The organism is Streptomyces sp. SYSU D01066-1 (assembly GCF_054956795.1).
In genome coordinates, this window is sequence record NZ_JBUDHV010000004.1 from 56734 (window position 1) to 114404 (window position 57671).

The 57671-nt window shown below is 71.8% G+C and carries 46 protein-coding genes, 1 tRNA gene, 2 pseudogenes and 1 riboswitch (2 of these 50 only partly in view); of the genes and pseudogenes, 19 read left to right on the forward strand and 30 right to left on the reverse strand.

Annotated elements, in window-relative coordinates:
- The 4 genes in view from hutI to hutU are tightly spaced (at most 29 nt apart) and all read right to left on the reverse strand, a layout consistent with a single transcriptional unit that may run on beyond the window.
- Positions 1–178, reverse strand: the 5' end (the start) of a protein-coding gene (hutI, locus tag ACY1JF_RS05670) for an imidazolonepropionase (RefSeq protein WP_462703862.1). Its footprint begins 1046 nt before the window's first position; 178 of the gene's 1224 nt are visible here — the first part of the coding sequence; it begins with the start codon at positions 176–178; the stop codon falls past the left edge of the window.
- 29 nt (positions 179–207) lie between these two features.
- Positions 208–1551 carry a formimidoylglutamate deiminase gene (locus ACY1JF_RS05675; protein WP_462703863.1) on the reverse strand — a complete coding sequence of 448 codons (1344 nt, stop codon included), beginning with the start codon at positions 1549–1551 and terminating at the stop codon, positions 208–210.
- The gene (locus ACY1JF_RS05680) at positions 1548–2765 is read right to left on the reverse strand and encodes an allantoate amidohydrolase (RefSeq protein WP_462703864.1); all 1218 of its coding nucleotides are present in this window, start codon (positions 2763–2765) and stop codon (positions 1548–1550) included. The genes ACY1JF_RS05675 and ACY1JF_RS05680 overlap by 4 nt, the downstream gene beginning before the upstream one ends.
- Positions 2762–4498: a urocanate hydratase gene (gene hutU / locus ACY1JF_RS05685; RefSeq protein WP_462703865.1), complete on the reverse strand. Its 1737-nt coding sequence runs from the start codon at positions 4496–4498 to the stop codon at positions 2762–2764. The genes ACY1JF_RS05680 and hutU overlap by 4 nt, the downstream gene beginning before the upstream one ends.
- A 131-nt stretch (positions 4499–4629) precedes the next feature.
- Between hutU and ACY1JF_RS05690 the strand changes: the two genes are divergently transcribed.
- Positions 4630–5994 (forward strand): type III PLP-dependent enzyme domain-containing protein, encoded by a 1365-nt coding sequence (locus ACY1JF_RS05690; RefSeq protein ID WP_462703866.1) that lies wholly within the window; start codon positions 4630–4632, stop codon positions 5992–5994.
- A 323-nt stretch (positions 5995–6317) separates the two neighbouring features.
- Here ACY1JF_RS05690 and ACY1JF_RS05695 read toward each other — a convergent pair whose 3' ends face one another.
- Positions 6318–6902, reverse strand: coding sequence for a hypothetical protein (locus tag ACY1JF_RS05695; RefSeq protein ID WP_462703867.1), 585 nt, complete (start codon positions 6900–6902; stop codon positions 6318–6320).
- 110 nt (positions 6903–7012) lie between these two features.
- Entirely contained in the window at positions 7013–7855 is an 843-nt protein-coding gene (locus tag ACY1JF_RS05700; RefSeq protein ID WP_462703868.1) for a MurR/RpiR family transcriptional regulator, read from the reverse strand.
- A 738-nt stretch (positions 7856–8593) separates the two neighbouring features.
- Here ACY1JF_RS05700 and ACY1JF_RS05705 point away from each other — a divergent pair.
- Positions 8594–9004, forward strand: a complete 411-nt coding sequence (locus tag ACY1JF_RS05705) for a hypothetical protein (protein ID WP_462704051.1) — start codon at positions 8594–8596, stop codon at positions 9002–9004.
- Between the two features lie 443 nt (positions 9005–9447).
- Here the strand turns inward: ACY1JF_RS05705 and ACY1JF_RS05710 are convergent, their stop codons facing one another.
- A complete protein-coding gene (locus tag ACY1JF_RS05710) occupies positions 9448–10836 on the reverse strand; it encodes a cystathionine beta-synthase (protein ID WP_462703869.1) in 1389 nt (462 codons plus the stop codon).
- 171 nt (positions 10837–11007) lie between these two features.
- Here ACY1JF_RS05710 and ACY1JF_RS05715 point away from each other — a divergent pair, with 171 nt between their 5' ends.
- The 3 genes from ACY1JF_RS05715 to ACY1JF_RS05725 all read left to right on the forward strand — a co-directional run bounded on the left by ACY1JF_RS05715 (position 11008) and on the right by ACY1JF_RS05725 (position 14943).
- Positions 11008–12033: an SGNH/GDSL hydrolase family protein gene (locus tag ACY1JF_RS05715; protein ID WP_462703870.1), complete on the forward strand. Its 1026-nt coding sequence runs from the start codon at positions 11008–11010 to the stop codon at positions 12031–12033.
- A gap of 628 nt (positions 12034–12661) precedes the next feature.
- Entirely contained in the window at positions 12662–13882 is a 1221-nt protein-coding gene (locus tag ACY1JF_RS05720; protein WP_462703871.1) for an acetyl-CoA C-acetyltransferase, read from the forward strand.
- Between the two features lie 278 nt (positions 13883–14160).
- Entirely contained in the window at positions 14161–14943 is a 783-nt protein-coding gene (locus ACY1JF_RS05725; protein ID WP_462703872.1) for a hypothetical protein, read from the forward strand.
- A gap of 99 nt (positions 14944–15042) precedes the next feature.
- Here the strand turns inward: ACY1JF_RS05725 and ACY1JF_RS05730 are convergent, their stop codons facing one another.
- A complete protein-coding gene (locus tag ACY1JF_RS05730; RefSeq protein WP_462703873.1) occupies positions 15043–15354 on the reverse strand; it encodes a hypothetical protein in 312 nt (103 codons plus the stop codon).
- Positions 15355–15455: 101 nt separating this feature from the next.
- Here ACY1JF_RS05730 and ACY1JF_RS05735 point away from each other — a divergent pair, with 101 nt between their 5' ends.
- Positions 15456–15686 (forward strand): DUF4287 domain-containing protein, encoded by a 231-nt coding sequence (locus ACY1JF_RS05735; protein WP_462703874.1) that lies wholly within the window; start codon positions 15456–15458, stop codon positions 15684–15686.
- A 92-nt stretch (positions 15687–15778) separates the two neighbouring features.
- Here the strand turns inward: ACY1JF_RS05735 and ACY1JF_RS05740 are convergent, their stop codons facing one another.
- The gene (locus ACY1JF_RS05740) at positions 15779–16663 is read right to left on the reverse strand and encodes a Bax inhibitor-1/YccA family protein (protein ID WP_462703875.1); all 885 of its coding nucleotides are present in this window, start codon (positions 16661–16663) and stop codon (positions 15779–15781) included.
- A 164-nt stretch (positions 16664–16827) separates the two neighbouring features.
- A complete protein-coding gene (locus tag ACY1JF_RS05745; RefSeq protein WP_462703876.1) occupies positions 16828–18003 on the reverse strand; it encodes a 4-hydroxybenzoate 3-monooxygenase in 1176 nt (391 codons plus the stop codon).
- A gap of 1145 nt (positions 18004–19148) precedes the next feature.
- Here ACY1JF_RS05745 and ACY1JF_RS05750 point away from each other — a divergent pair.
- Positions 19149–19421 (forward strand): hypothetical protein, encoded by a 273-nt coding sequence (locus ACY1JF_RS05750; protein ID WP_462704061.1) that lies wholly within the window; start codon positions 19149–19151, stop codon positions 19419–19421.
- Here ACY1JF_RS05750 and ACY1JF_RS05755 read toward each other — a convergent pair.
- A pseudogene (locus tag ACY1JF_RS05755) lies at positions 19400–19534 on the reverse strand (IS5/IS1182 family transposase); the annotation flags it as partial. The gene ACY1JF_RS05750 and the pseudogene ACY1JF_RS05755 sit on opposite strands and share 22 nt — an antisense overlap.
- Positions 19535–19795: 261 nt before the next feature.
- On the opposite strand from ACY1JF_RS05755, the gene ACY1JF_RS05760 reads away from it, so the two are divergent.
- The gene (locus ACY1JF_RS05760; RefSeq protein ID WP_462703877.1) at positions 19796–20341 is read left to right on the forward strand and encodes a DUF6461 domain-containing protein; all 546 of its coding nucleotides are present in this window, start codon (positions 19796–19798) and stop codon (positions 20339–20341) included.
- A 61-nt stretch (positions 20342–20402) separates the two neighbouring features.
- Here ACY1JF_RS05760 and ACY1JF_RS05765 read toward each other — a convergent pair whose 3' ends face one another.
- The 3 genes from ACY1JF_RS05765 to ACY1JF_RS05775 form a co-directional block, all read right to left on the reverse strand.
- Positions 20403–20759, reverse strand: a complete 357-nt coding sequence (locus ACY1JF_RS05765) for an ATP-binding protein (protein ID WP_462703878.1) — start codon at positions 20757–20759, stop codon at positions 20403–20405.
- 349 nt (positions 20760–21108) lie between these two features.
- Complete coding sequence (locus ACY1JF_RS05770) at positions 21109–21612, reverse strand: hypothetical protein (protein WP_462703879.1); 504 nt, start codon at positions 21610–21612, stop codon at positions 21109–21111.
- 66 nt (positions 21613–21678) lie between these two features.
- Positions 21679–21762: transfer RNA gene (locus tag ACY1JF_RS05775), tRNA-Leu, on the reverse strand.
- 474 nt (positions 21763–22236) lie between these two features.
- Here ACY1JF_RS05775 and ACY1JF_RS05780 point away from each other — a divergent pair.
- Together ACY1JF_RS05780 and ACY1JF_RS05785 are read left to right on the forward strand one after the other, a co-directional pair.
- Complete coding sequence (locus ACY1JF_RS05780) at positions 22237–23007, forward strand: ABC transporter ATP-binding protein (RefSeq protein WP_462703880.1); 771 nt, start codon at positions 22237–22239, stop codon at positions 23005–23007.
- A gap of 54 nt (positions 23008–23061) precedes the next feature.
- Entirely contained in the window at positions 23062–25581 is a 2520-nt protein-coding gene (locus ACY1JF_RS05785) for an ABC transporter permease (protein WP_462703881.1), read from the forward strand.
- A gap of 60 nt (positions 25582–25641) precedes the next feature.
- Here the strand turns inward: ACY1JF_RS05785 and ACY1JF_RS05790 are convergent, their stop codons facing one another.
- A complete protein-coding gene (locus ACY1JF_RS05790) occupies positions 25642–26943 on the reverse strand; it encodes a class I SAM-dependent methyltransferase (protein ID WP_462703882.1) in 1302 nt (433 codons plus the stop codon).
- 202 nt (positions 26944–27145) lie between these two features.
- The gene (locus ACY1JF_RS05795) at positions 27146–28528 is read right to left on the reverse strand and encodes an NAD(P)/FAD-dependent oxidoreductase (RefSeq protein ID WP_462703883.1); all 1383 of its coding nucleotides are present in this window, start codon (positions 28526–28528) and stop codon (positions 27146–27148) included.
- An 801-nt stretch (positions 28529–29329) separates the two neighbouring features.
- Between ACY1JF_RS05795 and ACY1JF_RS05800 the strand changes: the two genes are divergently transcribed.
- The 3 genes from ACY1JF_RS05800 to ACY1JF_RS05810 all read left to right on the forward strand — a co-directional run bounded on the left by ACY1JF_RS05800 (position 29330) and on the right by ACY1JF_RS05810 (position 30445).
- Positions 29330–29785, forward strand: coding sequence for an SRPBCC family protein (locus ACY1JF_RS05800; protein ID WP_462704052.1), 456 nt, complete (start codon positions 29330–29332; stop codon positions 29783–29785).
- A 121-nt stretch (positions 29786–29906) separates the two neighbouring features.
- A complete protein-coding gene (locus ACY1JF_RS05805; protein WP_048457331.1) occupies positions 29907–30179 on the forward strand; it encodes a type II toxin-antitoxin system Phd/YefM family antitoxin in 273 nt (90 codons plus the stop codon).
- Entirely contained in the window at positions 30176–30445 is a 270-nt protein-coding gene (locus ACY1JF_RS05810) for a type II toxin-antitoxin system RelE family toxin (protein ID WP_462703884.1), read from the forward strand. Before ACY1JF_RS05805 ends, ACY1JF_RS05810 begins: the two co-directional genes overlap by 4 nt.
- 25 nt (positions 30446–30470) lie before the next feature.
- Here the strand turns inward: ACY1JF_RS05810 and ACY1JF_RS05815 are convergent, their stop codons facing one another.
- The 11 genes from ACY1JF_RS05815 to ACY1JF_RS05865 all read right to left on the reverse strand — a co-directional run bounded on the left by ACY1JF_RS05815 (position 30471) and on the right by ACY1JF_RS05865 (position 42374).
- Positions 30471–31424, reverse strand: a complete 954-nt coding sequence (locus ACY1JF_RS05815) for a Ppx/GppA phosphatase family protein (RefSeq protein ID WP_462703885.1) — start codon at positions 31422–31424, stop codon at positions 30471–30473.
- Positions 31421–31954, reverse strand: a complete 534-nt coding sequence (locus ACY1JF_RS05820; protein ID WP_462703886.1) for a DUF501 domain-containing protein — start codon at positions 31952–31954, stop codon at positions 31421–31423. The genes ACY1JF_RS05815 and ACY1JF_RS05820 overlap by 4 nt, the downstream gene beginning before the upstream one ends.
- A 30-nt stretch (positions 31955–31984) precedes the next feature.
- Positions 31985–32467: an FtsB family cell division protein gene (locus tag ACY1JF_RS05825; protein ID WP_462703887.1), complete on the reverse strand. Its 483-nt coding sequence runs from the start codon at positions 32465–32467 to the stop codon at positions 31985–31987.
- Positions 32468–32579: 112 nt separating this feature from the next.
- Complete coding sequence (gene eno, locus ACY1JF_RS05830) at positions 32580–33869, reverse strand: phosphopyruvate hydratase (RefSeq protein ID WP_462703888.1); 1290 nt, start codon at positions 33867–33869, stop codon at positions 32580–32582.
- A gap of 277 nt (positions 33870–34146) precedes the next feature.
- Positions 34147–34890, reverse strand: coding sequence for a transglycosylase family protein (locus tag ACY1JF_RS05835; RefSeq protein WP_462703889.1), 744 nt, complete (start codon positions 34888–34890; stop codon positions 34147–34149).
- Positions 34891–34893: 3 nt separating this feature from the next.
- Positions 34894–35061, reverse strand: a riboswitch (cyclic di-AMP (ydaO/yuaA leader).
- Between the two features lie 181 nt (positions 35062–35242).
- Complete coding sequence (locus ACY1JF_RS05840) at positions 35243–36388, reverse strand: transglycosylase family protein (protein WP_462703890.1); 1146 nt, start codon at positions 36386–36388, stop codon at positions 35243–35245.
- 169 nt (positions 36389–36557) lie between these two features.
- A complete protein-coding gene (locus ACY1JF_RS05845) occupies positions 36558–37790 on the reverse strand; it encodes a cytochrome P450 family protein (RefSeq protein WP_462704053.1) in 1233 nt (410 codons plus the stop codon).
- A 159-nt stretch (positions 37791–37949) separates the two neighbouring features.
- Complete coding sequence (locus ACY1JF_RS05850; protein WP_462703891.1) at positions 37950–38948, reverse strand: nucleoside triphosphate pyrophosphohydrolase; 999 nt, start codon at positions 38946–38948, stop codon at positions 37950–37952.
- Positions 38949–39020: 72 nt separating this feature from the next.
- Positions 39021–39665: a SurA N-terminal domain-containing protein gene (locus ACY1JF_RS05855; protein ID WP_462703892.1), complete on the reverse strand. Its 645-nt coding sequence runs from the start codon at positions 39663–39665 to the stop codon at positions 39021–39023.
- Positions 39666–39820: 155 nt separating this feature from the next.
- Positions 39821–41818: a tachylectin-related carbohydrate-binding protein gene (locus tag ACY1JF_RS05860; protein ID WP_462703893.1), complete on the reverse strand. Its 1998-nt coding sequence runs from the start codon at positions 41816–41818 to the stop codon at positions 39821–39823.
- A 145-nt stretch (positions 41819–41963) separates the two neighbouring features.
- The gene (locus ACY1JF_RS05865; protein WP_462703894.1) at positions 41964–42374 is read right to left on the reverse strand and encodes an ATP-binding protein; all 411 of its coding nucleotides are present in this window, start codon (positions 42372–42374) and stop codon (positions 41964–41966) included.
- Positions 42375–42586: 212 nt separating this feature from the next.
- On the opposite strand from ACY1JF_RS05865, the gene ACY1JF_RS05870 reads away from it, so the two are divergent.
- Both ACY1JF_RS05870 and ACY1JF_RS05875 read left to right on the forward strand, forming a co-directional pair.
- On the forward strand, positions 42587–43423 hold the full coding sequence (locus tag ACY1JF_RS05870) for a helix-turn-helix domain-containing protein (protein ID WP_462703895.1): 837 nt from the start codon (positions 42587–42589) through the stop codon (positions 43421–43423).
- A gap of 7 nt (positions 43424–43430) precedes the next feature.
- Entirely contained in the window at positions 43431–43610 is a 180-nt protein-coding gene (locus ACY1JF_RS05875; protein WP_462703896.1) for a DUF397 domain-containing protein, read from the forward strand.
- Positions 43611–43712: 102 nt separating this feature from the next.
- On the opposite strand, the gene ACY1JF_RS05880 is transcribed toward ACY1JF_RS05875, so the two are convergent.
- Positions 43713–44024, reverse strand: a complete 312-nt coding sequence (locus ACY1JF_RS05880) for a DUF6281 family protein (RefSeq protein WP_462703897.1) — start codon at positions 44022–44024, stop codon at positions 43713–43715.
- Here ACY1JF_RS05880 and ACY1JF_RS05885 point away from each other — a divergent pair.
- Positions 43978–44469 (forward strand): annotated as a pseudogene (locus tag ACY1JF_RS05885) (DUF5753 domain-containing protein); the annotation flags it as partial. The gene ACY1JF_RS05880 and the pseudogene ACY1JF_RS05885 overlap by 47 nt on opposite strands.
- Before the next feature lie 5 nt (positions 44470–44474).
- Entirely contained in the window at positions 44475–44657 is a 183-nt protein-coding gene (locus ACY1JF_RS05890) for a DUF397 domain-containing protein (RefSeq protein WP_462703898.1), read from the forward strand.
- Between the two features lie 149 nt (positions 44658–44806).
- On the opposite strand, the gene ACY1JF_RS05895 is transcribed toward ACY1JF_RS05890, so the two are convergent.
- A complete protein-coding gene (locus ACY1JF_RS05895) occupies positions 44807–45166 on the reverse strand; it encodes a hypothetical protein (RefSeq protein ID WP_462703899.1) in 360 nt (119 codons plus the stop codon).
- 16 nt (positions 45167–45182) lie between these two features.
- Positions 45183–54962 (reverse strand): LamG-like jellyroll fold domain-containing protein, encoded by a 9780-nt coding sequence (locus ACY1JF_RS05900; protein ID WP_462703900.1) that lies wholly within the window; start codon positions 54960–54962, stop codon positions 45183–45185.
- Positions 54963–55254: 292 nt separating this feature from the next.
- Here ACY1JF_RS05900 and ACY1JF_RS05905 point away from each other — a divergent pair, with 292 nt between their 5' ends.
- Positions 55255–57201, forward strand: coding sequence for a tachylectin-related carbohydrate-binding protein (locus tag ACY1JF_RS05905; RefSeq protein WP_462703901.1), 1947 nt, complete (start codon positions 55255–55257; stop codon positions 57199–57201).
- Positions 57202–57312: 111 nt separating this feature from the next.
- Positions 57313–57671, forward strand: the start of a protein-coding gene (locus ACY1JF_RS05910) for a tachylectin-related carbohydrate-binding protein (RefSeq protein ID WP_462703902.1). 1609 nt of this gene lie beyond the right edge of the window; 359 of the gene's 1968 nt are visible here — the first part of the coding sequence; its start codon is at positions 57313–57315; its stop codon lies beyond the right edge, outside the window.

The window sequence follows — 57671 nt, forward strand, 5'->3', positions numbered from 1 at the left end:
TCCACGCGACGCGGTCGCCGTCGATGACGACGGCCGCGTCCCGGATCAGGCCCAGGGGGCTTCCGTCCGTGAGGGAGGGGTCGTTGGTGACCAGCGTGGCGATGTTGGTGATGACGGTACTGCCGGTGCTGTCGGTGCTGTCGGTGCTGTCGGTGCTGTCAGTGCTGTCGGTGCTCATGATGTCCCCTGCGGTGGCGGTGGGCGTCGTCAGGCGCGCAGGTCTGCCACGGCCCGCGCCAGTGCTCGCGGCACGTCCGGTACGAGGGTGTGGACCCCGTCGCGCACGACGTGCCGTCCGCCGACGACCGTGTGCCGTACGTCCGCCGCGGTCGCGGCGAATACGGCCGTCTCGGCGCCGAGCCGGGGCGGCGGCCCCGCTGTTCTGACCGAGTCCAGGGCGACGGTCGTCAGGTCGGCGCGGGCGCCGGTCCCGATGGTGCCGGCGTCGTCCCAGCCGAGCGCCGCGTGACCGTCTGTGGTGGCGGCGCGCAGCAGGCCGGTGGCCGTCCAGTGCCCCCGGGTGCGGGTGCGCAGCCGTTCGTTCAGCTCCATCGCGCGCGCCTCCTCGAACAGGTCGATGACGGCGTGGCTGTCGGAGCCCAGGCAGAGCGGGGAGCCCGCCTTCTGGAGCGCGGCGGCGGGTCCGATGCCGTCCGCGAGGTCCCGTTCGGTCGTCGGGCACATGCAGGTGCCGGTGCCGGTGGAGCCGATCAGCGCGATGTCGGCGTCGGTGAGGTGCGTGTTGTGGACGCCGGTGGTGCGCGGCCCGAGGACGCCGTGGTCGGCGAGGAGCCGGGCGGGGGTGCGGCCGTGCGCCCGCCGGCAGGCGTCGTTCTCGGCGGTCTGCTCGGACAGGTGGACGTGGAGCGGGGCCCGCCGCTCCTCGGCCCAGCGGACCACGGTCGCCAACTGGCCGGCGGGCACGGCCCGTACGGAGTGCACGGCGGCCCCGATCCGCGCGTGATCCCGTTCCTTGAGAACTGAACAGCGTGCTGCCCAGTCCTCCGCGCTCCCGTCGGAGAAGCGGAGCTGGTGGGCCGTGGGCGGCCGTCCGAAACCGGCGGAGAGGTAGCAGGTGTCGAGGAGGGTGATGCGGACGCCGGCGTCGGCGGCTGCCTCGATCAGCGCCTCGCCCATGGCGTTGGGGTCGGCGTAGGGCGTGCCGCCGGGGGCGTGGTGCACATAGTGGAACTCGCCGACGGCGGTGACGCCGGCCAGGGCCATCTCGGCGTACACGGCCCGGGCGAGGGCGTGGTAGGTGTCCGGGGTGAGGCGGTCGGCGACGGAGTACATCACCTCGCGCCAGGTCCAGAAGGTGCCGGAGCCCGCCTGGACGGTGGAGCGCAGGGCGCGGTGGAAGGCGTGGCTGTGGGCGTTGGCCAGTCCCGGCAGGGTCAGTCCGCGCAGGATCTCGGCGCCGGGCGGCGGGGTTCCGACCCCGGTGCGGACGGCACGGACGCGGCCGTCCGCCACGTCGACGGCGACGCCCGGTTCGACGTGGCCGCCGAGCCAGGCGTGTTCGAGCCAGTACGTCCGCCGGGGGTCGGTCACGGGCACGCGAGTCCTTCCAGTACGTCGGCGAGGGCGAGCACCCCGGCCACGCAGTCGTCCTCGGTGGCGGACTCGGCCGGGGAGTGCGAGACGCCGGTGGGGTTGCGCACGAACAGCATGGCGGCCGGGACGCGTGCGGAGAGGATTCCGGCGTCGTGTCCGGCGCCCGTGCCGAGGACGGGCACCCTCAGGTCCCTCCCGGTGCCGAGGACGCGGACGAGTTCGTCGCGCAGGACGTGGTCGAACTCGACGACGGGGGTGAAGGACTCCCGGGCGACGGTGAGGCCGACGCCGTGCGCCTCGGCGTGGGCGCGGGCGGCCCGCTCGACACCGCCGACCACGGCGTCCAGGACCTCCTGTCCCTCGGCCCGGGAGTCCAGCCAGCCGCGCACCAGGGACGGCACGGCGTTGACGCCGTTCGGTTCGACGGCGACCTTGCCGAAGGTGGCGACGGCACCGGCGCGCGCGGCCTCCCGGCGGGCGGCGAGCACGGTCTCGGCGTACGGCAGCATCGGGTCGTGCCGGTCGGTGAGGCGGGTGGTGCCGGCGTGGTTGGCCTCGCCGCGGAAGTCGAACCGCCAGCGTCCGTGCGGCCAGATGGCGGAGGCGACGCCGACCGGGTCGCCGGACAGGTCCAGGGCGCGGCCCTGTTCGACGTGGAGTTCGACGAAGGCGCCGATGCGGGCGAGCCGCTCGGGGTCCGGGCCGATGGCGTCCGGGTCGTGGCCGGCGGCCTCCATGGCCTGCGGGAGGGTGATGCCGTCGGCGTCGGTGAGGCGGTGGGCCTCGGCCACGGTGAGCGCTCCGGCGGTGAGGCGGGAGCCGACGCAGGCGAGGCCGAAGCGGGCGCCCTCCTCGTCGCCGAAGTTGACGATGCCGAGCGGCCTGGTGAACCGCGCTCCCCGGTGGCGCAGTTCGTCCAGCGCGGCGAAGGCGGAGACCACGCCCAGGGGGCCGTCGAAGGCGCCGCCGTCGGGTACGGAGTCCAGGTGGGAGCCGGTGACGACGGCGTCCCCGGCGGCCGGGTCGCCGAGCCAGGCCCACTGGTTGCCGTTGCGGTCGGTCTCGTAGGACAGGCCGCGCGTCTGGGCCTGCTCCCGGAACCAGGCCCGGCAGTCGGCGTCGGCGCCGCTCCAGGCGAACCGCCGGTAGCCGCCGGAGACGGGGCCTCGGCCGACCGGCAGCAGCTCGGCCCACATGCTGTGGAAGCTCACGCGTCGCCACCCTCGCGCGTGTCGCCGCCTTCACGCGTGTCGTCGCCCTCGCGCATGGGGACGCCCTCGCGCGTGTCGTCGCCCTCGCGCATGGGGACGCGGACGCCGCGTTCCTCGGCGACCGACTCCGCGATGTCGTACCCGGCGTCGACGTGCCGGATGACGCCCATGGCGGGGTCGTTGGTGAGCACGCGGCGGATCTTCTCGCCGGCGAGCGGCGTGCCGTCGGCGACCGTCACCTGCCCGGCGTGGATCGAACGCCCCATGCCGACGCCGCCGCCGTGGTGGACCGACACCCAGGAGGCCCCGGAGGCGACGTTGACCATGGCGTTGAGCAGCGGCCAGTCGGCGATCGCGTCGGAGCCGTCGCGCATCGCCTCGGTCTCCCGGTACGGGGAGGCGACGGAGCCGCAGTCCAGGTGGTCGCGGCCGATGACGACGGGCGCGGTCAGCTCGCCGCTCGCCACCATGTCGTTGAACCGCTCACCGGCCCTGTCCCGTTCGCCGTAGCCGAGCCAGCAGATGCGGGCGGGCAGCCCCTGGAAGGGGACCCGCTCCCCCGCCATCCTGATCCAGCGGGCGAGGGACTCGTTCTCGGGGAAGAGGTCGAGGACCGCCCGGTCCGTCCTGGCGATGTCGGCCGGGTCGCCGGAGAGGGCGGCCCAGCGGAAGGGGCCCTTGCCCGCGCAGAAGAGGGGGCGGATGTAGGCGGGGACGAAGCCGGGGAAGGCGAAGGCCCGGTCGTACCCGGCGAGCCGGGCCTCGCCGCGGAGGGAGTTGCCGTAGTCGAACACCTCGGCGCCGGCGTCCTGGAAGCCGACCATGGCCTCCACGTGCCGGGCCATGGACGCGCGGGCGCGGGCGGTGAAGCCCGCCGGGTCCTTGGCGGCGGCGTCCGCCATGTCGTCGAAGGCGATCCCGGCGGGCAGGTAGGCCAGCGGGTCGTGGGCCGAGGTCTGGTCGGTGACGATGTCGACCGGCGCGCTCATGGCGAGGAGCCGGGGGACGACCTCGGCCGCGTTGCCGAGGAGGCCGATGGAGAGCGGGCGGCGGGCGTCGCGGGCCTCGACGGCCAGGTGGAGGGCGTGGTCGAGGGAGTCGGCGCGGACGTCCAGGTAGCGGTGGCCGATACGGCGGTCGATGGCGCGCGGGTCGCAGTCGACGCAGATCGCGACGCCGTCGTTCATGGTGACGGCGAGGGGCTGGGCGCCGCCCATGCCGCCGAGTCCGGCGGTGAGGGTGATGGTCCCGGCGAGGGTGCCGCCGAACCTCTTGGCGGCGACGGCGGCGAAGGTCTCGTAGGTGCCCTGGAGGATGCCCTGGGTGCCGATGTAGATCCAGGAGCCGGCCGTCATCTGCCCGTACATGGTCAGGCCGAGCGCCTCCAGGCGGCGGAACTCCTCCCAGTTGGCCCAGTCGCCGACGAGGTTGGAGTTGGCGATGAGGACGCGCGGGGCCCACTCGTGGGTCCGCATGACGCCGACCGGGCGGCCGGACTGGACGAGCATCGTCTCGTCCTGCTCGAGGGTCCGCAGCGTCCGCACCATCGCGTCGAAGGACCGCCAGTCGCGGGCGGCCTTGCCCGTGCCGCCGTATACGACGAGCCGGTCGGGGTGTTCGGCGACCTCCGGGTCGAGGTTGTTCTGCAGCATCCGCAGGGCGGCCTCCTGCTGCCAGCCCAGGGCGCTCGGCTGGGTGCCGCGCGGCGCACGGACGGGACGGGGTCCTGACATGGCTGCCTCCTGAGGCCGGCTGGCTCTCCACGGATGTCACTACTTCTATTCACATGCTTACTTCCTGAATATAACTAGTCAATACGTCGTGGGGTCCGCGTCCGCGCCCCACGGGTGTTTGGCTGGACCGCATGAGTGATGACGAGGGCACCGGTGAGCGGCGGGCGGCGCGGCGGGACCGGGCGGTCCGGGCGGCCGTGGAGCAGGGGCTGCTCGGGCCCGGCACCCCCCTGCTGGCGCTGCTGGACGTCGCCGGCATCCGGGAGTCGGCGGCGGCGCTGCGGGCGGCGTTCACGGCGGTGACCGCGCCCGGTACGCCCGTGCTGCACGCCTTCGCGGTGAAGGCGGCGCCGCTGGTGCCGGTGGTGCGGCTGCTGCGGGACGAGGGCATCGGCGCGGAGGTGGCGAGCCCCGGCGAGCTGGCGCTGGCGCGGGCGGCGGGGGTGCCGGCGGAGCGTACGGTGCTGGACTCGCCGGCCAAGACGCCCGAGGAGTTGCGCGAGGCGCTGGCGCTGGGGATCGCCGTCAACGCGGACAACCCGCAGGAGCTGGACCGGCTCGACGGCCTGCTGCGGTCGGCCCCGACCGCCTCGCCCCTCGGCCTCCGGGTGAATCCGCAGGTCGGCGGCGGCTCCATCGAGGCGCTGTCCACCGCGACGGCGACCTCGAAGTTCGGGGTGGCGCTGCGGGACGAGGGGGCGCGGGAGTGGGTGGTGCGGGCGTATCTGGACCGGCCCTGGCTGACCCGGCTGCACGTGCACACCGGCTCCCAGGGCATCGCGCCGGCCCGGATGGCCGAGGGGGTGGCGGCCGTGCACGCGCTGGCCGAGGAGATCAACCGGCGGTGCGGACGGCGACGGGTCGACACCGTCGACATCGGCGGCGGACTGCCGGTGAACTTCGCCTCGGAGGCGACGACGCCGACCTACGGGCAGTACGCGCGGACGCTGCGGGAGGCGGTGCCGGGGCTGTTCGACGGGCGGTACGGGCTGGTGACGGAGTTCGGACGGTCACTGCTGGCCGAGCACGGCACGGTGGTGACGCGGGTCGAGTACGCCAAGAGCGCCGGGGGCCGGCCGGTCGCCGTGACGCACGCGGGGGTGCAGGTGGCGACGCGGACGGTGTACGCGCCAAAGGCGTGGCCGCTGCGGATCGCCGCGTACGACGGGGCGGGCCGCCCCAAGGAGGGGCCGCCGGTGGTGCAGGACGTGGCCGGCCCCGCCTGTTTCGCGGGGGACCTGCTGGCGGCGGGGCGGGCGTTGCCGCGGCTGGAGCAGGGGGACCACGTGGCGGTGCTGGACACGGGGGCGTACTGCTTCGCGCATCACTACGCGTACAACTCGCTGGCGCGGCCGGGGGTGTTCGGGTTCACCGCGGACGACGCCGGGGACGTGCGCTTCGCAGTGGTACGGCGGCCCCAGTCGCTGGAGGAGATCGTGACCGAGGCAGGCGGAGCACACGTGGACGCCCTGACGTCTCCGGCGCCGAGCGGGTGAGGCGCCCTCAGGAACCGGAACCGCGCAAGGCCGGCCAGGTGAGACGCCCCCAGGAAACCGGAGCCGCGCGACGCCGGCCAGGTGAGACACCCTCAGGAAACCGGAACCCCACAGGGCCGGCCAGGTGAGACGCCCCAGGAAACCGGAACCCCACGGGTCCGGCCAAGTGGGACACCCTCAGGAACCCGGAACCGCGCGACGCCGGTCAGGTGACGCCTCAGGGGCGCGGGGAACCGCGCGCGCCCGGCCACGACGCTCCCGCACCCGCACCCGCACCCGTCCACGCACCGCCCCCTCACCGCCTCCCCCTCACCGCCCCGGTGTCACACCAGCGCCGCCGTCTTCCGCCGCGCCCCGCCCGGGGCGGCGTCCCCCGCCGCGATCCCGGTCCCCCGGTACGCCTTGACCGCCTTGCCCGCGGGGCGGCCCGCCCTCCGGTCGAGCCAGTCGACCCGCACCCACAGCAGCGCGTCCCCGGCCCGCTCGCGGCGGCCGAGCCACGCCGCCTTCAGCCAGAGGCCCGCCCCGCAGCCGGCCAGCAGCATCCCGCCGGCCGCCGGGACGGCGAACGCGCTGCCCAGCGCCGCGAGGAAGGCGAGCAGCAGCCACCAGCGGTGCCCCCGGCGCCAGTTGCGCGAGGTCACCACCCGGTCCTGGAGGACGTCGTGCTTCCCGGCGCGGGCCGCCGCACCGGCCAGCCGGGTGTACCGCTTGCGGCGGACGTACGCCACCACGAGGGCGGCGACGATGAAGAGCGCCGCTCCGGCCAGGACACCGATCCGACGGCCGGTCAGTCCCGGCACCAGTACGCCGATGCCCGCCGCGACCGCGCCGAGCCACCACATGGGCGCCGCGCCCGCCCGTACGACGACGGCCACCCGGGCCAGCCCTTGTCCTCCGCGCGCCACGTCTGCCTCCCGTCACATCTGCCAAGCGTCCGAGGGGTGTGCGAGGACGGCAGGTTAACGGCGCAAGGTGAGACGAGTCTGAGAGCGTGCGGCGCTCCGCCGGGGTCTCGTCAGTCCACGAACAGCCCTCGCGCCGCCGCGTGGGCGTCGAACTCCTCCAGGCGTGCCTGGGCGTCCGGCAGGTCGTCGCACATGGCCTCCAGCAGCACCCGGCCCAGCAGCATCGGCGCGCAGGCGGTGTCGAAGGCGAGCCCGGTGCCGACGGCGGCGGGCAGCAGCAGGTCGGAGACCTTGGCGACGGGTGCGAAGGCGGAGTCGGCGACGGTGACGACGGTCAGCCCGGCCTCCTTGGCGTGGGCCAGGGCGTCGACGACCTCCCGGGGGTGGCGCGGCAGCGCGAAGCAGAGCAGCGCGCTCGCCCCGGCCCGTACGGCGCCGTCGATCCGGTCCTGGACCATCGAGCCGCCCTCGCCGAGCAGCCGGACGTCGGGGTGGACCTTGGCGGCGAAGTAGGCGAACCCCTGTGCCTGGGCGGCGGCGGCCCGCAGACCGAGGACGAGGAGGGGACGGCTCGCCGCGAGGAGACGCCCGGCCCGCCGCACGGGGCGGGGGTCGGCCAGCACCTCGGCGAGGTGCCGCAGGTTCTCGATCTCGGCCTCGACGGCCTGCTGGTACTCGTTGCCGGTCCCGGTCTGGGGCACCGGCTCGGCGGGGGCGACCTCGCGCAGGTGACGGCGCAGATCCGGGTAGCCGTCGAAGCCCAGGGCGACGGCGAAGCGGGTCACGGACGGCTGGCTGACCCCGGCCAGTTCGGCCAGTTCCACGCTGGACAGGAACGGCACGTCGGCGGCGCGCCGCACCATGCTGTGCGCGATGCGCCGCTGGGTCGGCGTCAGCCGGTGTCCCTCGAACAGCGCCTGCAGCCGCGCGGCCGGACTGTCGGTCACACCCATGACGCGCTCCCCTCCGGATCTCCGTCCCGGGACGCTACACGCACCTCGCACCCGCCCCCGCACCCCGCACCCACTCCCCGGCCCGCCCGCCGGCACGGTCACCGGCCTGCCGCACCCACCGCGCCCACCGCACCCGCCGGTGCCGGGCCGGCCGAAGACAGTGCCGGCTCGTCCAGTCCTGATATTCAGTATCCCTTGTCTCCGCATACGCCCCTACAGTCGGGCGGCCGTCACGACCCGCGCGAACGGCGTGCCCGAAGGCGGCCGGCGCACATGGGGGAGGGACACGGCCTCCTGACGCGGTCTGACAGACCGTGTGCGCGGCGGCGGGGGTCGCGCGGGGCGGGACCGGACGGTGGTGCGCGGCAGCCGTGCCTGTCCGTGGTGCCTGCCGGCGTCAGGCGGAGTGGGGCACCCGCCGCGTCCTCGCACGCGTCGGCGGCGGACGGCCGGAACCCCGGTTCTCCGGCTGCGGCTCGGCCCCGTCCCGGAACGCGCCCCTGGCCCCGTCCTCCCGGCCGTGGACGTCCGGTTCCCCCGTCCCCGTGTCCAGCCGGCCGAACGCCCTGGAGAAGCCCCGCAGGCGCTCCGCCCGGCCGAACCGCTCCGCCGGACCGCTCCGCCGGACCGCTCCACCGGGCCGGTGCTCACCCGCCCCCGGCGGCCCCACCGCGAACCCGGGGGCTAACCCCAGTGCGATGGGCATCCCCGCTCCGTAGCGTGGTCGGCATGACGGGAATGGACGCGCGCGACACCGACCTGAAGAAGGAACTCGATGCGACCCTGCGGGCCCGCAGGGAGCTGGGCGAGGACTACGACTCCGCGCTGGTGGAGTCGTTCCTGGAGAAGGTCGACCAGCGGATCGACGGCGCGGTCGAGCGGCGGGTGCGCCGGCAGTTCGCCGAGCAGCAGATGGTGTCGGCCCGGGACGCGCGGGCCCCCAGGGCCACCGACTCCTTCGGGGAGCGGTTCGGCTTCGGCATCGTCTCGCTGGTGCTGGCGGTCCCCCTCTCCGCGATCGGCGGGGGCGTCGCGGACCTGCCGGGGCTGCTGACCGCCTGGGCCGGCATCGTCGGGGTGAACGTCGTACAGGCCGCCCGGACCAACCCGGGACTGTTCCGCGGGCGTGGCCCCCGCGAGACCGACTGACGGCCCGCCTCGCGTCCGGCCGACCGGCCGGACGCGAGGCGGACGCGGGGAACGTCATGCGCGGAGAACGTCATGCGCGGGGAACGTCATGCGCGGGGACCGCCGCACCCCCGTTGCCGGGGGGCGGGACGACGGCGGTCCCCGCGAGGGACACGGTGCCGGATCGGAGACCGGGCGCCCGCGTCCTGGCGTCCAGGGAGGTCCGGGAGCCGCTCCGGAGGTCCTTGGCGCCGTTCGGTGCCGGCCGGGGCGGGAAGCCTCCCCCGGTGCTGAACGCCCGAGTGGTGTCCCCACCGCCCTGCCGACACCCACCAATGTGCCTGACCTGTGTTAAGCGTGTGCTGCGCGAACGTGACGCCCGCGTACCGATTCGGAAAGACCTGACTACCCGGCATCCACCGCGGGTTCGCCGCCGTCGTCCGCCGTTCACCGGAACTCTTCCGCTACTTCCCCGGCCCGGCGAGGAAGGCCAGCAGGTCCTGACGGCTCACCACCCCGGTCGGCTTGCCCTCGACCAGGACGATCGCCGCGTCGGCCGTGCCGAGCACGCTCATCAGGTCCTCGACCGGCTCGCCGGAGCCGACCTGCGGCAGCGGCGCCGACATGTGCCGCTCCAACGGGTCCTGGAGCGAGGCCCGCTGACTGAACAGGGCGTCGAGCAGCTCGCGTTCCACCACCGAGCCGACCACCTCGGCGGCCATCACGTCCGGATGCCCCGCGCCGGGCTTGACGATCGGCATCTGGGAGACGCCGTACTCGCGCAGCACCTCGATGGCCTCGCCGACCGTCTCGTCCGGGTGCATGTGGACCAGGGAGGGGATGGAGCCGCCCTCCTTGTGGTCGAGGACGTCACCGACGCGGGCGCTGGGCCCGGAGTCGTCCAGGAAGCCGTAGTCGGCCATCCACTCGTCGTTGAAGATCTTCGACAGGTACCCGCGTCCGCTGTCCGGGAGGAGCACGACGACCACGTCGTCCTCGGTCAGCCGCTCGGCGACGCGCAGCGCGGCGACCACCGCCATGCCGCAGGAGCCGCCCACCAGCAGGCCCTCCTCCTTGGCCAGGCGCCGGGTCATCTGGAAGGAGTCCTTGTCGGAGACGGCGACGATCTCGTCGGCGACCTCGCGGTCGTAGGCGGTCGGCCAGAAGTCCTCGCCGACGCCCTCGACGAGGTACGGGCGTCCCGAGCCGCCGGAGTAGACCGAGCCCTCGGGGTCGGCGCCGATCACCTTGACCCGGCCGTCGCTGGCGTCCTTGAGGTAGCGGCCGGTGCCGGAGATGGTGCCGCCGGTGCCGACGCCGGTCACGAAGTGGGTGATCCGGCCCTCGGTCTGCTTCCACAGCTCGGGACCGGTCGAGTGGTAGTGGGAGAGCGGGTTGTGCGGGTTGGAGTACTGGTCGGGCTTCCAGGCCCCGGGCGTCTCACGGACCAGCCGGTCGGAGACGTTGTAGTAGGAGTCGGGGTGCTCCGGGTCCACGGCGGTGGGGCAGACGACGACCTCGGCGCCGTACGCGCGCAGGACGTTGATCTTGTCCGTCGACACCTTGTCGGGGCAGACGAAGACGCACTTGTAGCCCTTCTGCTGGGCCACGATGGCCAGGCCCACGCCCGTGTTGCCGCTGGTCGGCTCGACGATCGTGCCGCCCGGCCGCAGCTCGCCGCTCTGCTCGGCGGCCTCGATCATGCGCAGGGCGATGCGGTCCTTCACCGAGCCGCCCGGGTTGAAGTACTCCACCTTGGCCAGGACGGTGGCCCTGAGGCCCTTGGTCACGCTGTTGAGCCGCACCAGCGGGGTGTTGCCGACGAGGCTGATCATCGAGTCGTGGAATTGCACCGTTGTCTCCGGATGCCGCAAAAATCTGGTGATGATGGTCGTGCCGGCCAGCCTATGGCCTGCCGGTCCCCGGCGGCCCCGGGACGGCCGTTCACCTGCCGTCGAGATTGGGCGACGGTCCGTACAGGGCAAGTAGGGGGTGTACGGCTCGTGAGGAGGTGGCGGCGACGCATGACGAGCATGTCGAGGGCGAGGGTGGCCCGGCGGATCGCGGCCGGCGCGGCATACGGCGGCGGTGGGATCGGGCTGGCCGGCGCGGCGACGGTCGGCCTGCTGCTGGCGCAGGTGCGCCTGGCCAGGCGGCGGGTGGGCACCGGCACGCCCGCCCGGGTGCCGAACGCGGAGGGACTGTACGGCGCGGCGTTCCCCACGGCCGGTGAGCCGCCCCTGCGTCTGGTGATGCTGGGCGACTCCACGGCGGCCGGGCAGGGCGTGCACCGGGCCGGGCAGACGCCGGGGGCGCTGCTGGCGTCCGGGCTGGCGGCGGTGGCCGAGCGTCCGGTGGAGCTGCGGTCGGTCGCACTGCCGGGGGCGCGGTCGGACGACCTGGACCGGCAGGTGGCGGTGGTGCTGGCGGACCCGGTGCGGCTGCCGGACATCTGCGTGATCATGGTGGGGGCCAACGACGTCACCCACCGGATGCCGGCCACCCGCTCGGTGCGCCATCTGGCGGGGGCGGTACGGCGGCTGCGCACGGCCGGCGCGGAGGTGGTCGTGGGCACCTGTCCCGACCTGGGCACGATCGAGCCGGTGCGGCAGCCGCTGCGCTGGCTGGCCCGGCGGACCTCGCGGCAGCTCGCGGCGGCGCAGACCATCGGCGTGGTGGAGCAGGGCGGGCGCACGGTGTCGCTGGGCGACCTGCTGGGCCCGGAGTTCGCGCGCAACCCGCGGGAGATGTTCGGTCCCGACCACTACCACCCCTCCGCGGACGGGTACGCCACCGCCGCGATGGCGGTGCTGCCGACGGTGTGCGCGGCGCTCGGCCTGTGGCCGGCCGAGGAGGAGCGTCCCGACGCCTTCCGCCGCGAGGGCTTCCTGCCGGTGGCGCGGGCGGCGGCGGAGGCCGCCGACGAGGCGGGCACGGAGGTCGCGGCGGCGATGCCGGCGGGGCCGCGCGGGCCGTGGGCGCTGCTCAAGCGGCGCCGGCGGCGGAGGGTTCCGGAGGCGGAGCCGGACCACACGGCACAGCCGACCTGAGCCGACCCGCACCCCGGCCCGCCTCCCGGCCCGCCTCCCGGTCCCGGCCCGGCCCGCACCCCAGCTCGCGTCCTGGTCCCGGCCCTGCCGGTCCGGCCCGCGCCCCGGTCCCGTACCGCCCCCCAGCCCGCCTCCCGGTCCCGGCCCGGCCCGCACCCCAGCTCGCGTCCTGGTCCCGGCCCCGCCCGCGCCCCGGCCCGCCTCCCAGTCCCGGCCCTGCCGGCCCGGCCCGGCCCGCGCCCCGGTCCCGTACCGCACCCCAGCCCGCCTCCCGGTCCTGCCCGCGTCCCGGTCCTGCCCGCGTCCCGGTCCTGCCCGCGTCCCGGCCTCGGCCCCGGCCCAGACCGCACCCCAACCCACGTCCCGGCCCCGCCCCGAACCACACCCCAACCCACGTCCCGGTCCCGCCCCCAGCCCGCGCCCCGACTCCACCCCACCCCCCGCTCACCCCGCCCCGCTCCGCCCCACCCCATCCCCACCCACCCCCTACCGAAAAAAGCAAGCGCTTAGTAAATTGCGGTCAGGGTCACACTCCCGCCCCCGTGACCCACCCTCTACGTACGGGTAACTTTCCAGGCGGTCATGCAGTCCAGTCAGCCGCCCGCACGCGAACGCCAATGGAGCCGTGATGCCCGAAGCCGTGATCGTTTCCGCCGCCCGCTCCCCCATCGGCCGCGCCGGCAAGGGCTCCCTCAAGGAGCTGCGCCCCGACGACCTGGCCGCCACGATCGTCCAGGCCGCCCTCGCCAAGGTGCCGGAGCTGGACCCGCGGGACATCGACGACCTGATGCTCGGCTGCGGCCTGCCCGGCGGCGAGCAGGGGCACAACCTGGGCCGGATCGTCGCCGTACAGCTGGGGATGGACCACCTGCCGGGCTGCACCGTCACCCGGTACTGCTCCTCCTCCCTCCAGACCAGCCGCATGGCGCTGCACGCCATCAAGGCCGGCGAGGGAGACGTCTTCATCTCGGCCGGTGTGGAGATGGTCTCCCGCTTCGGCAAGGGCAGCTCCGACGGACTGCCCGACACGCACAACCCGCTGTTCGCCGAGGCCGAGGCCCGCACCGCCGCCGTCGCCGCCTCCGAGGGGTCCACCTGGCACGACCCGCGCGAGGACGGCCTGCTGCCCGACCCGTACATCGCGATGGGCCAGACCGCCGAGAACCTGGCCCGCGCCAAGGGCGTCACCCGGCAGGACATGGACGAGTTCGGCGTCCGCTCCCAGAACCTCGCCGAGGAGGCCGTCAAGAACGGCTTCTGGGAGCGCGAGATCACCCCCGTCACGCTGCCCGACGGCACGGTCGTCAGCAAGGACGACGGTCCCCGCGCCGGCGTCACGATGGAGGGCGTCGCGGGCCTCAAGCCCGTCTTCCGCCCCGACGGCATGGTCACCGCCGGCAACTGCTGCCCGCTCAACGACGGCGCCGCCGCCCTCGTGATCATGAGCGACACCAAGGCCCGCGAGCTGGGCCTGACCCCGCTGGCCCGGATCGTCTCCACGGGCGTCTCCGGCCTCTCCCCGGAGATCATGGGCCTCGGCCCGGTCGAGGCGTCGAAGCAGGCCCTCGGCCGCGCCGGGCTCACCGTCGGCGACATCGACCTGGTCGAGATCAACGAGGCGTTCGCCGCGCAGGTCATCCCCTCCTACCGGGACCTCGGCATCCCGCTGGAGAAGCTGAACGTCAACGGCGGCGCCATCGCCGTCGGCCACCCCTTCGGCATGACCGGCGCCCGCATCACCGGCACGCTCATCAACTCCCTCCAGTGGCACGACAAGCAGTTCGGCCTGGAGACGATGTGCGTCGGCGGCGGCCAGGGGATGGCCATGGTCATCGAGCGCCTGAGCTGACGTTCGGTAGCCCCCGGGGGACCCCCCGTGACTCTCGGCCCGGAGCTCTGGGACACCCAGGGTTCTGGGCCGTTTTGTGACCCAATCTCCCCCAGGATGTGACCTATCTCGCTCGCACCGGCGATTTACGCAGGTCAGACCGGACCCACCGGTCCCACCGGTTCCGCCGGGGCTCAAAGTCATGTCCGTTTCGTGACGTTACGCACTGACAGCGGATCAGTCCTCCCATCAAGCTGAGGTAGGAAGTCGGGGGTCGACTTTGAACCGGGAGTACGTCAGTGAGCGCCACATCGATCGCCCTGCTGCTCACCACGGCAGCCACCGGCGCCGTGGGCGTCGCGGTCCTGCGCAGCGTCCTGGTGCTGCGCCGCCAGGTCGCGGCCCTGCACGCCGAGCTGACCGAGAGCCACGGCGCGGCCCCGCGCGGACGGGTGCCCGCCGCCCGCGCCACGGCCGACACCGACGAGATACGCGCCGCCGTCGCCGAGGCGCTGGCCGAGGAGCGGGAGCGGGAGCTGGCCGAGGCCCGCGCGTTCTGGGCCGCGCAGGAGAGCCGTGACATCTCCGACGCCCCGCTGCTGCTGGGCTTCGCCGACGGCGAGCCGTTCCTGCCCCACCCGGCCGACCTCGCGGGTCTGGAACCGGTGACGGAGCCGGGCGCGGACGCCGACGAGCCGTACCCCGACTCCGCCGAGCTGGCCGCGGCCCGCCGCCGTCACCCCTCGCACCCGGACTTCGTACCGAACCCCTCCCCCGTGGTGAACGACCACGAGCGCACCGTCACCGTCCTGGAGGAGCTGGCCACCGGCCGCGTCGAACTGGCGGACGTCCGCCCGGGCCCGCTGGGCACCCTGGACGTCTACGTCTTCGCCGACGGGACGACGCTGTGCATGACGCCGGGCCACCGCGAGCCCGCGGAACGCCTGGCCGCCGCGCTGCGCGCGGGCGACGCCCCGGTGCTGCTCGGCGGCTCCGGCGTCTTGGGGGCCTACGCGCTGACCTTCGCCTGCGGCGAGGAGAGCGTGTACGTGCTGGCGGACCGCGTCATCGCGTCCCTCTAGCCACTGTCCGGCCACTGTCCGCGGCCACTGCCTGCGGCTACCGCCCGCGGCCGCCGCCGTCCGCGGAGCGCGGGCGGAGCGCGCGGGGCCCGCGCGCCCTCACACCCCGGCGCGTTCCTGCGCCCGGGTGACGAGCCGTACCGCCTCCTCCACCTCCGCCTCGCTCCGCAGTACGACCGCCAGGTCGTGCCCGGCGACGGTGATCTGGTCGGCGGCGGCGAACATGCCTGCGTCGGGCATCACCCGGGGCTCGGCGGCGGGGTCCTCGGCGAGCTGGGCCCGCCGGGACAGCTCCCTGGCCAGTTCCAGCGCCTCGGCGGCGGCTCCCCGTTGCAGTCTGCTCTGCGGGGCGGCCCGCAGGCGGTCGGCGAAGTGCTCCAGCGCACCGGTCAGAGGCGTCGTATCAACCACGGCGTGAGCGTACGCCGCCGTCCGGCACTGTTGCCAACGGGCGAACGCTCGGGCACGGTGACCTGAAGGACCGGCTCACACCCCTGCGTCCGGAGGCGCCGATGCCCCATGTCCTCTCCGAGGAGACCCATCGCAATCTGCTCGCCCGCATCCCCCACTGCACCGGCCGTGAGGTCTCCGACTGGCTGCGCACCGTCGAGGAGGGCCCGGCCCTCTTCCGCTTCGAGGAGAAGGTCAGCTGGCTGAGGCACGAGTACGACCTCGCCTACGGCCACGCCAAGGCCCTCGTCCACGAGTACGACCTGAGAAGGGCCGCGCGCAAGCTGCGCTGAGGGCGACCGGACACCCGAAGGGCCCCGGGCGGCGCGCGCCCGGGGCCCTTCGTCACACGGTCCTCGACCGGTGTGTCAGCCGCTGCTGTTGATCAGTCGCTGCTGTTGAAGATCGCGATCAGCCGCAGGAACTCCAGGTACAGCCACACCAGCGTCAGGGTGAGGCCGAAGGCCGCGAACCAGGCCTCGTTGCGCGGAGCGCCGTAGGCGATGCCGTCCTCGACCTGCTTGAAGTCCAGGGCGAGGAAGCAGGCGCCGAGGACGACGCCGATGACGCCGAAGAGGATGCCGAGGCCGCCGCTGCGGAAGCCGAGGCCGTCACCGCCGCCGAAGACCGCGAACAGCATGTTGACCATCATCAGCAGCACGAAGCCGAGCGAGGCCGCCATCACGAAGCCGACGAAGCGGCGGTTGACGCGGATCCAGCCGGCCTTGTAGGCCACCAGCACGGCGGCGAAGGTCGCCATGGTGCCGATGACCGCCTGCATGGCGGCGCCGTCGGCGATGCGGTTGTCGACGACGCTGGAGACGACGCCGAGGAAGACGCCCTCGAACGCCGCGTAGGCCAGGATCAGCGCCGGGGTGGGCGTCCGCTTGAAGGACTGGACGAGCGCCAGGACCATGCCGATCAGGGCGGCGCCGATGGCGATGCCGTAGGACCGGCCGATGTTGGCGTCGTCGACCGGCAGGAGGGCCCAGGAGAGCGCGGCGGTGACGATCAGCACGCCGAGCGTGCTGCCGGTCCGCAGGACGACGTCGTCGATGGTCATCCGGCCGGCGGTGGCCGGCGCCTGCGGGGCGCCGAGGTCCGGCTGGGCGTACGGGTTCTGCGCGTACGGGTTGCCGGTCGGCTGGGCGTACGGGCTGGCCTGCGTGGCGACGGCGGGTCCCCCGGCCTGCGGCGCGGTGTTGAAGCCCGCGTAGCCGTTGTCGCGGCTGAACCCCCGTCGCGAGAAGACCGGGTTTCTGCTCCTCATTTCACTCCTCCATGGCCACCCTGCGTGGCCTTGGCTCAAGAGTAATGGAACGGCAAAGGAATGACCCTAGTGCTTGGGGAGGATCTTTCCCTCCTCCTGCGAGAGAACACGCTGTCCGCCCGGGTGATTCCCTCACCGCACCCTCCTGCCCCTGCACCGGCCCCCTACACGAAGGGGAAGCCGGTGTACGCCTCCGCGAGGTCGGTCTCGGCGGCGCGGGAGGCGGCGATCCGCTCCAGCCGGGCCAGCTGGAGGCGGCCGTCGAAACCGGTGGCGCCGGGGGCGGGGTGCAGCAGCGTGGTCATGTCGTAGGAGAACCGCTCGGCCTGCCAGACACGGCGCAGACAGGTGGCGGAGTAGGCGTCGAGCAGTTCGTCGGAGCCGGTCTCGCGCCGGTGGACCAGGGCCCGCGCGAAGGTGACGACGTCGCCGACGGCGAGGTTCAGCCCCTTGGCGCCGGTCGGCGGCACGATGTGGGCGGCGTCGCCGGCCAGGAAGAGGCGCCCGTGCCGCATGGGCTCGTGGACGTAGGACCGCATCGGCGTGACGGACTTCTGGGTGATGGGGCCCCGGTGGAGCGTCCAGTCGTCGTCGGTCTCGAACCGCCGCTCCAGCTCGTCCCAGATCTCCTCGTCGTCCCACGCCCCGGCGTCCGTGCCCTCGGGAACCTGGAGGTAGAGGCGGGAGACGGACGGGGAGCGCATGGACAGCAGGGCGAACCCGCGGTCGTGGCGGGCGTAGACCAGCTCGTCGTGCGAGGGGGCGACGTCGGCGAGGACACCGAGCCAGCCGAAGGGATACGTACGCTCGAACGTCCGCGCCACCCCCGCGGGTATCGCCTTGCGGGCGACGCCCCAGAACCCGTCGCACCCGACGACGTACTCGCACTCCAGCACGGACTCGACCCCGTCGCGCCGGAAGCGCACGCGCGGGCTGTCGCCCTCCGCGCCCTCCACGGCCAGCGCCTCCGTCTCGAACAGCAGCGGGCCGCCGTCCTGGGTCTGGAGGGCGATGAGGTCCTTGCAGACCTCGGTCTGGGCATAGACCGTCACGGACCGCCCGCCGGTCAGCGCCGGGAAGTCGACGCGGTGCCGCTTCTTGCCGAAGCGCAGTTCGATTCCGTCGTGCCGCAGCCCCTCGCGGTCCATGCGCTCGCCCGCGCCGGCCGCGCGCAGCACGTCCACCGTGCCCTGCTCCAGGATCCCGGCCCGCTGCCGCCGCTCGACGTACTCCCGGTCCCGGCTCTCCAGGACGACCGAGCCGATCCCGGCGTTGTGCAGCAGCCGGGCGAGCAGGAGCCCCGCGGGGCCGGCTCCGATGATGCCGACGGTGGTGCGCATCGGGCGTTCCTCTCAGTTGGCGCCGTTGCCTCTTGTTCGTGTGGTGAAATTTTCTTCACCTTTCACTGGGGTGAGTTTCCGGCCGGGGGCGGCCGGTGTCAACGGGTGGGCGGGAAGTCCTGGACTTGAGCCCGCGAGAGCGGGAACCGGCGGGAGCGGCATCCTGGCGCGCGGCCGGACGGCTTCCGCCCGTTGGTCCGCTCGACCGGCGGTGCGGAGCAGACGCCGCCTGAGTCCGCCGGCGATCACCGGCGTTCGCCTCACGCTCCTGACGGCCCCGTGCCGCAATGCAGGGTGACCACACCACCGCCCCAGTGGAGTCCGGCCTCACAGCGCCTGTGGCGAGCAGTACGCGACGGCGAACTCCTCCGTCTCGCCGCCACCCCGCCCGAAGGCCGGACGGCGCACAGCCCGGACGCCGGGTCACGGGAGGTGCCCGCCGAGGTGGTCGCCGCCCTGCTGCTGCGTCCACCGGCACCGGAACCGGGAGCCGTGCCACGGCTGCGGCCGGCCGGCGCGCGCGTGACCGGGCGGCTTCAGCTGCGGTGCTCCACCGTCGGACTTCCCTTCTCACGGCAGCGTCCCGCCGGGTGGTGCAGCCGATCAAGGCGCCGGAATCGCAGACAGGCCGGAGGCGACTCGCCTCATCCTCTCCACCGACGACCGCTTGCCGCACGTCCACCGCGCATGGCGTGGGCCGGCGGTCACCCGGCCGACCGGCCCGCGGGGCTCCCCGACGATTCCGAGGCAGCCCGGCAGCCGCCTCCGGACACAACCCGCACGGAAAACGCGAACACTTCCTGCTCCATCGTCCTCCCCTCGCTCATCTGAGCACCCTCCTGACGTTTGCTCCCCATCTGCTCACGTCATCCGGCGGTGGGTACACGACTCCGACGGCCACCGGGGAAGTGAACCCGAGACGGCGTCCCGTGCGACCTGCACCGGCAAGGCGCCTCTTTGACCGTCGAGCTCACAGAGAGCACCAGGGTCTCAGTGCTCGATCCCCTGCACCACGGAGCGGAACGCGACCCTTCTCACTGGTCGGTTGCCGTTTCGACGAGCCAGTGGAACTCGCCGACGCCTCGCCGCGCGCAGCGGACTTCGCGGACTGCCGCACGCCTCACTCGCAGGCCGACAGACCGCGAGTGGACGGCGATCTGCGACTCGACCAGGTGGCCGGCGGCGGAGTGTCCCTGTTCGGCGCGCGGGTCAACGGCGATCCGCGGCTCACCGCCGCCCGGCTCACCGGCGACGGTTCCGCCTGCGTCGTGAACTGTCCGCAGTCGCGTGATGAGCACCCGTGGAACGGTGACGTGCTCCCCGCCCCAAAGGCCAGGGAGCGCGTCAAGTCGGCCTTGACCAGAACGGGCCCGTCGGCACCGAGTCTTTTCCAACCTCAGTTTGAGCAGGTGAGATGAAGGATGAGGACGGCCTGGACGAGGCTGGTGATGCGGATGGTGCCGCACCGGGGCCTACGCAGGAGGCGCCAGTCCTTGAGGGTCGCGACGGCGGGTTCGACCAGGCCGAGGACGTTGCCGGTGAGATCGGTAAGGTAATAGTAAGACTTCCCGCCAGTCGTCATGGAGTTCAAGGCGCCCGCCGGTTCGCGGATGAATCCGGTGTCGACACAGTCGAGTAGCAGGCCCGCCGCTCCAGTCGATCCACGGGGCTCCGCCCGGGGACTGACTGGAGGGCTGAACGAGACCCATGGAGAGCAGGTGCCCAACCCCTGGCGGCGGGAGAATTCGGACCAGTTCTGCTTGGGTTTTTCCTGGGGAAAACCCCGGAACAGGTGATTGCCGTCTACGGAGCCGATCTCGACAAGGCTCGCCGGCTGTCCGCAGGGGAAGCTCCCGCGGCGCCCGCCCTGGGCACCGCACTGCGTGCCGGGTCACTGGGGCGATGGGCCTTCTGCCTGGAGTTCGACAACCCGATCGGCTGTACAGCAAAAATCATGCGCGACCTGTCAGAGCGCACCGAATCGATCATCCTTCTCCGGACAGCGAAAGCATTGAAGACGTTCCACTATGTCGTGGACGGGAAAGTTCACGAATGGTTCGAGCCTGGATACCCACCCAGTGTTCGAGGTCGGAGCCGACATGGTTTCGCGCCTGAAATCCATGCCCTCACCTCTGCCGGCGCGGATGCGATCGCGGCATGCTCGCAGGTCATCTCTCAACACATCGGCCATGAACTCGGCACGGAGATTCTCCACGGACCCCTGCTGTCCGCAGTGATCGCCGAGATCGACCGCCCCGCCCTGGACCACCCGGATCCTCCACTGCTCCATTCGCCGTCTCCCCGAGGAAGTTCCAGTCGCCTGGGACGACGGCTGTAGCACACCACCGCCTCTGCCGCACCCCCCGGGGCCCTCGCTTCTTCGTCGGCGGCGGCATCCGTCATCCGGTGACCTCCGCCCACACGCTCTTGCCCCACCTGTAGGTGGTGATGCCCCAGTCGGCGGACACCGCGTCGACCAGGCGCAGGCCCCGGCCCGTCTCGGCCAGCGGGTCGACGTCCAGGACCCGGGGCGTCTCCCGGCTCCTGTCCGTGACGGCCACCCGTACCCGGGAGCGAGCCGTGCGGGTCACGGTGAAGCGCAGGACGCTGCCCCGTGCGTGCCGGTGGGCGTTGCTCACCAGCTCCGTGGCCAGCAGCCCGGCGTCATGGGCCAGATGGTCCAGGTGCCACACGGCCAGCACCGTGTCCGGTGTCCGGCGCGCGTCCTGCGCGGCCCGCTCGTCCCGCTGCAGCACCCCGGAACAGGCCGGGTCCCCGGTAGCGGAAGCGACCGGGCACCAGGACGGCCGTAGCCGTTCCGGAGTCTCAGTCTCGTGGGTGGTGGTGCTCGCCATGCTGACGCTCCCAAGCGGTTTCACGCGGTTTGCTTCTACGGCGAGTACAACGGGGAATACGCTCGGTGCACCAGGACCGGCAGGCGCCGATGCGTCTAACGGGTATAACGCCCTGCTCGGGAGGGCGGGTGAGATGGCGAATCACTCGCGTGCGCGCAACACCGCACTGGAAGAGGCCCTGCGTGAGGCCGATCTGACGTGTGGACTGGCCGCCGCTGCTGTCCGCGTGGTGGCCGCCGAGACCGGCGCGTCACTCCGCACGAACCGGGCAGCTGTGGGCCACTGGGTACAGGGCCTGCGCCCCAAGCCACAGACTGCGACGTACGTTGCCGAGGCGCTCTCGCGCAGGCTCGGCCGCACTCTGCGGCCCAGCGATCTCGGGTTGTGCGACCCCGGACAGGACCGGCCCGTCGAGGAACTGGGCCCGCTGCTGGGCGCCGATCCGGTGGACGTGCTCAGGCGGATCGGGGAAGCGGACATCCACCGGCGGAAGTTCCTCACAGGAGCGGCCTACAGCGTCGCAGCGGCTGTCCTGCCGCTGGGCATGGACCAAGCCGTCGAGTACGAGCAGCGGTCCCAGGCCGGCCACACACGGGTAGGGGAGGCGGAGATCACCGCCGTCCGCGACGTGGTCGACATGTACACCCGCATCGACGAGCGCCACGGAGGCCAGCACGGCCGCAGCGCCGTCGTCCAGTACCTGCGGTCCGATGTCGTCGACCTGTGCCGGGCGACGTTCGCCACCGACGAGCACCGCCGGGCGGGACGAGGGCGCCGGCCCCGCGGGGGTGTTGCCGCCGGTCGCGCGCGGCAGTGGAAGTGCCCGGAGCCGGACTCGAACCGGCACGCCCGCGAAGGGGCAGCGAGGTTTAAGCTCGCCGTGTCTGCGTTCCACCATCCGGGCAGGCCATGGGCTCCGCGTCGAGGATCGAGCCTATCGGGGCGCATCCCCCGGACGGCGGGAGGGTGGGCTGATGTTGTCTTATTTTATTGATGCCTGAGGGGTCATCAGCACTCCCAACAGACCATCCGCACTTGCCAGTAGCCTTGCGCGCGACGGTCCGCCGCGCATGCGGAATGACGGAATTTCACCGTTCGAACAAGGGCGCTCCACCGGTTCTCGACCACGGCCGTGCCCGGCCTCCCAGGACGGCGGGTCGTCGGGGCAGCGGGTCGCCAGGACCGCGGGTCGCCAGGACGGCGGGTCGTCAGGGCGGCGGGTCATCCGCAGGTATGACGCGGGCCCCCGGTATCCGACCGAAGTCGTCCCCGGAACGGGAACAGCGGCTGACTACACGGCGACCGGTCGCCGGAACGATGGTGCGCGGATCCACTCCACAGGATTCCTCCCCGTCGTCGTCCTCACAGGAGCGCCTCCGTGACCACCGCACCCCCCACCGACCGGTCGACCGCCGTCGCAGCCCGCGCGGTGGAGCTGTCGAAGACCTACGGCCAGGGCGAGACCCGGGTGGTCGCCCTGGACCGGGTCTCCGTCGACTTCCGGCAGGCCGAGTTCACCGCGATCATGGGGCCGTCCGGCTCCGGCAAGTCCACGCTGATGCACTGTGTGGCCGGGCTGGACACCTTCTCCTCGGGGTCGGTCCGCATCGGGGAGACCGAACTGGGCTCCCTCAAGGACCGGCAGCTCACCAGGTTGCGGCGGGACAAGATCGGGTTCATCTTCCAGGCGTTCAACCTGCTGCCGACCCTGACCGCCCTGGAGAACATCACGCTCCCCATGGACATCGCGGGCCGCAAGCCGGACAAGGAGTGGCTGGAGACCGTGATCGGGATGGTGGGGCTGTCGGGCCGGCTCGGGCACCGGCCCGCGCAGCTGTCCGGCGGGCAGCAGCAGCGGGTCGCCGTGGCCCGGGCGCTGGCCTCCCGGCCGGAGATCATCTTCGGTGACGAGCCGACCGGCAACCTCGACTCCCGCTCGGGCGCCGAGGTGCTGGGCTTCCTGCGCAACTCGGTGCGGGAGCTGGGGCAGACGGTGGTGATGGTGACCCACGACCCGGTCGCCGCGTCCTACGCGGACCGCGTGGTCTTCCTGGCGGACGGGCGGATCGTCGACGAGGTGCACGAGCCGACCGCCGACACGGTCCTGGACCGGATGAAGCGGTTCGACGCCAAGGGCCGCACCAGCTGACGGCCCCCTCGGACAAGACCCCCGCCCCCTCACGTCTGGACTGAGAAAACCCCCATGCTCCGTACCGCCTTGCGCAACGTCCTCGCGCACAAGGCCCGGCTGCTGATGACCGTGCTCGCCGTGCTGCTCGGCGTGGCCTTCGTGTCGGGCACCCTGGTCTTCACCGACACCGTCTCCGCGGCGTACGAGAAGTCCTCCGCCAAGGGCTTCGACCAGGTCGACGTCTCCCTCACCGCGGCCTGGGAGGAGGAGGCCGACGAGCGGGCCGAGCTGACGCCGGCCCTCCTGGAGAAGGTGACCGGGACCGACGGCGTGGCCTGGGCCATCGGCAGCGTCACCGCCTCCGTCGCCCTCGCCGACAAGAACGGCGACCCGGTCGGCGGCGGCTGGCAGGTTCGGGGAGGCAACTACTGGGGCGCCGACGACCCCCGCCACCCCCTCACCGCGGGCCACGCGCCGAAGGGCGCCGGCGAGGTCGCCCTCGACGCACGGACCGCCGACCGCACCGGCTACCGGGTTGGTGACACGGTCCGCGTGTCCGTCGACGGCCCGGTCCTCACCCCCACCGTCAGCGGCATCTTCACCACCGACGACGGCAACGTCGCGGCGGGCGGCAGCCTCATCCTGTTCGACACGGCCACCGCGCAGGAGCTGTTCGGCCGGCAGGGCACCTACGACGAGATCATCGTGAAGGCGGACCCGGGCACCGGCGAGGGCGCGCTCATGGCCGCGCTCGGCAAGGCCCTGCCGAAGGACACCGTCGAGATGACGACCGGTGAGCAGCTCGCCGCCGAGCAGGCCCGGACCACCGCCTCCTCGATGGACACCCTGAAGCGGACCCTGCTGGTCGCCGCCGGCCTCTCGCTGTTCGTCGGCACCTTCCTCATCGCCAACACCTTCACCATGCTGGTCGCCCAGCGCACCAAGGAGCTGGCGCTGCTGCGCGCCGTCGGCGCCTCGCGCCGCCAGGTCACCCGGTCCGTACTGTTCGAGGCGCTGCTCGTCGGCACGGTCGCCGCGGTCACCGGTCTCCTCGCGGGCATCGGCATCGGCGCCGGACTGCGCGCCCTGATGAACTCGCTCGGCGCGGACTTCCCGGACGGCCCGCTCGTCATCGGCGCGAGCACGGTCGTCGCGGCGCTCGCCGTCGGCGTACTGGTCACCGTGCTGGCCGCCTGGCTGCCCGGCCGCCGGGCCGCGAAAATCCCGCCGGTGGCCGCGATGAACAGCCTGCACGCCAAGCCGACCACCCGGTCGCTGGTCCTGCGCAACACGATCGGCTCCCTGATCACGGCGGCGGGCGTCGCCGCCGTCCTGGCCACGACCACGACCGACGACGCCACGGGCGCCCAGGGCCCGATGGCCCTCGGCGCGGGGCTGGTCGTCATCGGCGTCTTCGTCCTCACCCCGCTGCTGTCCCGCCCGCTGATCGCGGCCTCGGCCCCGGTGCTGCGCCTCTTCGGTGTCTCGGGCAAGCTGGCCCGGCAGAACGCGGTGCGCAACCCGCGCCGCACGGCCGCCACGGCCTCCGCGCTGATGATCGGGCTCACCCTCATCACCGGCATGACGGTGGCGGCGACCGGCGTGCAGAACGCGATCGACAAGATGGCCTCGGACTCGATCGAGGCCGACTACGTCGTGTCGATGGCCAACGGCGGCTACCTCTCCCCGGACGTCGAGAAGGAGCTGGCCGGGGTCGACGGCGTCACCGCCAGCAGCCCGCTGCGCAGCTCCTACTCGACCGTCGACGGCCGGTACACGTCCCTGACCGGCGTCACCGGCGCCACGTTCGGGAAGCTGACCGACCTGCCGGTGACGGACGGCGCCTTCGAGATCGGCGGCACCCGGGTGGTCGTCGACGAGGAGACCGCGAAGGAGCACGGCTGGAAGAGCGGGTCCGCCTTCACCGCGGTCCTGGAGGACGACGCCGAGCAGAAGCTGACGGTCGCCGGGGTCTACGAGCCCAACGAGATGTTCCGCGGCGTCATGCTCGACGTGGCGACGCTCGCCCCGCACCAGGAGGAGCCGGGCGACATGAACGTCATGGTGAAGATGGCCGGCGGCACGTCCGAGGCGGCCAAGGACGCGCTGGCCGGGGCCCTCGGTGACAGCCCGGCCATCGCCGTCCAGGACAAGCAGGACATCTCCGACGAGATCGCCCAGTCGATCACCCTGATGCTCAACATCCTGTACGGCCTGCTGGCCATGGCGGTGATCGTGGCCGTCCTCGGTGTCGTCAACACCCTGGCCATGTCGGTGTTCGAGCGTTCCCAGGAGATCGGCATGCTCCGCGCGGTCGGCCTGGACCGCACGGGGATCAAGCGGATGGTCCGGCTGGAGTCCCTGGTCATCTCCCTGTTCGGCGCGGTCCTGGGCATCGGCCTGGGCGTGTTCTTCGGCTGGGCCGCGGGTGAGCTGGTGGGCACCGAGGTGGCGACATACGAGCTGGTGCTGCCGTGGGACCGGATCGGGGTCTTCCTGCTGCTGGCCGCGCTGGTCGGCGTCCTGGCGGCCCTGTGGCCGGCCCGGCGCGCGGCCCGGCTGAACCCGCTGACGGCCATCAAGTCGGAGTAGCCGTACCTGCGCCGAAGGGTCCCTCCCCGGCCGGGGAGGGACCCTTCGGCGTACCGGGCGTCAGTTCCAGGTGCGGGCGCGCAGCGGCAGGCCCGAGGTACCGGACTCGGGGGTCCGCACGGCGAGGACCTGGTTGACGCCGAGGCGGTTGCGTTCGAAGGAGAGAGCGCAGGCCGCCATGTACAGGCGCCAGACGCGGGCCCGGCCGGGGGTGGTGAGCTGGACGGCCCGGGACCAGCCGGCCTCCAGGTTGGCGACCCAGCGGCGCAGGGTGTGCGCGTAGTGCTCGCGGATCGCCTCCACGTCGCGCACCTCGAACCCGGCGCGCTCCAGCTGCCCGACGGTGGTGCCGAGGGGGGCCAGCTCGCCGTCGGGGAAGACGTAGGAGTCGATGAACCCGTTCACGCTGTACGCCGACTCGTCGCGCCGCGGGCGCCGCGCGATCTGGTGGTTGAGCAGCCGTCCGCCGGGCTTGAGCAGCGCGTACAGGGCGCGGGCGTACTCCAGGTACTTCTCGGCGCCGACGTGTTCGGCCATGCCGATGGAGGAGATGGCGTCGTAGGGGCCGTCGGTGACGTCCCGGTAGTCCTGGACGCGGATCTCGATCCGGTCGGTGAGGCCCTCCTCGGCGACGCGCTTGCGGGCGTGGACGGCCTGTTCCCGCGAGAGGGTGACGCCGACGACGGTGACGCCGTGCTCGCGGGCGGCGTGGATCGCCATGGAGCCCCAGCCGCAGCCGACGTCGAGGAGGCGCGCGCCGGGCTTCAGGTCCAGCTTGCGGGAGACGAGTTCGAGCTTGTCGCGCTGGGCGGTCTCCAGGGTGGCGCCCTCGGACTCGGGGGCCGGCCAGTAGGCGCAGGAGTACACCATGGAGGGGCCGAGGAGGAGTTCGTAGAAGTCGTTGCCGACGTCGTAGTGGTGGCTGATGGCGCGCTTGTCGGTGCGGCGGGTGTGCAGGTGGCCGCGGCGCCGGCGGATCTCCTCGGCGGGCGGGGCGGGCGGCAGCGGGGGGCCGGCCAGCTTGACCAGGCCGCGGACGGCGGCGCGCACCTCGGGGTCGCGCAGCGCCCGGCCGAGGGTACGGGCGTCCTCGCCGCGTTCCCAGATCAGCCCGGTGAGCAGGTCGAGGGCGGTGTAGAGGTCGCCGTCGACGTCGAGGTCACCGGCCACCCAGGCGCGGACCAGGCCCAGTTCGCCGGGCTTGAACAGCAGACGGCGCAGCGCGCGGCGGTTGCGGACGACGAGCGCGGGTGCTCCGGGCGGGCCGGCCTCGGAGCCGTCCCATGCGCGGATGCGGACCGGGAACGGGGTTCCCAGCAGCTGTTCGACGAGGCTCTTCAGCCGCAGCGCGGCGTCTGCCATGGCGCACACCTCCGTGAGACCGGATGTTTACCCACCACGTAAACACCGGACGGGGCCAGGCGCAGTCCCGCGACGGAGTCATGACTCCGCAAAACAGCTGTACGCGGCACTCGGTCGCCGGGGGCGGGAACGGCGGAGGGGCCGTCCGCACCACGGATGGCGGACGGCCCCTCCGGGAACCGCTGGGCGAGGTGACCCGGCCTCAGGAGGCCTTGGCCTTCTCCTCGGTCTTGGCGGAGGCGGCGACCGGGGCCGGCTTGGCGGCCTCGTAGAACTCCTCGCGCGGCGTCTCGACGGCGCCGAGCGAGACGACCTCGCGCTTGAGGAACATCCCGAGCGTCCAGTCCGCGAAGACGCGGATCTTGCGGTTGAACGTCGGCATCGCCATGCCGTGGTAGGCGCGGTGCATGTACCAGGCGAGACGGCCCTTGAGCTTGATCTTCATCTTGCCCATGACGATCATCGCGACGCCCTTGTGCAGGCCGAGGCCCGCGACCGCGCCCTTGTTGGCGTGGCTGTACTCCTTCTGCGGGAAGCCCCGCATGCCGGAGACGACGTTGTCGCCGAGGACCTTGGCCTGGCGCAGCGCGTGCTGGGCGTTGGGCGGGCACCAGGCGTTCGGGTTGCCGTTCTTGCGGCCGACCAGGTCGGGCACCTGGGCGTTGTCGCCGGCGGCCCAGATGTAGTCGGTGCCCTGCACCTGGAGGGTGGCGGCGGTGTCGACGTGGCCGCGCGGGCCGAGCGGGAGACCGAAGCGGGACAGCACCGGGTTGGGCTTGACGCCCGCCGTCCACACGATCGTGTCGGCGTCGACCTCCAGGCCGTTCTTGAGCACCACGTGGCCGTCGACGCAGGAGTCCATGGAGGTGGAGAGGTAGATCTCGACCCCGCGGCTCTCCAGGTGCTCCTTGCCGTACTGGCCGAGCTTGGGGCCGACCTCGGGGAGGATCTTGTCGGCGGCGTCGACCAGGATGAACCGCATGTCCTCGCGGGACACGTTGTTGTACTCCTTGGCCGCGTCCCGGGCCATGTCCTCGACCTCGCCGATGGTCTCCGCGCCCGCGAAGCCGCCGCCGATGAAGACGAAGGTGAGCGCCCGGCGGCGGATCTCCTCGTCGGTGGTGGAGTCGGCCTTGTCCAGCTGCTCCAGGACGTGGTTGCGCAGGCCGATGGCCTCCTCCACGCCCTTCATGCCGATGCCCTGCTCGGCGAGGCCGGGGATCGGGAAGGTGCGGGAGACCGCTCCCATGGCGATGACCAGGTAGTCGAACGGCAGCTCGTACGCCTCGCCCGTCAGCGGGGCGATCGTGGCGACCTTGCGGTCCTGGTCGATGGTGGTGACCCGGCCGGTGAGGACCTCCGCCTTCGGCAGCACGCGTCGCAGGGGTACGACGACGTGGCGCGGGGAGATGTTGCCGGCGGCGGTTTCGGGGAGGAAGGGCTGGTAGGTCATGTACGACCGGGGGTCGACGACCGTGACGGTCGCCTCGCCGTAGCGCATCTTCTTGAGGATGCGCCGAGCTGCGTACAGGCCTACGTACCCACCGCCTACTACGAGGATCCTGGGACGCTCCGTGGTGCTCATGGCATCGAGTATCCACCTGCTCCTGGGGGGTGCTTCGTGCGCCCCTTCACAAGCTCGGGCGAGGGTCGTGTTACACTCCTCCGCCCGCGTGACGGAGGTCATGGCGCGAGACGGGAACCGCCGCGCAGTACGCTCCGTTGTCAATGCCGCGTGAGCTGCCGCTCCGGCCTTCCGGACCCCTCGGGCCCGTTGTCGCGCGCGACCGTCCGGGCCTTTCCTTTATCACGCTTCTGAACACGTTCAAAGGGCGGTCGGGTCCCCAAAAGGGTCAACGGGAGGCCGTTCGTCACCCCTCGCGGCCCAATCTCTTGTGAAGAACTTCACGAAGTTTCCCGCGAGAAGCCCGCGGAGACCGCCCGCGAGGGCCGCCAAAGCCGCTCAGACGTTCCCCGACCTGCTCATACGTAGGACGAACGGGGCCGGTTCACCCGAGCCCGCGCAACCGCCGCCGCCCGCCGACGCGGCTCCGGCGGACGCACTCCCCCGCCCGCCGGACGCACGGCACGGTCCGCCGGACGCGCTCCACACGTCCCGCCGGGCACGCTCCACACCCCGGCGGGCGCGCTCCACACCCCCCCGGACACACTCCCCACGTCCCGCCGGACGCGCTCCCCGCCCCACCCGGCCCACCGCGTCGCCCGCCGGGACAACGGCGCGAGCTCGCGAAGTGACACGAAAGGCGCGCGGGTGAACTTCGCGTGCAATTCATGTGCGGATTCATCGCCGCCGATTCCCCCGCGCCACAAATTGCCGCCCGTATACTTCCCCTCGCCTTATTTACTGCCGCCATTCACGGAAGGAATGTCAGTGCGAGGGTACGACGTGGAGTGCGACTCACCGGCGTCGGTGGACACCGTGTACGCGGCGATAACGGACTTTTACACATACACGGAATGGCAGCCGTTCACGTCCGTGGAGCCGCGGACGCCAGGTGCCGAGTCCGGTGGGCCCGGCACGCTGTGGGCGCTGCGGCACGGAAAGAACGTGACCTGCGTACGCGTCCAGGAGACCGTTCCGCGGCGCCGGCTCGTCTACACCACGGAAGGCGACAAACTGTGGAGCGACTACCGGGGGGTGATCGAGCTGACCCCCGGTTCCGCCGGCGGTACGCACATTCGCTGGTATGCCGACTTCACACCCCGGACGCCCGGGACCGGCCTTCTCTGGAAGTGGCTCATGGGACGCATCATGAGACAACGCGTGGCGGCCCTTTCGACGTTCTCCGCCGAGCAGGAGGAAAAGAGGGGCGGAGCCTGAGCCGTCCGGTTCACCGGCTCGGCCCCTCCGCCGCCGCGAGGGCGATCCCGTCGAGGATCGCGCACGAACGCGCTTCCGTCTACGGATGCGCCGTGTACACGCCGATGCGTACACTGACTTCATGACTGAAAACACCGTGACTGTACGGGAAGCCCGCGCACACCTCGCCGATCACATCAACCGGGCCGAGGAAGGTGTCCCGACCGTCATCACGCGCAACGGCGCACCGGTGGCAGCCGTGGTCCCGATCTCGGACTTCGAAGCGTTGGAGGAAGCCGCCGACGTGATGTTGGCGCGCGAGGCCGAAGCTGTGCTGGCCGAGGGCGGCACCACCGTGACGATGGCGGAACTGCTGGCGGATCTGTTCACCGAGCAGGACGGCGAGGCGGCGTGAAGTACGCCTTCCGGTTCACCACGGCGGCACAGCGTCAGCTTCGGGCCATCAGCCGACCCGACGCCATGCGCATCCTGGCCGCGTTGACCGCACTCGGTGACGATCCGTACCGGCAATACGCCGACGTCAAGAAGCTCACCGGCCCGTCGGGCCTCTACCGGCTCAGGGTCGGTAGCTACCGGGTCGCCTACCAGATCAACGATGGTGAACTCGTCGTCCTCGTGGTCAAGGTGGGCGACCGGCGGGACGTCTACCGCAACCTGTGACGCCCCGCCCGGCACCGGCACCGTCTCAGCGCGCCTCGGCGGCGCAGCTGTGAGCTATGCCGTCCAGGATGTCGTGCTCGCTCACCACGACCTCCTCCGTGCCCGTCCGTTCCATGATCGTCCGCAGGACGAGGGCCCCCGCGCCGATGACGTCGACGCGGCCCGGGTGCATGGCGGGGATCGCGGCGCGTTCGGCGTGGGTGGAGTGGAGGAGGCGGGCGGTGATCTCGTCCACCTGGGCGCGGGTGAGGCGGGAGTGGTGGATGGCCCGGGAGTCGTACTCCGGGAGGTCCTGCGCGATCGCCGAGAGGGTCGTCACCGAGCCGGCCAGGCCGACCAGGGTGCGCGCCTCGGTGAGCGGGACCGTCCGCTCCGCCAGGTCGAGGGCCGCCTCGATGTCGGCCCGCATCGCCGCGATCTGCTCCCCGGTGGGCGGGTCGGTCACCGCGCCGTCGCGCACCAGGTGCCGTTCCGTCATCCGGACGCAGCCGACGTCGACGGAGCGGGCGGCGCGGACGTGGTCGTCGCCGACGACGAACTCCGTCGAGCCGCCGCCGATGTCCACGACCAGGAAGGGGCGGTGCAGGTCGGCGCGGCCGGTCAGCTCCCTGGTGGCGCCGGTGAAGGAGAACTCGGCCTCCTGGTCGCCGGTGATCACCTCGGGTTCGACGCCGAGGATGTCCAGCACCCCGCGCACGAAGTCGTCGCGGTTCTCGGCGTCCCGGGAGGCGGAGGTCGCCACGAAGCGGACCCGCTCGGCGCCGTGCCGCCCGATGACCTCCGCGTACTCGCGGCAGGCGGCGAAGGTCCGCTCCAGCGCCCGCGGCGCGAGCCGCCCGGTGCGGTCGACGCCCTCGCCCAGGCGCACGATCGTCATACGGCGGTCCAGTTCGGCCAGCTCGCCCGTGACCGGGTCCGCGTCCGCGACCAGCAGCCGGATGGAGTTGGTACCGCAGTCGACGGCGGCGACACGGGTCACTTCTCGTCCTCCCCGCAGGCGGTGGTCACGCACGGGCCCTTGCGCCACCACTCGGGCAGCATCCCGATCGCCTCGTCGCCCAGCGGGTTCACGCCGGGACCGGCGGCCAGCGAGTGGGCGACCAGCACGTGCAGGCACTTGACCCGGTCGGGCATGCCGCCCGCGCTCGGGAAGCCGGTCAGCTCCTCGATCTCGTCGCGGCGCCGGATGTAGTCCTCGTGCGCGGCGCGGTACGCGGCGGCCAGCTCCGGGTCGGTGGCGAGCCGCCCGGTCATCTCCTTCATCACCCCGTCGGCCTCGAGGGTGCCGATCGCGGAGGCGGCCCGGGGGCACGTCAGGTAGTACAGCGTCGGGAACGGCGTGCCGTCGGGCAGCCGGGGAGCGGTCTCCACGACGTCCGGCTGCCCGCAGGGGCACCGGTGCGCGATCGCGCGCAGTCCGCGCGGCGGGCGGCCCAGCTGCCGGCGGAACGCGTCGACGTCCGCGTCGGTGGGCTCGGTGCGCGGGGTGGGCGGCGGGGGGGTGTGCATGGCTGGCTTCTGTCGTTCTTCCTGTGGGTCCTACTGGTGGCTGGCGGCGGCGTCGGCCTTGTCGACACCGTCCCAGAGCGTGCGGTACCAGGGCCGGCCGGCGGCCCCCAGACCGGTCCGCGACTGCTCGGCGGTACCCGGGTCGATGACGACGTAACCCGTCTCCCCCGGCATCACGTAGTGCAGCCGCCGCCGGATCTGCTGCTCGGCGTAGGCGTCGTCCTGCCAGCGCGCCTTGAGGTCGCGCAGGTCCTCGACCCGCTGCCGCGCCTGCTCCTTCTCCCGCTGGAGCTCGGCGATCTCGGCGCGCTGGGCGACGTACTGCCGTATCGGGTAGGCGAGCACCACGACCAGCGAGCAGATCACCATCACCAGCAGGGCCGCCCGGCCGGTCAGCCGGGAGCGGCGGGCCTGGCGCCTGGTCTGCGAACGGTAGACCCGGGCCGCGGTCTGCTCGCCGAGCGCCCTGATCCTGGTCGCGGTCGAGAAACGGTCCCGGTCCCTCACGGCCATCTCGTTTCCCGCCTCCCGTGCACACGCGTACGTCCCCGCACACGGTACGGGACCGGGTACGGGGACGTACGTACGACGCCGCCTTCCACAGGGCGGTCGGCCCTCGCCGCGCCTACTGGTTCGCGGAGCGGAACCGGGGGAACGCGCTGCGGCCGGCGTACACCGCGGCGTCGTCGAGGATCTCCTCGATGCGCAGCAGCTGGTTGTACTTGGCGACGCGCTCGGAGCGGGCCGGGGCGCCGGTCTTGATCTGGCCGCAGTTGGTGGCGACGGCGAGGTCGGCGATGGTGACGTCCTCGGTCTCGCCGGAGCGGTGGGACATCATGCACTTGAAGCCGTTGCGCTGGGCCAGCTCGACGGCGTCCAGGGTCTCGGTCAGCGAACCGATCTGGTTGACCTTGACGAGCAGGGCGTTGGCGGCGCCCTCCTCGATGCCGCGGGCCAGGCGCTCCGGGTTGGTGACGAACAGGTCGTCGCCGACGAGCTGGACCTTGTCGCCGAGCTTGTCGGTGATGGTCTTCCAGCCCTCCCAGTCGTCCTCGAACAGCGGGTCCTCGATGGAGACCAGCGGGTAGGCGTCGACCAGCTCCGCGTAGTACTCCGTCATCTCGGCGGCGGTGCGCTCCTTGCCCTCGAAGGAGTAGACGCCGTCCTTGTAGAACTCGGAGGCGGCGACGTCCAGGGCGAGGGCGATCTGCTCGCCGGGGGTGTAACCGGCCTCCTTGATCGCCTCCAGGATGAGGTCGAGGGCGGCGCGGTTGGAGTCGAGGTTCGGGGCGAAGCCGCCCTCGTCGCCGAGGCCGGTGGACAGGCCCTTGTTCTTCAGGACCTTCTTCAGCGTGTGGTAGACCTCGGCGCCCCAGCGCAGGGCCTCGGAGAAGGACTCCGCGCCGATCGGGGCGATCATGAACTCCTGGATGTCCACGTTGGAGTCGGCGTGCGAGCCGCCGTTCAGGATGTTCATCATCGGAACGGGCAGCAGGTGCGCGTTCGGGCCGCCCAGGTAGCGGAAGAGCGGCAGGTCGCTGGCCTCGGAGGCGGCGTGCGCGACGGCGAGGGAGACGCCCAGGATGGCGTTGGCGCCCAGCGAGCCCTTGTTGTCGGTGGCGTCCAGGTCGAACATGGCCTGGTCGATCAGGCGCTGCTCGGTGGCGTCGTAGCCGACCAGCTCCGGGCCGATCTGCTCGATGACGGCGAGGACGGCCTTCTCCACGCCCTTGCCCAGGTAGCGGTTGGAGTCACCGTCACGCAGCTCGATGGCCTCGAAGGCACCGGTGGAGGCGCCGGACGGAACGGCGGCACGACCCGTGCTGCCGTCGTCGAGGCCGACCTCGACCTCGACCGTGGGGTTGCCTCGGGAGTCCAGGATTTCCCGGGCTACGACGACGTCGATGGACGGCACGAGCATCTCCTTCTTCAATGTGACGCTTCTGTGTGACGCGTGCGTGGTGACGCATGTGTGTGACGCGGAGGTGCGGCACGCAGCGGCTCTGCGGGTCCGAGCCTAACCGGCTCCGGGAGATCGGCCAGCCGGTCACCCACCCGTTGTGCGGAACCGAGAGTAAATTGTTTCTGAACGGAACAAAGCAGGGGGTGGATTTCCGCCGTCACGTTTCGGACATGACCCCGCCCCGGCGCGTACGGGGGAGGACGCGCCGGGGCGGGGAGTTCGCACCGTCCTACTTCAGGTGCAGCTGCTGACCCGGGTAGATCAGGTCGGCCTCGTCGACGATGTCGTCGTTGAGCTCGAACAGCTCCGCCCAGCCGCCGTCGACGTCGTGCGCCTCGGCGATGGAGCTGAGGGTGTCGCCCTTGACGACCTTGTACTCGCCGTCACCCTTCTCGACCTTCTCGCCGGTGGGGGTGGTGACGGTCTTGCCGGCCGAGTCGGCCGACCCGGTCGACTCGGTCGACTGGGCCGTTCCGGTCGACTCGGCCGCCGGGCGCTCCTGGGAGCGGGAGGTCTGCTGCTCGGTGGAGCGGTCCTCGGTGGCGGTGGAGGAGCCGGTGCTCTGCTCCTGCGAACCGCTGCCCTGGCTGCCGGTGTAGCCGGCGCCGGACAGGCCCGTGCCGCAGGTCGGCCAGGCGCCCCTGCCCTGGGCCGCGAGGACCTTCTCGGCGACCTGGATCTGCTGGTCCTTGCTGGCCTGGTCGGCGGTGGAGGCGTACTGCGTGCCCCCGTAGGCCGCCCAGGTGGAGGCGGAGAACTGCAGACCGCCGTAGTAGCCGTTGCCGGTGTTGATGGACCAGTTGCCGCCGGACTCGCACTGGGCGACGGTGTCCCACTCGGACTCGGTGGCGGCGGAGGCGTTGCCGGCCGCCATCAGCGGGGCGGCGACGGCGGCACCGGTCACGCCGGCGATGGCGATGGCGCGAGTGGCCTTGGACGGACGACGGTGCTTGCCCTTGCTGGAGAACAGCATGGATGATCCCCTCACCGACGCCTGCGAGGTGAGCTGTCGGGTTCGGGCCGGTTGAGTTGCCCGGCCGGGTCCCTCACGGGACTCGGCTCCACCCCTAGCCGCTCCGGCTCAACTGCCCGGTGCGGCGACTTACCTTGGGTCCCCCGCTCCTGCCTTCGGCGCTTGCGCGACGACTGTTCCCGGACTGCCGCTGGCAGGATTCGGCGTTGCGGCGGCCGGGGCCCGCGATGGCGAGCGGTCACGACCGTAGGCAGGCCCGCGGTGGATTTTCAAAGACGATCAGGGCTTCTGAGACCTATCTCTCACGGCGTTTAATACGGACAATCACCCGCAACCGCGACGCGAACTGCCGTCACTCCTCGACCGGTTCGGTCCCGACGGCAAGCTTCTGACCGGGCAGGATGCGGTCGGGGTCGGCACCTACGGCCTCCTTGTTCGCGGCGTAGAGGGAGGACCATCCCCCGGCGAGGTCAAGGGAGTCGGCGATGGTCCAGAGACTGTCGCCGGCGCGGACGGTGTACGTCCCGTCGCCCGCGTCCCGGGCCGTCCCGTCGTCGCGCGAGGCGTGCCGCCCCGAGGACGACTCCGAACGGCCCTTCACCGCCTCCTCCTCGGCGCTGCCGCCGCGGTGCCGGCCGGTGCCGGTCCCGGTGGCCGCGTCACCCTCGCCGGTCCTGGTGAGGCTCGAAATGGCGGGGCTCGGTTCGAGGTTGTCGGCGCTGCCGGTGGCGCCGGAGGTGTCCGTGGTGTCGCGCTTGGTGGTGGCCGCGCCGCTCGCTTCCTCGACGGGGGAGGCGGATTCGGACGATGTGCCGGAGTCGGCCGATTCGTCGCCAGTGTCCGAAGTGTCGGCGGACGGAGTGGCCGAGGGGGAGGACGAGGGGCCGGAGGCGTCGGAGCCGGAATCAGAACCGGAGTCCGCCGAAGAGCCGGTCGAATCACTCGAACCGGCTGAACCGGCCGAACCGGCTGAATCGGCTGAATCGTCCGACTCCGCGTCTGAACCGGCCGAACCGGTTGAGCCGGAGGAAGCGGAGGAACCACTCGAACCGGAAGAACCGTCCGACTCCGCGTCCGATGACGCCGATCCGGACGAATCGTCCGACGCGCCGTCGTCCGACGCGCCCCCCTCCAGTCCGGCGAGCGGTCCGCAGGACGGCCAGGCGGCGACGCCCTGGGCCGCCAGCACCTTCTCGGCCACGCGGATCTGCTGGGAGCGGCTGGCCCGGTCGGCGGTGGTGGCGTACTCGAGGCCGCCGAACGCCTCCCAGTCCTCCTGGGACAACTGCAGGCCACCGTAATAGCCGTTGCCGCTGTTCTGGCTCCACGCGCCGCCGGTCTCGCACTCGGCGACACGGTCCCAGGCCGCGCCGTCGGCCGCGTGGGCGCCGGTGGCTCCGAGGAGCGGGATCGCGATGGCGGAGCCGGTGACTCCGGCAGCGACGACCAGGGCCGGGGCCTGGCGGGGGCGACGGTGTCGGCCGTTCCCGGAGAGCATGCGGAGACCTTTCACGAGACAGCAGGGCCCGCACGGCGGTTGGTGCTCGGTGCCGCGCTGATCCGTGAACGTATAGGCATACGATCACCCATCACAAGTTCATGCCGTGTAGATCACATGGAGATCACAGTGCTGACCGCGCGTCACCTTTGCGGGTGCGACGGATCATTCACTCGGTCGCGGTGAACGACACCGGCAGGGTGCGCAGGCCCCGCATGATGAGGCCGCCGCGCCAGCGCAGTTCGGCCGGGTCGGCGGCCAGGCGCAGGTCGGGCAGGCGGGTCAGGAGCGTGGCGAGCGCGGTCTGGCCCTCCAGGCGGGCCAGCGGGGCGCCGAGGCAGTAGTGGATGCCGTGGCCGTAGCCGAGGTGCTGGCTGTCCTTGCGGGAGAGGTCCAGGGTGTCGGGGTCCGTGAAGCGCGCCGGGTCGCGGTCGGCGGCGGCGAGGACGACGAGGACCGGGTCGCCGACGGCGATGTCCTGGCCGCCGATGGTGAGCGGCCGGGTGGCGAACCGCCAGGTGGCCAGTTCCACCGGGCCGTCGTAGCGCAGGAGTTCCTCCACGCCGGTCTCCAGCAGGCCGCGCTCGCCGGCCGCGAGCGACTCCTGGAGGCGGGTGCGCTGCTCGGGGTGGGTGAGCAGGGCGTACATGCCGTTGCCGATGAGGTTGACGGTGGTCTCGAAACCGGCGAAGAGGAGGATGAACGCCATCGCGGCGGCCTCGTTCTCGGTGAGGTGCTCGCCCTCGTCGGAGGCGCGGATCAGACCGGAGATGAGGTCCTCGCCGGGCGCGGGCTCGGGCGGCAGCGCCTGGCGTTTGCGGTGGATGAGGTCGGCGAGGTAGCCGCGCATCTTCTTCACCGACCGCGCGACCCCGCCCCGGGGGCCTCCGCCGTGCCGGATCATCATGCCCGCCCAGTCCCGGAAGTCGTCCTGGTCCTCGCGGGGGACGCCGAGCAGGTCGCAGATGGCGTAGATGGGGAGCGGGAAGGCGAACTCGTGGATGAGGTCGGCCTCGCCCCGTCCCGCGAAGGAGCCGATGAGGCCGTCGGCGAGTTCCCGCACGCGGGGCGCGAACTCGGCGACGCGGCGCGGGGTGAACGCCTTGCTCACCAGCCGGCGCAGCCGGGTGTGGTCCGGCGGGTCGATGTTGAGCAGGTGCGTCATCAGCTCCGCCTTGCGCTCCCCCGGGATGCCGGTCTTGCCCTTGGCGTGCGCAGGTTCGGCGTGATGCGCCGGGTTCTTCGACAGCCGGGGGTCGGCGAGCGCCTGCCGGGCGTCGGCGTACCGGGTGACCAGCCATGCCTCCACCCCGCTGGGCAGCCGGGTGCGGTGCACGGGGGCGTGCTCGCGCAGCCAGGCGTAGGCGGGGTACGGGTCGCTCGCGAACTCCCAGGTGAACAGTTCGGGGGCGGCAGGGGCCGGGGTGGCGGGGGCCGGGGTGGCGGGGGCGGGGGCGGCAGGAGCCGGGGTGGCAGGGGCAGGGGTGGCGCGGCGGGGCTCGGCTTGCTCGGTCACCCCCCGACCGTATCCGTCCCTCTTCGACGACCGCGTCCGCGCCCTTTACGACCGCGTCCGCGCCTCCGTCTCCCGGATCGCGTCCCGGTAGGCCCGCGCCGCCGCGCGCAGGGCCGCCTCCGGGTCCACGCCCTCCGCCTCGGCGCGCACCGCCAGCGCCAGCAACTCGTAGCCGGGGCCCTCGACGCGGGGCAGCGGGACGTCCAGGCCGGCCGTGCGCACCCGGGAGGCCAGCTTGGCGGCGAGGGCCAGGCCGGGCTGGCCGAGCGGGACGCCCTCGGTGACGGAGGTGCGTCGCTTCTCCACCGCCTTGGTGCGCAGCCAGTGCTCCCTGACCTCCTCGGGGGTGGTGGCGGTCTCGTCCCCGAAGACGTGCGGGTGGCGGTGGATCAGCTTGGTGACGATGGTTGCGGCCACGTCGTCGATGGAGAAGGGGGCCTCCGGGTCCTCCTCGGCGATCCGGGCGTGGAAGACGACCTGGAGCAGGACGTCGCCGAGTTCCTCACGCAGTTCGTCGCGGTCGCCCTCCTCGATGGCCTCGACGAGTTCGTACGCCTCCTCCAGGACGTACTTCACCAGGCCCTCGTGGGTGCGTCGCGACGACCACGGGCACTCGGCGCGGATGCGGTCCATGACCTGGACGAGGTCGAGCAGGCGGGCGCCGGGCAGGTCGTAGGAGGCGGGCAGCAGTTCCAGCTCGGGCATCGCGACGCGGCCGGAACCGGCCAGCCGGGCGAGTCCGTCGGTGAGGGCGGGCTCCCCCTCCCCGGTCGCCACGACCACCACCGTGTGCCCGCCCGCGCAGGCGTCGACCAGTTCCTCGGCGGTGGGGGCCGACTCGTCGACCCGTATCCCCGCCTCCCGCAGGTACGGCAGCTGCGGGTGCGCGCCGTCCGCGCACAGCACGCGGTCGGCGGCGCGCAGCGCCTGCCAGGCCGGCCAGGACAGCAGACCGGGGGCGACGCGGTGGCTGGTGGTGAGCAGGACGACGCGACCGGGGGCGGGGACCTGGCCGGCGGCGGCTTCGGGACTCGTGGCGTTCACACCTCGAACGTAACGCACGGCGCCGGATGCCCCGGAAGTTATCCACAGGGGGCGGGCTTCACGGCTGTACCGTCACGCCGCCTGGGGCACTCCCGCCGGCGCGACCTCCCGTAGCCAGGGCGTCTTCGCGTCGGCACGGCTGCTCTTCTCGACGTCCCAGGTGCCGTAGCGCGGGTTGAGGGCGATGTCCAGCTTCTTCGACGTCTGCGACAGGGCCTTCCAGAAGGCGGGCCGGCCGGTGTCGGTGCCGAGGTGCTCGGCCAGCTTCTGGGCCTCCAGCTGGAGACGGAGGTTGTCGTCGACGCGCCCCGGGGCGATGCCGTACTGCTGGAGCCAGACCGTCCTGAGCGCCTTGGCTCCCCCGGCCTGCTGCTGCAGCCCGGTGCGCATCTGCTGGACCTCCTTGCGGGTGACGGTGACGCCCGCGTCCTGGGCGGCGCGGTGCAGGACCCGGTCGAGGACCATGCTCTGGAGGGTGTCGCGGGTGAGGCTGCCGGTCCTGGAGATGGCCTGCGCGTACTGCGCCTCGTCGGGCACGGCCGCGCGCTGGGCCGCGCGCACCTCGCTGACCCGGTCCTCCAGCTGCGCGACGGTGATCCGCCGGCCGTCGACGACGGCCGCCGCACCGGGGTGCGCGTCGTTCCCGCAGGCGGTGAGGAGCGGTGCCGCCGCGGCGATCGCGGCGGTGAGGAGGAGCGCGGTGCGACGGCGGTGCAAGGGAACCTCCCGTTGGAGATTGTGCGACGGTGCACAAAGTCTTGCGGTGATCGATGGTAGGCAGTGGACGGGCTCCGGCCAACCCATTCGACCAACGATTCACCGGGACGTCGGGCACCGCCGCGCCGCACCGGTCGGAGTCGACGGGTGCGGGACTAGCGGGACCGCTCGTCCGTCGGCGCCGGGAGTTCGTGGGCGGTGAAGACGGGCGCCGGCGGGGCCGTGGCCGCGGTGGTGCGGAAGGTGCTGAGGGTGGTGGCGCTGGAGGCGGCGTAGACGCGGGTCTGGTTGGCGCTGGTGCGGTAGGAGAAGGCCCAGGTGGGGCCGGAGGCGTTGGTGTAGGCGAAGGCGGTGGGGTCGGTGGCCGCGATTTCGGAGGTCTCCCGCTTCCAGGTGCGCCAGGTGCCGGAGCCCTGGGTCTGTTCGCCGGTGTTGTAGAGGTAGCCGTCGTCGGCGCGGGCCATGACCTCGGTGATGCCGGTCAGCGGGCTGATGACGACGGACGGGGAGCCGGCGAAGGTCTGGTCGCCGACCTGGGACCAGGTGTCGGGGAAGGCGCCGCCCTCGGTGGTCTGGCCCATGGTGACGATGTGCCCGTCGGCGTCGCGGGCGAAGACGGCGAGCCGGTAGCCCGGGTAGACCACGACCGCCGGCGTGCCGGTGAAGCCCGTGCCGGGGAGGTTGGTCCAGGCCGAGAGGGTGCCGTCGCTGAAGTGGGCGGTGGTCACCGTGCCGGAGGCGTTGACGCCGAACAGCTGGATGCCGTCGCGGACGGTGACGGCTGTCAGCGGCTGGGTGTGGCTGCCGCCGCTCAGCGGCAGCCAGCTCATGAAGTAGCCGTTGGCCTCCTGCTCGACGCGGTACCAGGGCCTGCCGTCCGCGTCGACGGAGAACTGGACCAGCCGTCCGTCGGGCAGCTTCGCGGTGGTGGCGTGTTGGGCCATCCGACCGGCCAGGTCGGCCCAGTCCGACCAGTCGGCGCTGGACTGGGCGGCCTGGTTCCGCGTCCAGATGTCGCTGTTCAGGTTGTGGGCGGTCAGCACCAGGCGGCCGTCGGGGTGCTCGGCCAGCGAGGGCCGGCCGGTGAACCCCTCCTGGTCGTCGACGACGGTCCACTGGACGCTGTTGAAGTCGGAGGGGTCCGACTGGCGTCCGTGCACGAGCCGGCCGATGCCGTCCGTGTAGGCGTACTCCACGGTGCCGGCGGATGCCTGGAGGATGCTGGTGGTGCTGTGGGCCTCCACCGTGATCTGCGGGGCCGGCGGGGTGTGGTCGGTGGTGACGCCGCAGGTGTCGGGAGCGGCGGTCACGTTGAGGTACCCGGCCCAGCGGTCGGAGCCGATGACCTTGGCGGCGACGGCCCAGGCGTCGGTGTCCTCGTCGTAGCGGTAGTAGCGGAGGTTGCCGTCCGGCATGACGCGCAGCAGGGTGTCGCCGCCCAGGGACGCGAGGTCGCCCTCGGTGTTCCAGCCGGAGTAGGACACCCGTACGTGACGCTCGGTCCAGCGCTGGCTGGTGAAGTCGTAGCGGGAGCGGTACAGGGACCCGGTCGCGGCCTCCCGGCCGTAGATCACCCCTTCGTCACCGGCGACGACGGCGTCGTAGCGGCTCCAGTCCGCGTCGACGATCTTGTCGCCGCCGGGGTACCAGGAGCTGGTGTCCGCGTAGTACCTGTGCCAGCGCAGGGCGCCGTTCTCGTCGAGCCGCCAGATGTGGCCGGTCCGGTCGACGGTTATCTTGTCGCGGTTCGCGGCCTGCTGGTACTGGCCGAAGTTGTTGCTGATCTTCTTGTGGTGGATGTCCCAGGTGCCCGAGCTGGTGCGCCGGCTCAGGTAGAGGCCGTCGGACTTGACCCCGTACAGCTCCTGGTCCGGGCCGGCCATGACCTGCCCGTAGCCGGACCAGCCGGTGTCGATCGTGCTGGGCGACGGCATCGTGCCGCCGGTGAGCGGGGTGGGCATGGCCTGGCGCAGCAGGTTCCCGGCCGTGTCGACGGCGTACGTCGGGCCCGTGCCGGCGCAGGTGACGGCTGCCGCGGCGGTCTCGGCGGCCTGCACCGGGCTCGGGGCGAGCGCCACGACGGGCAGCGCGGCGGCGGCGGTCAGAACAGCGGCCAGGCGCCGACCGGGGCCTCTTCGCGTCGCGTCTCTCATCGATGTCCTTCCCTCACGGAGCCGATGTTCTTGATCACCGGACGTTAGGCAACGGACGGTGAACGAGGCAGTGTCGAGCGGGGGAACAGCGCGCGCCTTCCTGTGTGGATCCGCTGAATGGTCGGTGAAATCGCTGACAGCGGCGTCAGGCCGACACCAGCTCGCACCACACCAGCTTTCCTCTGTTGCCGCTTTCGACCAGAGGCCGCCAGCCCCACACGTCCGCGCAGGCCCGCACCAGGACCAACCCGCGACCGTCCTCCCGCTCGTCGCCGCCCGCTCCGGCCTCCGGAGGCGGCGCGGGCGGCTCGGGATCGGCGTCCCACGCCGTGATCCGCAGCACTTCGCCCGACCAGCGCACCCGGAGGGCGGCGGGCCCCTCGGTGTGCCGTACGGCGTTGGAGACCAGCTCCGCCGCGAGCAGTTCGGCGGTGTCGACGAGGCGGATCAGTCCGTGCACGGTCAGGATCAGACGGAGGGTGCGGCGGCTGACGGTGACGGCGCGGACGTCGTTCGGGATGGAGAGGGTGTATTCCCAGGGGGCGGATTCGGGCATGGGGCGGCTCCAAGTTGCGTGACAGGGATCGTGGGCGACGACGAGGGCCGGTGTCGTTGCCGCGCCGCGATGGCAGGACGGAGCGGTGCGCTTCCGGCACTCAGGAGCAACGATGAGTGCTTGTCGCATCACTGACGGTAGGGCGTACATGCAATACGTGGCAAGCTGGTCGCATAACGTGACCCCGAACGAGCCCGCGGCAAGGAGCGAGTGTGGTTCTCAGGCGTGAACCGACGGCGCGACAGGTGCGCTTGGGAGCTGAGCTGCGCAGGCTCCGCGAAGCAGCAGGACTCACGACCATCCAGGCAGCGTCGCTGCTCGGAGCGAACAGGGTCCAGATCAGCCAAATCGAAGCCGGCCTCGCGGGTGTGAGCGAGGAGCGACTGCGCCGCCTCGCATCCCATTACTCCTGCACCGACCAAGAGTTCATCGACGCTCTGGTCGCCATGGCGACCGATCGGGCACGTGGGTGGTGGGAGCAGTACCGGGGCCTGCTGCCCACGTCGTTCCTGGACCTCGCCGAACTGGAGCATCACGCCACATTCCAGCGTGAAGTGGCGATCGTGCATGTGCCCGGCCTGTTGCAGACGGAGGAGTACGCCCGAGCCGTCTTCTCGTCACGGGTACCAGAACTGACGTCCGAAGAACTTGAGCTGCGCGTCCAGCACCGCATGAGACGCCAGCTCACCACCACCCCATACGAGTTGGCGATCCACGAGGCAGCCTTGCGCATCAGGGTCAGCGACCGCGCGGCTGCCCGAGCGCAGCTCATCAAGCTGTCGCAGCTCTCCGAGGCCGACCACATCACCGTGCGCGTCATTCCGTTCGATCTGGACGGCTTCGCCCGGGCCGCCACCGCCATGACCTACACGGGCGGACCCGTCGCCAAGCTCGACACCGTGGTACGGGATGTCCCCCACGGTTCGGCCTTCATTGACTGCGAGGCACAGCTGGGCGCTTTCCGAACACGCTTCCGTAAAGTGGAAGCCGTAACCCTGAGTCCCGAACGGTCGCGTGACTTCATCCACCGGTTGGCGAAGGAGCAGTGAGCAGGACATGGACAACTGGCGCAAGTCGTCCTACTCGGGGCCCGACGACGGCAACGCCTGTGTGGAGATAGCCAACTCGTCCACGCACGTCGCGATACGCGACTCGAAGACCACACCGACCGCCCGCACCACCCTCACCTTTCCGGTGGTCGCCTTCACGGCGTTCGTCAAGTCACTCAAGTCCTGAGCGCCCTCCCCCACCGACACCCACCCCCGAAAACGGATGACACTTGCCCCCGAAGTGTCATCCGTTCCCGGACGGACCACCGGACAGCCCCTTACGGTCGTGTCAGCCCGGCTGAACAGTGAGCAGCATCAGCTCACCCTCGTCCCACCGCACCGCGATGGCCGTACGCGGATCCACGCCCTCGACGGCGTACGCCGTGGTCGGCGCGCGGGGGACCGTTCCGTCGGGATCGTTCGGTGTGTCGACGCACGGCGGGAACTCCGCGGTACCGAGGACAACGCCCGGAGTGAAGTCGGTGCCGGTCGCATCCGCGTAGGTCCGACCTCCGTACGTGGCGCTGACCGCACAGGAACCCGCAGCCTCTCCACTGCCGCCACCATTCCTCGACCTGGCCGAACTGGAACACCACGCCACGCTCCTGCGCGAGGTGGTGATGCTGTTCGTACCCGGGATGCTCCAGACGGAGGACTACGCCCGCGCGATCTTCGAAGGGGCGTCCCCCACCCCGTACGAAGTGATCGTCCATGAAACGGCACTTCGCATCCGCGTCAGCGACCGCGCGACCTCGCGGGCTCAACTCGCGCGCCTGCTCGACTTTTCCGAGGCCGATCAGATCACGCTACGTGTCATCCCGTTCGACCTGGACGGATTCGCCAAGGCATCCAGCACCATGATCTACGCCTGCGGCCCCGTGCCGAAGCTGGGCACCGTAGTCCGCGACACGCCTCATGGCCCGGCCTTCCTCGATTCGGAAGTGCAACTCGACACCTACCGAACGCGCTTCCGTAGAGTGGAGGACGCATCGCTCGGCCCCGGCCGGTCACGAGACCTCATCCGCGAGTTGTCGAAGGAGCCGTGAGACCCATGCCTGTCTTCACGAACTGGCGCAAGTCGTCCTACTCCGGCGAGGGCGACGGCAACGCCTGTGTCGAGATCGCGGACTCCCCCACCCACGTGGCGATACGTGACTCCAAGACCCCGACCACCCGCCCCCTCACCTTCCCCGTCGCCGCCTTCACGGCCTTCGTCGAGTCGCTCAAGGTCTGAGCCGGACTGTTCTCCGCCAAGGACCAACGATGATCCCGGTTCGACACCGCCGCAGGCCGAGACCTCGGCCCCCATAGTGTCGAAATCACGCTCAAGCGCCGCCCTTCCATGGGACCTTGTCGCCCACCGCCCTCGTTATTTCCTCCGAGTCACTCAGTCCCTTCCGTCCCAGAGGGGCGGATAGCCAGACACGCGACAACGTCTGAGGCGTCACCTCTCAGGAAGAGCTGGAAGTACCAGCCGCCCTGCGGTCGGTCATCGACGTGGCCGACCAGCACTTCCTCCAGGCCGGATGAGGCCAGATCCATGACGGCCTGCGGGAAACCGAGGGAAGGTTGCCCCCTCTTCTGCGCCGATCTCTCCCGGCGGCTGTACGTACTCACCAAGCGTTCCACCTGGACTGGCTCTTCCGCCAGCTGGAAGTGAGCTCCGGAGGCGAGTGCGGAGCGACAAGCCGTCCACGCCTCCGAGTCCCCGCTCAGGAGATCCTTCAGGCGCTGTCGCTCCACGCCGTACCGTCCTCTCTCATCTTTTCCCGGGGAAGTGCCACTTACCTCTGTTGATGCTGATCTCTGCCCCCTCGATCACGCCCTCCAGGGCATGCTCCGACTCCTCGTAGCTTTCATACTCGGTGTCGTGGATCTGGTGATCGACCGCGCGCGGGACCTTGGAGTGCGGAATGCGCAGGACGACTCCTTCACCACCTCTGAGCTCGGCCGCGTCCAAGGCGACATCTTCGTAATCGTGCGTCCACGAGGTGTACACGCTGTCCGTGTTGTCGTCACCGCCGGCATGTCGCCCGAGGTCTCTGTGTCCTCCCAGAGGCACCGCGCGTCCCTCCAGCGCGTCGTCGTACTTCCAGTGCCCCTTGGGAACCCCTCGATAAAGATAGCCGTCACCGATACCACACATCTCGTCGGCGTTGTGCACCAGGACCGGCGCCGCCCCCGCCGCCACGAAGAACGTGTGCGCCCGGTCCACCGTCAGGTTGTGGACCGTCGTGCTCTGGGTCCACGCACGTACCGCCGTCAGCTCGACCTTCGTGCCCGAGCCCGTGCTCAGCCACTGGCCCGGCTTCAGGTCGCCGGCGTCCAGCCATTCCTTCAGGTCGGGGACCCAGAAGGGGTGGCCCTCCGTGGCCGTGATGACCGCGGTCGCGTCGCCGGCGGCGCCGTCCGTGTCGATGGTCAGGTCGACCAGGTGCTTCTCGCCCTTGCCGGTGATCGTGTCGGTGACCTTCTCCGACGACGGGGACTCGTCCGTCGTCGGGTCGGTGGCCTTCACCTCGTCGCCGACGTCCACGTCCTCGATGGGTTTGCGGCTGCCGTCGGCCATCACGACCAGCGTGCCTTCGACGAAGCTGTTGGCCTCGGCCGCGACCCCGGCGACGTCCACGGCGCACGACGTGTACTCCACCGCCGTGTCCAGCTTGTCCGCGGCCTCCGCGATCTCGTCGCCGTACTTGGCCGCCTTGGCCGCCATCCGGCCCGCCTTGGCCGCGCGGACCAGGCCCGCTCCCGCGCCGCCCGCCAGGGCACCGGCCACCGTGGCCGCCGCCCAGGCGCAGGCCTCCATGTCGCCCTTGGTGAGGCAGTTCTTGAAGTCGTTGAAGCCGGATGCCTCGGCCGCGAACTCCAGGCCCGCCTTCAGCCCGTCCCTGAGGTAGGGGGCCGCCGCGCGGGCGAACTCCGTCGCGGCCTGGACCGCGGTGGAGACCGTCTCCACGACCTCGCCGGCCGCCGCGACCACCGCGTCCCGCAGGTCGGTCGCGGCCTGCGCCGCGTCCGCGATGACGTTGCGGGCGGTGTCCACCACCGCCGCGGGCAGGTTCGCCGCCGCGGAGACGATGTCCTTGGTCACCGATATCAACGGCTTCACCGCCGCCGCTATCTCCGGGAGCGGGCTGTGCTGGATCGCGTAGGAGACGGCTGCCTTGGCCTTCTTGGTGATGGCCTTGGCGCGGGCCACCGCGGCCCGCTTGGCCGCCGCCGCCTTCTCGCGGGCCCAGGCCGCCGCCGATTTCGCCGCCGACGTCGCCTTGCTCGTCACCCAGCTGACCGCCGAGGACACCTTCTGCGCCACCCAGCTGACCGCCGACCTGGCCTTGTTGTAGACCCACTTGGCCGCGTTGCTGATCGCCCGGCCGACCGCCTTCACCGCCGAGACCGCGGCCCGCCACGCCTTCTTGACGACCGTCTTGACCGCTCTCGCGGCCTTCTTGACGCCGCTCTTGATGGCGCTGCCGACCTTCTTCACCCCGGAGGCGACCTTCTTGCACCAGCCGCAGCTCGGCCAGTGGCCGTCGGCGTCGACGTAGTCCAGCGGGGCGCCGGCGCCGTAGGTGTAACGGTTGGCGAGGATGGAGGCGCCGCCCGCGTAGTCGACCGAGTCGCGGGAGTCGAAGGTGCCGGTGTCGGAGTTGTACCAGCGGGCGCCCATGTTCACCTGGTCGGTGTCGGGGTCCGTGTAGTCGCCCTGGTAGCCCAGTTCGCCCGCGACCTCGCCCTCGGCCTGGGACTCGACCTCCTCGCCGAACGGGCTGTACGTCGTCGAGTCCGCCAGTTCCGTCAGGTCCGCGTCGGTCGCGTCGAAGTCGCCGACCACGTCGCCGTGGGAGTCGGTCAGGACCAGCTGCGCGGTGCCGTTCTCGGAGACCGACATCAGCTCGTCCATCGGGCCGCGGCCGTAGGAGGAGGCGCCGTCGCTGACCGGGTCGGGGCTGAGGCCCGCGTAGGTGAAGTCGGTGCCGTTGCGGGAGTCGACGCGGTCCAGGGAGTCGTAGGAGTACGACACGTCGCCGGCCTGGAGCAGGCGGTCGAAGGCGTCGAAGGCGAAGTCCTCGGTCAGGCCGGAGCTGGTGCGGGAGGCCAGGGTGCCGCGCGCGGTGTACGTGTAGGTGTAGTCGCCGTCGGACTGGACGCGGTTGCGCTCGTCGTAGACGGCGGTCTTGTCGCCCTCCTGGACGCGGTTGCCGGAGGCGTCCCATCCGTACTCGGTGGTGTCGCCGTCGGCGGTCCAGGAGGTGAGGCGGCCGGCCTGGTCGTAGCCGTAGGTGTTGTCGGCCGCGTTGTTGCCGGTGACCTTCTTCGAGGTCAGGTGGTCGTTGTCGTCGTAGCCGTAGTCGATGGAGGTGACCGTCTGACCGGTGCTGTTGGTCAGGGTGTCGGTGTCGACGCGGCCCAGGTCGTCGTAGCCGTAGGCGCGGCTCTGTCCGGCGCCGTAGGAGACCTGGCGGAGCATGCCGGAGGTGTCGTAGGCGTAGCTCTGGCTGGTGCCGGTCAGGGAGTCGGTGGCGGTGGACAGCTGCTGCTTGGCGTAGGTGAACAGGGACGTGCCGGTGGCGTCGGTGCGGCTGGTCAGCAGGCCGTCGTCGTCGTAGGCGTAACTCGCCTCGCCGGAGGGGCCCTCGGCCGACAGCAGCAGGCCGCGGTCGTTGTAGGTGTAGGCGTTGTCGCCGTCGGGGGTGGCGGCGGAGGTGAGGCGGCCGGCCGCGTCGTAGCCGTAGCTGCGGTCGGCGGTGGCGGTCTCGGCGCCGGTGCCGGTCTCCTTGACCAGCCGGCCGGCGTTGTCGTAGACACGGGTCTGGGTGACGCCGCCGGGGGCGGTGGCCCGTACCGCCTGGCCCGCCGCGTCGTAGGCGGTGGTCCAGGTGCGGTCGGCGGCGGCCGGGTCGGCCTCGGTGGCCGGTTCGATCACCGACTCGGCCAGTCCGAGGGTGTTGAACGTGTAGTACGTGGAGTTGCCGCGGCCGTCGGTGTAGCGGGTGCGGTGGCCGGCCGCGTCGTAGCCGAAGGACGTGGTGATGGACTCGGTGTCGGTGACCGGCTCGGTCTGCTTGGTGAGCCTGCCCAGCGCGTCGTAGGCGTAGCGGGTGGTGTGGCCGAGCGGGTCGGTGGACGCCACCAGGTTGCCCGCGTCGTCGTAGTCGTAGCCGATGGTGCGCAGGGCGTTGCTGTTCGGGGCCAGGTCGGACTCGGAGACGAGGCGGCCGGCCTGGTCGTAGAGGAGGGAGGAGGTGCGGCCGAGGCCGTCGGAGCGGCGGACCTCGCGGCCGGCCAGGTCGTAGCCGAACTCGGTGACCGTGCCGCTGGGTTCGGTCAGGCGGACGACCTGGCCGAGGCTGTCGTAGGTGAACGAGGTCTTCGCGCCGCTGGGGTCGGTCTGCTCGGTGACGTTGCCCGCGTCGTCGTAGGTGTAGCGGGTGGTGAACGCGTCCTCGTACGGCTCGCGGTCGATCTGCGTCTGGGTGACCGGGCGGTCCAGGTCGTCGTAGGTCGTCTCGGCGCGAGCGCCGGTCGGGCCGGTGACGGAGAGGACCTCGCCGGTGCGGGTGTAGGTGTACCTCCACTGGGCGCGGTCGTCGCCGCTGCCGGTGGGTTCGTCGCGGACGGTGACCCGGTTCAGCCGGTCGTAGCTGTAGCGGGTGACCTGGTCGAGGGGGTCGGTCGCCTCGACCAGGTTGCCCAGCGCGTCGTAGCGGTACTGGGCGGTCGGGGTGACCGGCGTGCTGGTGCCGGGCGCGGTGTACGGGGCGCCCGTGGTGCTGACCTGCCGGCCCAGCCGGTCGTACTCGGTGTGGGTGACGTTGCCCAGGGGGTCCTGGACGGAGGTGGCGGCGCCGTAGGTGTCCAGGCCGACGATGGTCAGCGGACGGGTGTTCTGCGCGGCGGCGCCGGCCTGTTCGGTGTCGACGGCGGGCGCCAGCGTGGAGATCTGGCGGCCCAGCGCGTCGTAGCCGTAGTCGGTGACGTTCCCGGCGGGGTCGGTCACGGTCTTGGTCAGGCCGCGCTGGTCGTAGGCGTACGTCGTGGTCAGCGTCTCGGAGCCGTTGTGGGTGATCTCCTTGGTGGCGTTGCCCGCGAGGTCGTAGACGTAGTCGACCTGCTCGGGGCTGGCGCTCACCGGCCACGGCACGTTGGACGGGTTGCCGCTGTTCTTCGTCGTGGTGACGTTGCCGGCCAGGTCGTAGGTGTAGCTGGTGGAGCGGGACAGGCCGCCGGGGTCGGTCACGGTGGAGGCGACGCGGCCGACGGCGTCGTAGGTGGTCCGGGTGACCGTCCGCCCGTTGTCGGTGGTCTCCTTGGTGACGTTGCCGGCGCCGTCGTACTCGTTGGCCTCCACGACGATGTCGCGGGTGGTGCCGTCGGCGTTGTGGAAGCCCTTGAGGGTGATGGACTTGACCAGGTCGTCGCCGTAGTACTGGTACTCCAGGGTGCGGCCCATGGCGTCGGTGTGCTGGGCGAGGCGGCCGGCCATGTCGTAGGCGTAGGACTGCATGACCAGGTCCTCGCCAAAACCGGAGCCGTCCGCGTCCTCGGGGTCGCCGTCCCAGTCGACCAGGCGCACCTCGGCGATCATGTTGCGGGCGGTGTAGGCGTACTCGAAGCGGTTGCCGTTGCCGTCGACCATGAAGGTCTGGTTGCCGAACGGGTCGTAGCCGTAGGAGGTCTCGTTGCCCTCGGCGTCGGTGACGCGCACCGGGCGGCCGTGGTCGTCGAGTTCGTAGGTCATCGAGCGCGGCAGGTCGGCGCCGACGACGTCGTCGATCGTGGTGGCCGTCACCACGCCGTCGGGGTCGTACGTGGTGGTGGTGCGCTGCTGGTGCCGGGCGCCGGTGACGGCGTCGCCGACCTGCGGGTCCAGGGAGGAGACCAGACGGGAGAGCTTGTCGTACGTGTAGGTGGTGGTGACCCCGTCCGGCTGGCTGTCGGATATCTCGGTCTCGCTGATCCGCCGGCCGAGGGCGTCGTAGGTGTAGCGGGTGATGAGGCCGGACGGTTCGGTGACCTCGGCGATGTCACCGCTGTTGAAGTAGGCGTAGCGGGTGACGGCGCCGCGCGGGTCGGTGCTGGTCTTCAGCAGGCCGGTGGGGGTGTTGCCGCCGTCGCGGGCCGGTTCCACACCGGTGGTGTAGGTGTTGACGACCGAGCCGCCGTCGGGGTTCTTCTGGGAGAGCAGGTTGCCGTTGTCGTCGTACTTGTACGTCGTCAGGTAGCGGTTGTCGGTGGCGCTGGTGGAGCGGGCGTCGCGGGTCTCGGTGGGCAGGTCGGTCCGCAGGTCCAGCTCGTCCAGGCCCGCCGGGTAGGTGGTGTACGAGGTGTGGCAGTCGCCCTTGGCCCGGCAGGTGGTCTGGCTGTTGACGTTGCCCCGGTCGTCGTAGCCGAGGGTGACGGTGTCGCCGGTCTCGCTGGTGGTGACGGTCTGGTAGCCGCGGTCGTCGTAGGTGTAGCTGCGGATGGCGACGCCGTCGACGGGGTGCCGGACGAAGTCGGGGCTGCCGTCGTCGTCGCCCGGCGGGGTGGTGCAGAACATCGGGTCGCCGGGGTCGGGTTCCGAGCAGACCTCGGTCGGCGCGGAGGTGGACGGGGACGGCTCGGGAGTCGTGTCGTACTCGCGGGTGCCCAGGCCCAGCGGTTCGCCGTAGCGCAGCAGCTGGGAGGTGAGGCCGTCGTACTCGTAGAAGTACGGCTGGCCGACCGGGTCGTGCACCTCGACGGTGCGGCGCAGGTCGTCCTCGTCGCCGAAGACGGCGGGGGCGCCCACCGCCCAGGTGCCGCCGTTGGCGTCGGTGTACTCGCCGACCCGGTCGCGGGCGGTGTCGTAGGACACCTCGGCGGCGGTCCGGCCGCTGGGCAGCGTCGTCTTCGTCAGCAGGTCGGCGGCCTGGGTGCCCAGGGCGTAGTGGGTGGAGACGGCCTGGGAGCCCAGCGGGTGGTGGTAGACGGCGACCTCGTCGATCGAGCCCGCGAAGGAACGGGCCTGGTACGCGCCCCAGCCGGGCCAGCTCGCCGGGGAGCTGGGCCGGGCCGCGCCGATCTGGTTGTGGGTGAGGTTCTGCGCCTGGATCTGGCCGCCGGCCAGGGTGGCGGCCTGCTTGCCGTCCAGGTAGAGGGTCTGGGTGGTGCCGGAGACGGAGAGCACGGCGTGGTGCCACTTGCCGTCGTTGACGTTGGCGGTGGTGGCGGTCATGGGGTGGGCGGTGCCGTCCCAGAACTGGCCGCGCAGCTTGCCGTCGGTGCCGACGTACAGGGTGGGCACGCCGGTGCCGGGGGCGGTGCCCCACGCCTTGTCCTGGTAGCCGATCAGCGGGCCGCCGACGCCGGTGGCGATGGTCTTGAACCACACCTCGACGGCCGCGTCCCGGCTCGCCTTCAGGGTGCCGCCGGGCAGGGTGACCCGGGAGGTGGTGCCGTTGAAGCCGGCGGCGGTGGAGGGGTCGCCGGTGACCGCGCCGGCGCCGCCGAGGGTGACGTCGCCGTACGTGCCGCGGTCCTTGCCGAGGTTGACCTCGATGGCGCTCTCGGCGGAGGTGCCCTCCTCCTCGCCGAGCCGCCAGTAGGACTCGGGGCGCGAGTCGCGCACCCCCGCCGCGTAGTGGCTGCCGGCGGTGTAGGTGTAGGCGGTGCAGCCGCCCGTGGGGTCGCAGACCTGGTCCAGGACGTCACCGGTGTAGGTGTACGTCCAGGCCAGCGCGGCCCCGTCGACCGCGTTGGTGGCGACCCGGGTGACGTGGGAGCCGGTCCAGGTGAAGGTCAGGGAGCGTTTGCTGCGCGGGTTCTCGGCCTTGACGAGCTTGCCGCCCGAGTAGGTGTAGTTGACGACGTTGGAGGTGGCGTCGGTGATCTTGACGAGCAGGCCGGTGGTGCTGAAGGAGTACGTCGTGCCCGACTTGTCCTGGAGGGTCCAGGTGCCGGCGGTGGTGTCCTGGGTCAGCTTGGCGAACCGGCCGGGCGGCGGCGCGTAGGAGCCGTCGGGGTTCTTGCCGAAGCGGACGTCGCGGCCGTCCGGGTAGCGGATGACGACGTTGCCGGTGCCGTCGTTGTCGGGGGTGAGGCGGATGTCGTAGCGGGTGGTCCAGCCGGTGCCGAAGGCCAGGTCACGGCGCGGGTCGAGGCTGTTGTAGGTCCGCACCAGCGTCAGGTCGGGGCCGACGCCGGCCAGGGAGGCGTCGATCGCCGAGGTCGCGTAGTTGCCGACCTGCGGGTCGAACTCCAGCTCCTGTCCCTCGCTCAGCCGGGAGGTGATCTCCGGCTGCGGGACCGAGGTGAGCATGGCGATCTGCGCCGTGGGCACCTCGTTGCTGGCGTCCTTGGCGAAGCCGCGCCACAGGTAGGTCTTGTTCCAGGACAGCCGACCGGCCGGGACGGAATAGGCGGGGCTGGACTGGTAGGCCGAGGTGACGCAGTCGACGGGCTTGTCGTCGTCGCCCTGCTCGCAGACCTCGAACTTGTACTGGAGCGTCTGTCCGGCGGGCGCGTCGATGTCCACGGCGCTGGCCCACAGCTGCGGGCTGAGCGTCTGCGCCTGGTAGCCGTTGGGCGGGTACTGCTCCTGCACCACGGGCGCGATGTCGAAGACCTGGAGGGAGAGCCGGCCGGGGGCGACCTGCTCGTCGGTGAAGACCGGACCGCCGGACTTGACCATGGTGAAGTCCAGCAGGTAGGAGCCCGGCGGCAGCGCCTTGATGGTCGCGGTGAAGGTGGTCTTGGCGCCGTACGCGACGTTGGTGGTCAGGTTGGCGGCGCGCTGCTGGGTGACCAGCTCGCCGTCCTTGTCGTACGCCCGGTAGGCCAGGTAGTAGGCGCCGGGCGTCCAGGTCTGCCCACCCTTGTTGGTGACGGCGACCTTGACCTGACCGGCCTGGTTCTGCAGGACCGGCGGGTCGGGGACGGGCTGGGTGAAGGAGTAGCTCGCGTTGTACGGCGAGTGGGTGACGTACAGCTTGGGCGGGTTGGCCGTGCCGTGCCCGGCGAACTTCTTCCAGCCCAGGGAGTCGGTGGCCGAGGCCCGCACCGACAGGCCGTAGTTGGCCTGGGTGCCGTCGACCCAGCGCTGGACGAGGTCGCGGCCGGACTTGCCGAGGTCGAACAGCTCGGAGGCGGCGGGGCAGGCGGACTTGGACTTGCCGGTCGCGATGTAGCCGTAGGCGAAGGACTTCGACGCGAGGCTGTCGCCGACCGAGGGGCCGGGGTAGCTGAGGCCGGTGCCGGCGGACCAGGACTCGGTGACCGGGTGGACCGACACCGGGCGGGCCTTGCAGGAGGCGGAGTCGTAGTTGGTGAGCTGGAGCTGGGCGCCGAAGATCTTGTGGTGCTCCAGCTCCTCGTCCAGTGACGGGAAGCCCAGGTAGGTGGCGGTCGCGCCGTCGGCGCCCTTGCCGACCTGGAGTTCGCTGGTGCCGACGACGGAGCCGCCGCTCTTGACGTAGACGCTGGTCTCGGCGGACGAGGTGTCCACGGAGGGGTCGACCCTGACCGGGAAGACCCGCTCCGGGGCCCGCAGCCAGTCCGCGTCGACGGTGATGCGCAGGGCCTGGCCGCCGCCGGCCCGCTCGACGAGGTCGTAGGTGACGTCCTCGGAGCGGGCGGGGGCGCCCTGCTCACCGCCGTGCCCCGAGTCCTCCATGAACCCGGCGGGGATGACGCCGACGACGCGGCCCCGGGCGTCGGTCAGCTCGACGGCACCGTCCGCGATCCGTGCCGTCAGCCCGTCCAGGGTGAGGGGGAAGTCGAAGGTCGTCGGGGCGTCGGCCGAGTGCAGGACGAGGGTCTCCTTGACGCCGCCGGCCTGGGACTCCAGCGTCAGGTCGGTGTCCGCGAGGACGCCCCGGTAGGTGACGGCGCTGCCCTCCGCACTGCCCTGGACGCCGGCCGCGCCGCTCAGGCCGTACGACAGGCTGCCGCCTGTGGGGAGTTCGACGGTGGCCAGGCGCGCGGAGTCGGCCCGCTCGTCGATGCGTACGCCGACCGCGTCGGCGGTGTTGCGCCAGCCGTCGCCGTCCGCCCGCAGCTCCGTGTCGATGGGCTGCCAGTCGCCGTCCGCGTCCCGGTAGTTGACCGGTGTCGGCGACATCTCGGTGGTCCGGGTGCCGTCCGCGTTGGCGTAGGTGCGGCTGAACCCGTCGCGCTCGGCGGGCAGTTCCCTGCTGCGGTCGGCGTCGAAGCCGGTGACCTCGGTGGCCGGCGGGGCGAGGGCCTCGGCCTTGTTGCGGGCCTTCTTCTCGGCGGCGGCGACGCTGCCCTTCTTCGCCGTCGTCGGGTACTTCGACCGCAGGGTCCGCGGCGCCTCGGTGTTGGCGTCCCGCTCGCCGACCAGGTGGTCCTTGCCGTCGGCGGAGGCCCACCGCTGGTCGGGGGCCGAGCGTCCCTGGGGGTCCTCGGGGAACAGCGGGATGCCGGCGCCGGACAGCGCCAGGGAACTGGCGGTGATCACCGACGCCAGGAGGATGCCGAGGGCCATGCCCCAGCGGCTGCGGCGCAGCCGGCGGGACAGCAGTCTTCGGGCGGCTCTCCGGTAGCCAGGCACAGTTCCCCCTCAGAACCACATGTGGGTCATGAATCGACTTAGGGATCCTGGGAGTTGCGTGAAGATCGTGTCCAGGCGATCACCGACTGTCCATCTTTTTGTCATGTACACACTTCAGTTGTTCATCCGCGCGCCACTGCCGCGTTAACCCGGCGCTGCTTAACGTCCCCCTGCCGGGGGGTCATGATCGCGTCAGCGTCGTCCTCCCCATGTTTCGCACCCGTGTCGAGCTGGAAGGACATCGATGAGGTCCCTAGCGGGAAGATCATTCGGCAGCCGGACGGCCGCGCTCGTGACGGCGGTGGCGGCGCTGCCCCTGACGCTGACGGCGTCGGGCAGCGCGTACGCGGCGGACGAGGTGACCTGTTCCTCCACCGGCGCCCTCTACTCGGTCGCCTCGGACGGCAACCTGCTGCGGCGCAACATCTCCGACCCGGCCGGCGGCACGGGCACCCTCCCCGCGGCGAGCACCGTCATCGACACCGGCTGGGACCAGTACCCCCGGGTACTGACCGCCAACGGCGCCACCTTCTACGGCATCAAGGCCGACGGGCTGTACTTCAGCCACCGCGACGCGGCCACGGCCACCTGGGACGTCCACCACCGGCAGATCAGCTCGTCCTTCGCGAGCTACCGGCTGGACGAGAACCGCAACGAGATCACCGCGGACCGCGGCGGGAACCTCTGGTTCGTCGACCCCGACGGTGATCTGCGCTACGTCCACTACGACAGCGCCACCGACGCCTTCAGCGCGGACGGCAACAAGAAGATCGCCTCCGGCTGGGGCCGTTACAGCTTCATCGTCGCCACGGAGCTCGGCGTGGTGTACGGCGTGGACTCGGCCACCGGCAACCTGCTGCGCTCGCGCTACGACTTCACCAGCCAGCGCTGGATCCAGCAGCACCAGGTGGTCAGCACCGCCGACTGGCGCGACACCGAGGACCTCACCTCGTTCGGCGGCGACGTGATCCTGCGCGTCAAGCCCAACGGTGAGGTCCGCCAGTACCGCTACCGCGAGGAGGCGGGCGACTTCGCCACCTACAACCAGCTGCTGGGCAGCGGCTCCCACTGGTCCGGCTACACCAGCGTGACCGGGGCCCCGGACGCCTGCCGGCTCACCGCGGACCACACCCCGGCCACTCCGGTCATCAAGGTGGATTCCTTCACGCCGACCAGTGCGCTGCAGGCGTCCAGCGGCGAGGTCGAGTACGCCTACACCGACAACTACGGGCGCCTGGTCCACGGCCGGCAGACCGACCCGTCGGACTTCAACTCGGTGCAGTGGACGACCATCTCGGGCGACGAAGCCTTCTCCGGGCAGCCGCAGCTCGCCGAGCAGCCGGACGGCCGCACGGCGCTGACCGCGCAGAACGTCAACAGCGAGATCTGGTGGCGCCGCCACGCCGCGAGCAGCCCCGACTGGGGCGGGTGGACCGACCTGGCCGGAGCGATGGCCCAGCATCCGGTCACCGCCAAGACGGCCGACGGGGTGCTCACGCAGTTCGCCGTGGACGCCGAGGGCCGGCCCTGGTACCGCGCGCAGCAGCGGGCCAACGTCGACTTCATGGGCTGGATGCCGCTGAGCGGCGAGGGCTTCGCCGGTCCGCTCACCGCCGTCGCCGTCCGCGACGGCGTCCAGCTCTTCGGCACCGACGCGAACGGCACCCTGCGCACCGCCACCTTCAGCGACGGCGACGTCGGCACCTGGACCGCCCTGGGCGACCGGACCATCACCGGCACCCCCTCCGTCCTCGTCTACCCCGGCTACCGCCTCGGCGTCTTCGCCCGCGCCACCGACGGGCACATCGTCCACCTCACCCAGACCGCCGAGGGCGCCGCCTTCCCCGCCGCCTGGTCCCAGATCGGCGACAAGACCTTCGCCGGTTCCCCCTCCGCCGTCCTCAGCCCGCTGACCGGCATCCCCGAGATCATGGCCCGCACCGACGACGGCTACCTCTACAACACCGGCGAACAGACCCAGGGCTCCGGCACCTGGCGCACCTGGAAGCAGGAGACCTCCGAAGTCGCGGCCACCGACCCCACCGCCTTCACCTACACCAACGCCTCCGGCCCCACCTGGGCCTTCTCCTACCGCACCGGCACCAACCAGACCCGCGTCTACGCCGCCTCCAGCGCCACCGCCTTCCGCAGCCAGAGCGGCGACGGGGGCGACGGGACCGGGGCCACGCCCGCCCCCGTCTTCGAGAAGCACGAGCTGCCCGCACCTCCCGCCCCGTAACCACGGCCGACACCACGGCCAGGGCCGGCACCGCCGACGGGCCGGCCCCTCCCGCCCCCGTCCCGTTCGGGCCGGGGACGCTCGGACCTCACCCAGTTCGGAAGGACGCCGATGAGACACGCTTCCCGGGCACGGCTCGGCCGCCGTGCGGCCGCGCTCCTGACCGCCGCCGCCCTGCTCCCCGTCGCCGTGGCCGCGTCGACCGAGGCGCAGGCCGCCGACACCGACGTGACCTGCGCCTCGACCGGGGCCCTCTACTCGGTCACCACGGGCGGCGGTCTGCTGCGCCGCAGCCTGAGCGACCCGGCCGGCGGCACGGGCACCTGGCCCGAGCCGACCACCATCGACACCGGATGGGACCAGTACCCCCGCGTCCTGGCCGGCCCCAGCGCCACGTTCTACGGGATCAAGTCGGACGGCCTCTACCTCAGCCACCGCGACTCCGCGGGCACCTGGGACATCCACCACCA

Coding starts and splice junctions, on each gene's coding strand:
- ACY1JF_RS05805 (WP_048457331.1), top strand. CDS start 29,907: ATGACTGAAAACACCGTGACTGTACGGGAAGCCCGCGCACACCTCGCC.
- ACY1JF_RS05735 (WP_462703874.1), top strand. CDS start 15,456: ATGCCCCATGTCCTCTCCGAGGAGACCCATCGCAATCTGCTCGCCCGC.
- ACY1JF_RS05825 (WP_462703887.1), bottom strand. CDS start 32,467: ATGGCCGTGAGGGACCGGGACCGTTTCTCGACCGCGACCAGGATCAGG.
- ACY1JF_RS05800 (WP_462704052.1), top strand. CDS start 29,330: ATGTCAGTGCGAGGGTACGACGTGGAGTGCGACTCACCGGCGTCGGTG.
- ACY1JF_RS05785 (WP_462703881.1), top strand. CDS start 23,062: ATGCTCCGTACCGCCTTGCGCAACGTCCTCGCGCACAAGGCCCGGCTG.
- ACY1JF_RS05875 (WP_462703896.1), top strand. CDS start 43,431: ATGGACAACTGGCGCAAGTCGTCCTACTCGGGGCCCGACGACGGCAAC.
- ACY1JF_RS05690 (WP_462703866.1), top strand. CDS start 4,630: ATGAGTGATGACGAGGGCACCGGTGAGCGGCGGGCGGCGCGGCGGGAC.
- ACY1JF_RS05835 (WP_462703889.1), bottom strand. CDS start 34,890: ATGCTGTTCTCCAGCAAGGGCAAGCACCGTCGTCCGTCCAAGGCCACT.
- ACY1JF_RS05715 (WP_462703870.1), top strand. CDS start 11,008: ATGACGAGCATGTCGAGGGCGAGGGTGGCCCGGCGGATCGCGGCCGGC.
- ACY1JF_RS05790 (WP_462703882.1), bottom strand. CDS start 26,943: ATGGCAGACGCCGCGCTGCGGCTGAAGAGCCTCGTCGAACAGCTGCTG.
- ACY1JF_RS05745 (WP_462703876.1), bottom strand. CDS start 18,003: ATGCGCACCACCGTCGGCATCATCGGAGCCGGCCCCGCGGGGCTCCTG.
- ACY1JF_RS05890 (WP_462703898.1), top strand. CDS start 44,475: ATGCCTGTCTTCACGAACTGGCGCAAGTCGTCCTACTCCGGCGAGGGC.
- ACY1JF_RS05840 (WP_462703890.1), bottom strand. CDS start 36,388: ATGCTCTCCGGGAACGGCCGACACCGTCGCCCCCGCCAGGCCCCGGCC.
- ACY1JF_RS05820 (WP_462703886.1), bottom strand. CDS start 31,954: ATGCACACCCCCCCGCCGCCCACCCCGCGCACCGAGCCCACCGACGCG.
- ACY1JF_RS05700 (WP_462703868.1), bottom strand. CDS start 7,855: ATGGGTGTGACCGACAGTCCGGCCGCGCGGCTGCAGGCGCTGTTCGAG.
- ACY1JF_RS05795 (WP_462703883.1), bottom strand. CDS start 28,528: ATGAGCACCACGGAGCGTCCCAGGATCCTCGTAGTAGGCGGTGGGTAC.
- ACY1JF_RS05740 (WP_462703875.1), bottom strand. CDS start 16,663: ATGAGGAGCAGAAACCCGGTCTTCTCGCGACGGGGGTTCAGCCGCGAC.
- ACY1JF_RS05865 (WP_462703894.1), bottom strand. CDS start 42,374: ATGCCCGAATCCGCCCCCTGGGAATACACCCTCTCCATCCCGAACGAC.
- ACY1JF_RS05705 (WP_462704051.1), top strand. CDS start 8,594: ATGGACGCGCGCGACACCGACCTGAAGAAGGAACTCGATGCGACCCTG.
- hutU (WP_462703865.1), bottom strand. CDS start 4,498: ATGTCAGGACCCCGTCCCGTCCGTGCGCCGCGCGGCACCCAGCCGAGC.
- ACY1JF_RS05720 (WP_462703871.1), top strand. CDS start 12,662: ATGCCCGAAGCCGTGATCGTTTCCGCCGCCCGCTCCCCCATCGGCCGC.
- ACY1JF_RS05860 (WP_462703893.1), bottom strand. CDS start 41,818: ATGAGAGACGCGACGCGAAGAGGCCCCGGTCGGCGCCTGGCCGCTGTT.